Source organism: Streptomyces sp. NBC_01476, assembly GCF_036227265.1.
Classification (GTDB): domain Bacteria; phylum Actinomycetota; class Actinomycetes; order Streptomycetales; family Streptomycetaceae; genus Actinacidiphila.
Genome location: NZ_CP109446.1, coordinates 8,162,741 through 8,220,039, shown reverse-complemented (window position 1 = coordinate 8,220,039; position 57,299 = coordinate 8,162,741). Strand labels below are relative to the sequence as shown.

At 72.5% G+C, this 57,299-nt stretch carries 49 protein-coding genes and 1 pseudogene (2 of these 50 running past the window's edge); 30 read left to right on the top strand and 20 right to left on the bottom strand.

What is annotated here, in order from left to right:
• Positions 1-1,132 carry the 5' portion of a Gfo/Idh/MocA family protein gene (locus OG552_RS35655; RefSeq protein ID WP_329140233.1) on the bottom strand. It extends 170 nt beyond the left edge of the window, so 1,132 of the gene's 1,302 nt are visible here — the first part of the coding sequence; it begins with the start codon at positions 1,130-1,132; its stop codon lies off the left edge, out of view.
• Between the two features lie 159 nt (positions 1,133-1,291).
• Between OG552_RS35655 and OG552_RS35650 the strand changes: the two genes are divergently transcribed.
• The gene (locus tag OG552_RS35650; protein ID WP_329140231.1) at positions 1,292-2,293 is read left to right on the top strand and encodes an acetylxylan esterase; all 1,002 of its coding nucleotides are present in this window, start codon (positions 1,292-1,294) and stop codon (positions 2,291-2,293) included.
• Positions 2,294-2,355: 62 nt separating this feature from the next.
• Here OG552_RS35650 and OG552_RS35645 read toward each other — a convergent pair whose 3' ends face one another.
• Positions 2,356-2,838 carry a hypothetical protein gene (locus tag OG552_RS35645; protein WP_329140229.1) on the bottom strand — a complete coding sequence of 161 codons (483 nt, stop codon included), beginning with the start codon at positions 2,836-2,838 and terminating at the stop codon, positions 2,356-2,358.
• Entirely contained in the window at positions 2,835-3,281 is a 447-nt protein-coding gene (locus OG552_RS35640; protein WP_329140227.1) for an ATP-binding protein, read from the bottom strand. The genes OG552_RS35645 and OG552_RS35640 overlap by 4 nt, the downstream gene beginning before the upstream one ends.
• 339 nt (positions 3,282-3,620) lie before the next feature.
• Here OG552_RS35640 and OG552_RS35635 point away from each other — a divergent pair, with 339 nt between their 5' ends.
• The 14 genes from OG552_RS35635 to OG552_RS35570 all read left to right on the top strand — a co-directional run bounded on the left by OG552_RS35635 (position 3,621) and on the right by OG552_RS35570 (position 18,144).
• Positions 3,621-4,502 carry a helix-turn-helix domain-containing protein gene (locus OG552_RS35635; RefSeq protein WP_329140226.1) on the top strand — a complete coding sequence of 294 codons (882 nt, stop codon included), beginning with the start codon at positions 3,621-3,623 and terminating at the stop codon, positions 4,500-4,502.
• 1 nt (position 4,503) lies between these two features.
• Complete coding sequence (locus OG552_RS35630) at positions 4,504-4,743, top strand: DUF397 domain-containing protein (RefSeq protein WP_329140225.1); 240 nt, start codon at positions 4,504-4,506, stop codon at positions 4,741-4,743.
• A 48-nt stretch (positions 4,744-4,791) separates the two neighbouring features.
• Entirely contained in the window at positions 4,792-5,607 is an 816-nt protein-coding gene (locus OG552_RS35625) for an SAM-dependent methyltransferase (protein WP_329140223.1), read from the top strand.
• Between the two features lie 220 nt (positions 5,608-5,827).
• Positions 5,828-7,366: a sugar ABC transporter ATP-binding protein gene (locus OG552_RS35620; RefSeq protein ID WP_329140221.1), complete on the top strand. Its 1,539-nt coding sequence runs from the start codon at positions 5,828-5,830 to the stop codon at positions 7,364-7,366.
• A 32-nt stretch (positions 7,367-7,398) separates the two neighbouring features.
• Positions 7,399-8,463, top strand: coding sequence for an ABC transporter permease (locus OG552_RS35615; RefSeq protein ID WP_329140219.1), 1,065 nt, complete (start codon positions 7,399-7,401; stop codon positions 8,461-8,463).
• Positions 8,460-8,816: a bifunctional 3-phenylpropionate/cinnamic acid dioxygenase ferredoxin subunit gene (locus OG552_RS35610; RefSeq protein ID WP_329140217.1), complete on the top strand. Its 357-nt coding sequence runs from the start codon at positions 8,460-8,462 to the stop codon at positions 8,814-8,816. The genes OG552_RS35615 and OG552_RS35610 overlap by 4 nt, the downstream gene beginning before the upstream one ends.
• Positions 8,817-8,889: 73 nt before the next feature.
• Positions 8,890-9,918, top strand: coding sequence for a sugar ABC transporter substrate-binding protein (locus OG552_RS35605; protein ID WP_329140215.1), 1,029 nt, complete (start codon positions 8,890-8,892; stop codon positions 9,916-9,918).
• Between the two features lie 45 nt (positions 9,919-9,963).
• Positions 9,964-10,824: an alpha/beta fold hydrolase gene (locus tag OG552_RS35600; RefSeq protein ID WP_329140213.1), complete on the top strand. Its 861-nt coding sequence runs from the start codon at positions 9,964-9,966 to the stop codon at positions 10,822-10,824.
• Between the two features lie 107 nt (positions 10,825-10,931).
• The gene (locus OG552_RS35595; protein WP_329140211.1) at positions 10,932-12,302 is read left to right on the top strand and encodes an aromatic ring-hydroxylating dioxygenase subunit alpha; all 1,371 of its coding nucleotides are present in this window, start codon (positions 10,932-10,934) and stop codon (positions 12,300-12,302) included.
• Complete coding sequence (locus OG552_RS35590; protein ID WP_329140209.1) at positions 12,286-12,873, top strand: aromatic-ring-hydroxylating dioxygenase subunit beta; 588 nt, start codon at positions 12,286-12,288, stop codon at positions 12,871-12,873. The genes OG552_RS35595 and OG552_RS35590 overlap by 17 nt, the downstream gene beginning before the upstream one ends.
• A 24-nt stretch (positions 12,874-12,897) precedes the next feature.
• Entirely contained in the window at positions 12,898-14,151 is a 1,254-nt protein-coding gene (locus OG552_RS35585) for an NAD(P)/FAD-dependent oxidoreductase (protein WP_329140207.1), read from the top strand.
• Positions 14,148-15,026: an alpha/beta fold hydrolase gene (locus tag OG552_RS35580; RefSeq protein WP_329140205.1), complete on the top strand. Its 879-nt coding sequence runs from the start codon at positions 14,148-14,150 to the stop codon at positions 15,024-15,026. The genes OG552_RS35585 and OG552_RS35580 overlap by 4 nt, the downstream gene beginning before the upstream one ends.
• A 324-nt stretch (positions 15,027-15,350) precedes the next feature.
• Positions 15,351-16,469, top strand: a complete 1,119-nt coding sequence (locus OG552_RS35575; protein ID WP_329140204.1) for a LuxR C-terminal-related transcriptional regulator — start codon at positions 15,351-15,353, stop codon at positions 16,467-16,469.
• Positions 16,470-16,659: 190 nt separating this feature from the next.
• Positions 16,660-18,144, top strand: coding sequence for a purine-cytosine permease family protein (locus OG552_RS35570; RefSeq protein WP_329140202.1), 1,485 nt, complete (start codon positions 16,660-16,662; stop codon positions 18,142-18,144).
• On the opposite strand, the gene OG552_RS35565 is transcribed toward OG552_RS35570, so the two are convergent.
• Positions 18,145-19,380 carry a PucR family transcriptional regulator gene (locus OG552_RS35565; protein WP_329140200.1) on the bottom strand — a complete coding sequence of 412 codons (1,236 nt, stop codon included), beginning with the start codon at positions 19,378-19,380 and terminating at the stop codon, positions 18,145-18,147. It lies immediately after the preceding gene.
• A gap of 207 nt (positions 19,381-19,587) precedes the next feature.
• Here OG552_RS35565 and OG552_RS35560 point away from each other — a divergent pair, with 207 nt between their 5' ends.
• From OG552_RS35560 to OG552_RS35545, 4 genes are all read left to right on the top strand, one after another.
• A complete protein-coding gene (locus OG552_RS35560; protein ID WP_329140198.1) occupies positions 19,588-20,046 on the top strand; it encodes a nucleoside deaminase in 459 nt (152 codons plus the stop codon).
• A 100-nt stretch (positions 20,047-20,146) separates the two neighbouring features.
• A complete protein-coding gene (locus OG552_RS35555) occupies positions 20,147-21,130 on the top strand; it encodes an isopenicillin N synthase family dioxygenase (RefSeq protein WP_329140196.1) in 984 nt (327 codons plus the stop codon).
• Between the two features lie 230 nt (positions 21,131-21,360).
• Positions 21,361-25,095, top strand: a complete 3,735-nt coding sequence (locus tag OG552_RS35550; RefSeq protein WP_329140194.1) for a S8 family peptidase — start codon at positions 21,361-21,363, stop codon at positions 25,093-25,095.
• A 270-nt stretch (positions 25,096-25,365) separates the two neighbouring features.
• Positions 25,366-27,486 carry a SpoIIE family protein phosphatase gene (locus OG552_RS35545; protein ID WP_329140192.1) on the top strand — a complete coding sequence of 707 codons (2,121 nt, stop codon included), beginning with the start codon at positions 25,366-25,368 and terminating at the stop codon, positions 27,484-27,486.
• A 124-nt stretch (positions 27,487-27,610) separates the two neighbouring features.
• On the opposite strand, the gene OG552_RS35540 is transcribed toward OG552_RS35545, so the two are convergent.
• On the bottom strand, positions 27,611-28,105 hold the full coding sequence (locus OG552_RS35540; protein ID WP_329140190.1) for a signal peptidase II: 495 nt from the start codon (positions 28,103-28,105) through the stop codon (positions 27,611-27,613).
• A 173-nt stretch (positions 28,106-28,278) separates the two neighbouring features.
• On the opposite strand from OG552_RS35540, the gene OG552_RS35535 reads away from it, so the two are divergent.
• Positions 28,279-30,027: a GAF domain-containing protein gene (locus OG552_RS35535; RefSeq protein ID WP_443071118.1), complete on the top strand. Its 1,749-nt coding sequence runs from the start codon at positions 28,279-28,281 to the stop codon at positions 30,025-30,027.
• On the opposite strand, the gene OG552_RS35530 is transcribed toward OG552_RS35535, so the two are convergent.
• From OG552_RS35530 to OG552_RS35515, 4 genes are all read right to left on the bottom strand, one after another.
• On the bottom strand, positions 30,024-31,028 hold the full coding sequence (locus OG552_RS35530; RefSeq protein WP_329140186.1) for an Acg family FMN-binding oxidoreductase: 1,005 nt from the start codon (positions 31,026-31,028) through the stop codon (positions 30,024-30,026). The two genes, OG552_RS35535 and OG552_RS35530, sit on opposite strands and share 4 nt — an antisense overlap.
• Positions 31,029-31,129: 101 nt before the next feature.
• On the bottom strand, positions 31,130-31,834 hold the full coding sequence (locus OG552_RS35525; protein ID WP_329140184.1) for a response regulator transcription factor: 705 nt from the start codon (positions 31,832-31,834) through the stop codon (positions 31,130-31,132).
• Positions 31,835-32,041: 207 nt separating this feature from the next.
• Complete coding sequence (locus OG552_RS35520) at positions 32,042-32,764, bottom strand: CBS domain-containing protein (protein WP_329140182.1); 723 nt, start codon at positions 32,762-32,764, stop codon at positions 32,042-32,044.
• Positions 32,765-32,886: 122 nt separating this feature from the next.
• On the bottom strand, positions 32,887-33,444 hold the full coding sequence (locus tag OG552_RS35515) for an Rv1733c family protein (protein ID WP_329140179.1): 558 nt from the start codon (positions 33,442-33,444) through the stop codon (positions 32,887-32,889).
• A gap of 210 nt (positions 33,445-33,654) precedes the next feature.
• On the opposite strand from OG552_RS35515, the gene OG552_RS35510 reads away from it, so the two are divergent.
• The 3 genes from OG552_RS35510 to OG552_RS35500 all read left to right on the top strand — a co-directional run bounded on the left by OG552_RS35510 (position 33,655) and on the right by OG552_RS35500 (position 36,540).
• Positions 33,655-34,503: a universal stress protein gene (locus tag OG552_RS35510; protein WP_329140177.1), complete on the top strand. Its 849-nt coding sequence runs from the start codon at positions 33,655-33,657 to the stop codon at positions 34,501-34,503.
• Positions 34,504-34,754: 251 nt separating this feature from the next.
• Positions 34,755-35,366 (top strand): hypothetical protein, encoded by a 612-nt coding sequence (locus tag OG552_RS35505; RefSeq protein WP_329140175.1) that lies wholly within the window; start codon positions 34,755-34,757, stop codon positions 35,364-35,366.
• A 205-nt stretch (positions 35,367-35,571) separates the two neighbouring features.
• Positions 35,572-36,540, top strand: coding sequence for an aldo/keto reductase (locus OG552_RS35500; RefSeq protein ID WP_329140173.1), 969 nt, complete (start codon positions 35,572-35,574; stop codon positions 36,538-36,540).
• 179 nt (positions 36,541-36,719) lie between these two features.
• Here OG552_RS35500 and OG552_RS35495 read toward each other — a convergent pair whose 3' ends face one another.
• Positions 36,720-37,706: a helix-turn-helix domain-containing protein gene (locus OG552_RS35495; RefSeq protein ID WP_329140171.1), complete on the bottom strand. Its 987-nt coding sequence runs from the start codon at positions 37,704-37,706 to the stop codon at positions 36,720-36,722.
• 181 nt (positions 37,707-37,887) lie between these two features.
• Between OG552_RS35495 and OG552_RS35490 the strand changes: the two genes are divergently transcribed.
• The 3 genes and pseudogenes from OG552_RS35490 (at position 37,888) to OG552_RS35480 (ending at position 44,256) form a co-directional block, all read left to right on the top strand.
• The gene (locus OG552_RS35490; protein WP_329140169.1) at positions 37,888-42,018 is read left to right on the top strand and encodes a hypothetical protein; all 4,131 of its coding nucleotides are present in this window, start codon (positions 37,888-37,890) and stop codon (positions 42,016-42,018) included.
• A 348-nt stretch (positions 42,019-42,366) separates the two neighbouring features.
• Positions 42,367-43,083: pseudogene (locus OG552_RS35485) on the top strand (right-handed parallel beta-helix repeat-containing protein); the annotation flags it as partial.
• 291 nt (positions 43,084-43,374) lie between these two features.
• On the top strand, positions 43,375-44,256 hold the full coding sequence (locus OG552_RS35480) for a chitosanase (protein ID WP_329141367.1): 882 nt from the start codon (positions 43,375-43,377) through the stop codon (positions 44,254-44,256).
• Positions 44,257-44,793: 537 nt separating this feature from the next.
• Here OG552_RS35480 and OG552_RS35475 read toward each other — a convergent pair.
• Together OG552_RS35475 and OG552_RS35470 are read right to left on the bottom strand one after the other, a co-directional pair.
• Positions 44,794-45,780 carry an SMP-30/gluconolactonase/LRE family protein gene (locus tag OG552_RS35475; RefSeq protein WP_329140167.1) on the bottom strand — a complete coding sequence of 329 codons (987 nt, stop codon included), beginning with the start codon at positions 45,778-45,780 and terminating at the stop codon, positions 44,794-44,796.
• A 75-nt stretch (positions 45,781-45,855) separates the two neighbouring features.
• Positions 45,856-46,725, bottom strand: a complete 870-nt coding sequence (locus tag OG552_RS35470; protein ID WP_329140165.1) for an SDR family oxidoreductase — start codon at positions 46,723-46,725, stop codon at positions 45,856-45,858.
• A 118-nt stretch (positions 46,726-46,843) separates the two neighbouring features.
• On the opposite strand from OG552_RS35470, the gene OG552_RS35465 reads away from it, so the two are divergent.
• Positions 46,844-47,254: a winged helix-turn-helix transcriptional regulator gene (locus OG552_RS35465; protein WP_443071117.1), complete on the top strand. Its 411-nt coding sequence runs from the start codon at positions 46,844-46,846 to the stop codon at positions 47,252-47,254.
• Here the strand turns inward: OG552_RS35465 and OG552_RS35460 are convergent.
• Positions 47,251-47,397: a hypothetical protein gene (locus OG552_RS35460; protein ID WP_329140163.1), complete on the bottom strand. Its 147-nt coding sequence runs from the start codon at positions 47,395-47,397 to the stop codon at positions 47,251-47,253. The genes OG552_RS35465 and OG552_RS35460 overlap by 4 nt on opposite strands.
• 162 nt (positions 47,398-47,559) lie before the next feature.
• On the opposite strand from OG552_RS35460, the gene OG552_RS35455 reads away from it, so the two are divergent.
• Complete coding sequence (locus OG552_RS35455) at positions 47,560-48,243, top strand: hypothetical protein (RefSeq protein ID WP_329140161.1); 684 nt, start codon at positions 47,560-47,562, stop codon at positions 48,241-48,243.
• A gap of 81 nt (positions 48,244-48,324) precedes the next feature.
• Here OG552_RS35455 and pcaDC read toward each other — a convergent pair whose 3' ends face one another.
• The 7 genes from pcaDC to OG552_RS35420 all read right to left on the bottom strand — a co-directional run bounded on the left by pcaDC (position 48,325) and on the right by OG552_RS35420 (position 55,119).
• Entirely contained in the window at positions 48,325-49,443 is a 1,119-nt protein-coding gene (gene pcaDC, locus OG552_RS35450) for a bifunctional 3-oxoadipate enol-lactonase/4-carboxymuconolactone decarboxylase PcaDC (protein WP_329140160.1), read from the bottom strand.
• Positions 49,440-50,780 (bottom strand): 3-carboxy-cis,cis-muconate cycloisomerase, encoded by a 1,341-nt coding sequence (gene pcaB, locus OG552_RS35445; protein WP_329141363.1) that lies wholly within the window; start codon positions 50,778-50,780, stop codon positions 49,440-49,442. The genes pcaDC and pcaB overlap by 4 nt, the downstream gene beginning before the upstream one ends.
• A gap of 376 nt (positions 50,781-51,156) precedes the next feature.
• Positions 51,157-51,732, bottom strand: coding sequence for a protocatechuate 3,4-dioxygenase subunit alpha (gene pcaG, locus OG552_RS35440; protein WP_329140158.1), 576 nt, complete (start codon positions 51,730-51,732; stop codon positions 51,157-51,159).
• Positions 51,732-52,490 carry a protocatechuate 3,4-dioxygenase subunit beta gene (gene pcaH / locus OG552_RS35435; protein ID WP_443071116.1) on the bottom strand — a complete coding sequence of 253 codons (759 nt, stop codon included), beginning with the start codon at positions 52,488-52,490 and terminating at the stop codon, positions 51,732-51,734. Before pcaH ends, pcaG begins: the two co-directional genes overlap by 1 nt.
• A 9-nt stretch (positions 52,491-52,499) precedes the next feature.
• Positions 52,500-53,690: a thiolase family protein gene (locus tag OG552_RS35430; protein ID WP_329140157.1), complete on the bottom strand. Its 1,191-nt coding sequence runs from the start codon at positions 53,688-53,690 to the stop codon at positions 52,500-52,502.
• 26 nt (positions 53,691-53,716) lie between these two features.
• Positions 53,717-54,364, bottom strand: coding sequence for a CoA transferase subunit B (locus tag OG552_RS35425; protein WP_329140155.1), 648 nt, complete (start codon positions 54,362-54,364; stop codon positions 53,717-53,719).
• Positions 54,361-55,119, bottom strand: a complete 759-nt coding sequence (locus tag OG552_RS35420; RefSeq protein WP_329140153.1) for a CoA transferase subunit A — start codon at positions 55,117-55,119, stop codon at positions 54,361-54,363. Before OG552_RS35420 ends, OG552_RS35425 begins: the two co-directional genes overlap by 4 nt.
• Before the next feature lie 184 nt (positions 55,120-55,303).
• Between OG552_RS35420 and OG552_RS35415 the strand changes: the two genes are divergently transcribed.
• Positions 55,304-56,986: an IclR family transcriptional regulator domain-containing protein gene (locus tag OG552_RS35415; protein WP_329140151.1), complete on the top strand. Its 1,683-nt coding sequence runs from the start codon at positions 55,304-55,306 to the stop codon at positions 56,984-56,986.
• A gap of 180 nt (positions 56,987-57,166) precedes the next feature.
• Positions 57,167-57,299, top strand: the 5' end (the start) of a protein-coding gene (locus OG552_RS35410) for a helix-turn-helix domain-containing protein (RefSeq protein ID WP_329140148.1). Its footprint extends 473 nt past the window's final position; 133 of the gene's 606 nt are visible here — the first part of the coding sequence; it begins with the start codon at positions 57,167-57,169; its stop codon lies off the right edge, out of view.

Below are 57,299 nucleotides of genomic sequence, written 5' to 3'. Positions count from 1 at the left end.
CGGCGTGGTCGAACTGCGGGATCCCGACCGGGCGCGGGGGCTCCCAGAGCGGCCGGAGCAGAATCTGCGCGCCGCCCGCGTTGTCCAGCGCGGTGTCGCCGTGCACCGCGCCCTTGGCGGAGGAGAGCCGGGCCCGCGGCGGCTGCCACTGGCTCTCCACCACTTCCAGTTCCAGCCGCCCGCCGGTGCCGTTGAACATCACCCGGTAGCCCTCCCACGGTGAGTAGGCGGTGAGGTGGTAGGACATGGAGGCGCCGGTGTCGTACTGCACGAGGACCGCCATGTCGTCCTCGATGGTGATGCCGTCGCCGAAGACGTTGCGGTCGCGGTGGTAGCCGTCCTCGGCCTCGGCGTCGAGGTAGAGGGCGCGCAGTCCTTCGTTCTCGTCCAGGTGGAGGGCGAACGGGTCGCCGGCGGCGGCAGCGGAGCCGTGCGCGCGGACGTAGTCGGCGCGGCGGCCGTGCCGCTCACCGTTCTCGCGGCCGTAGAAGCCCAGCCTGCCCGCGCCGTAGACCCGCTTCGGACGGGCGCCGAGCCACCAGTTGACGAGGTCGAAGTGGTGGCCGGCCTTGTGGACCATCAGGCCGCCGCTCTTGTCCCTCTCCCGGTGCCAGCGCCGGAAGTAGTCGGCGCCGTGGCGTACGTCGAGCAGCCACTCGAAGTGCACCGAGAGCACGTCGCCGATGGAACCCGCGGCGAGTTCGCGGCGGACCAGCTCGTGCACGGGGTTGAAGCGGTAGTTGAAGGCGACGGCCAGCGGGCTGCCGGTCCGGCTGACGGTGTCGAGGATGCGCCGGCAGCGGTCGGCGTCGGTGGTCATCGGCTTCTCGGTCACCACCCGGCAGCCGGCCCGCAGCGCGGGGACGATGTACGCGTCGTGGTGCGCGTCCACGGTCGTGACGACGACTTCCTCGATGCCCTCGTGCTGCAGCATCTTCTCGAAGTCGTCGGGGTGGTACGTACGGGCCTCGGGCTGCCCGAGGGCGGCGAGGAGCCTGTTGTGGTGCGCCATGCGCACCGGGTTGGGGTCGCAGAGCGCCGCGAGGTCGAAGTGGTCGCGGCGGGCGAGTCCTTCGGTGAAGAGCTGTGCGCGATGGCCTGTGCCGACGATGGCGGCCCGTTTGGCGGTCATGCCTCACCTCCGTGATGAAAGGCTTGCACGCGCTTGCAGAGTCGTCAATACAGCTGTCGGACGAGGGAGTTCGGAGATTGTGCGCAAGCGCTTGCAGTTACCCGCGGGCTCGGGGGACGATGCCGACGCCCGCCTGTCCCCCTCGTACCTGGAGCCCTCATGGCCCTGTTCGACCTGCCCCTTGAGGAACTGCGCAGCTACCGGCCGGAGCGTGCCGAGCCGGACGACTTCGACGTGTTCTGGAAGCGGACCCTCGACGAGGCGGCGCAGGGCGGCCTCGACGCCGAATTCCGGCCGTACGACGCCGCGTTGAGCACGGTCGAGGTCTACGACGTGTCCTTCTCCGGCTGGGGCGGGCACCGGATAGCGGCGTGGCTGATCGTGCCCAGGGGCGCGGAGAGCGCCGGGGGTGCGCGGGAACCGCTGCCCTGCGTGGTGCAGTACATCGGCTACGGCGGGGGCCGGGGGCTCCCCCACGACCATCTGGTCTGGCCCGCGAGCGACCGGGCGGTCCTGGTGGTGGACACCCGGGGCCAGGGCGCGGCGGGCCGCAACAACGCCGGTGGCACCGCGGACCCGCACGGCGGCGCCGGCCCGCAGGCGCCGGGCTTCATGACGCGCGGCATCCTGGACCCGGAGGACTACTACTACCGCCGGGTGTACACCGACGCGGTCCGGGCGGTGGACGTGGCGGCCTCGCACCCGGCGGTCGACGCCGGCCGGATCTACGTCTGCGGCACCAGCCAGGGCGGGGGTATCGCCACCGCGGTGGCGGGGCTGCACCGCGGGGTCCGCGCGGCGCTGATCGATGTGCCGTTCCTCGCGCACTTCCGGCGCGCGCTGACCATCACCGACCGCGACCCGTACCAGGAGATCGTGCTCTTCCTGGCGACGCAGCGTGCCGCGCAGGAGCGGGTCTTCCGGACGCTCTCCTACTTCGACGGCCTGCACTTCGCGGCCCGTGCCACCGTGCCGGCGCTGTACTCGGTGGCGCTGATGGACCAGGTCTGCCCGCCGTCCACGGTGTACGCGTCGTTCAACCACTGGGCGGGCGAGGTGAAGGACATCACCGTCTACCCGTGGAACGGGCACGAGGGCGGCGCCGCGGAGCACCGCTCCGCCCAGCTGCACTGGCTGCGGGATCTGGAGGCGCGGGCGTGATGCAGGGGTGTGATGCGGGGGGCCGGGCGCGGCCGGCTACGTGACGGCCGGGCGTGGCCCGGCTACGTGACGCTCATCGCGGGCCGGATCCCGGCGATGCCGCAGGCCGCGAAGTAGAGCAGGATCGGGTGCGTGTACGGCGCGGCCCGGTCCGGCCAGTGGATGACGCTGTGGCCGTCCGCCTCCTTCGACCGCGGCCCGTAGTACGGGACGAGGACGGCTGCCTCGATCAGGTAGCGGGAGTTGGGCGGCCAGGTGACGCCGACGTCGGAGCCGCTGGGCACGATCCACAGCCACCGCTTGCCGTCCGCGAGGATGCAGCCGGAACTCGGCAGCCGATCGAGGATCCGCATGCCGTGCTCGGCGGAGGTCTCGACGACATCGCATCCGAGGCCGGCCGAGAAGGTGGGCGCGGACGGCACGCGGATACCGTGCCGCGCGGCCGGCTCCTCCCCCGTACGCGCTGCCGCCAGGTAGGGGTGGGAGCCCCATCGGCGGAGCTTCATCCGGCGGCCGGAGGAGGGGGAGGAGGGGGAGGCGGTCATCGCGGGTCCTCTCCGTGCCGGGCCGCCGGGGCGGATACGGTCACCGTGGCCCAGGCGGTCCACCCGGCCCCGGGCGTGGCGACGTCGATCCCCCAGGACGTGCTCAGCGCTTCGACGACGACCAGCCCCCGGCCGCCCTCGCCGGGCGGCCGGGCGTCGCCCTGGGTCCCGGCGCGTCCTTCGGAGCCGACCTCCACGCGGATCTCCGGTCCGCCGCGCAGCCGGCAGGTGACGCTGTCACTGACGGTGTGCACGATGGCGTTGGTCACCAGTTCGGAGATGATCAGCTCGACGTCGTCGCACACCGCGTCCGGTACGCCCCAGCCGCGCAGTTCGACGCGCGCCGCGCGGCGGACGGTGCGGACGGCGGTCGGGTGCGCGGGGACGCGGAAGGCGGTGTGCGGCTGCCCGCCGGCCGCGGCGGGGGACGGGGAGACGGTCACGGGAGCTGTACCCGATAAGGGAGCCATGGGGACGTCGCCTCTCGTTGATGGCCGCGTCTGGGGGGTGGCGGTCGCGCGCCCGGTGGGTCCGGTCGGCGCAGCCGCCTGCTCGGTCCTCAGCGGTGACGACTGCCGTTGGCGACCGGACGCGCGGAGGGGGTTCATGACAACGTAGTCATCGCGTCGCGACGGCTGCGCTGTCATCCCCACTATGCTGCTGTGACCCCCAACTCGCAAGCTGTAAAGTGCAATTCGCAATCTGAGTCGCTGACAGACTGCACAGCGGGGCAACATGGCACACTGCGGCGGGCACGCATTTTTCGCACGGGGAGGTACTTCATGGCGGCCATCGACAACGGGTGGGGTGGCGGTCCCCCGACGGTGCTGCGGATGATCCTCGGGCGTCAGCTGGAGGAGTTGAGAACACGCGCCGGCGTGACCTTCGAAGAGGCCGGCGAGACCATCGGGATGAGCCACTCGACGATCCGCAGGATGGAGCAGGCCAAGGTCGCCCGGCTGCGCCTGTCCGACGTCGAAAGGCTGCTGCGCACGTACGGCATCAAGGACGCGGGCGAGATCGAGACCTTCCTCGAACTCGCCCGTGAGGCCAACAAGCACGGCTGGTGGCACACCTACCGTGATGTGATGCCGGACTGGTTCGGCGCCTACCTCAGCCTGGAGCAGGCGGCTGTCACCATCCGCGCCTACGAGGCGCAGTTCATCCCCGGGCTGCTGCAGACCGAGGAGTACGCCCGGGCGCTGCTCACCTCCGGCAGTCCGCAGGCCCCGGCGGAGGAGATCGACCGGCGGGTCGCGCTGCGGCTTGAGCGGCAGCAGATCCTCACCCGCCGGCAGCCGCCGCTGCTGTGGGCGGTGCTGGACGAGACGGTCCTGCACTGGCCGGTCGGCGGGGACAAGGTGATGCGCGCGCAGATCGACCATCTGCTGGAGATCGGCGCGCTGCCGCATGTCCGGGTGCAGATGATGCCGTTCGCCAACGGGCCGCATCCGGCGACCCGGGCCGGCGCCTTCCAGCTCTTCAGGTTCGAGGCCACGGAGTTGCCGGACGTGGTCTACCTGGGCGGTCTGATCGGCTCGACCTATCTCGACAAACAGGACGACGTGGCCGTGTACCGGGAAGCGATGGACCGGCTCGCCGCTCAGGCGGCGAGCGAGAAGAAGACCAAGGCACTCCTGAGTGCCCTACGCAAGGAGCTCTGACGTGGATCACATTCGCAACGGCATGAGTGCCGCCGACCTCGGAGCCCACGGCTGGCGCAAGCCGTGGAGCGACGACGCCGGCGGAGCGTGCGTCGAAGCGATGAAGCTGCCCGACGGACGGGTCGCGCTGCGCCAGTCCACGGACCCCGGCGGACCCGCGTTGATCTACAACCGCCGGGAGATCGAGAGCTTCATCAACGGCACCAAGGCCGGCGACGCCGACTTCCTGCTCCAGCAGTGACGTAAGGCCGCGAGAGCGGCGCACACAACGAGGACCCCGGAGGACCCCGTGCCCGAGAACGGCTGGCCGGCCGACCGTATCGACACCAAGAACCCGCATCCGGCGCGGGTGTACGACTACATCCTTGGTGGCAAGGACTACTACCCGCCCGACAAGGAAGCGGGCGACGCCATGGTGGAGGTGTGGCCCGCCATCGTGCCGCACATGCTGGAGAACCGGAAGTTCATGCACCGGGTCACCCGCTACCTGGCCCAGGAGGCCGGGATCCGCCAGTTCGTCGACATCGGTACCGGCATACCCACCCGGCCGAACGTGCACGAGGTCGCCCAGGCGGTGGACCCGGCGTCCCGGGTGGTCTACGTGGACAACGACCCGATCGTCCTCACCTTGTCGGAGGGCCTGTCCTCCAGCACTCCGGAGGGGCGCACCGAGTACATCGAGGCGGACATGCGGGACCCGGCCGCCATCCTCGGCTCGCCGCAGTTCCGCGAGACCATCGACCTCGGCAAGCCGGTCGCGCTGACGTTCATCGCGATCGTGCACCTGCTGATGGACGAGGACGACCCGCTGGGCATCGTCCGGCGCCTTCTGGAGCCGCTGCCGTCCGGCAGCTATCTGGCGATGTCCATCGGCACCGCCGACTTCGCGCCGGAAGAGGTGGGCCGGGTGGGCCGCGAGTACGCCGCCCGGGGTATGCCGATGCGGCTGCGTCACCTCCCCGAGGCGCAGGAGTACTTCGAGGGGCTGGAACTGGTGGAGCCCGGCGTCGTCCAGGTCCACCGCTGGCGCCCGGACGGCGCGGTCGACCCGGAGGTCAGGGACGAGCAGATCGCGATGTACGGAGCGGTCGCCCGCAAGCCCTGAGCGCTCCGCCGGTGTCGGCGGTGTCGGCGCGCCCGGTGCCGCCGACTGGTGCGTTCCGACTCGCCGCAGAAACACCGCGCGGAATTCCGAAACAATTCCATAACCCGCCGGAAACCCTTGTGGCGACCTCATTACGGCGCCTCCCTAAAATTAGGGAGGCGCCGTTTTGCCGCTCTGCGGGGATGGTTGCGGCGACTTCGCGCGGCCTAGTCTCTCGGCTATGAAATCGGGAAACGAGCAGGTCAGCCCGGTGCCCCTGCTGCGGGCCGAGGGAATCACGAAGCGGTTCGGCGCCGCTGTCGTACTACAGGACGCCACTGCGGAATTTCATGCCGGCACCGTCACCGCACTTACCGGCGAGAATGGTTCGGGAAAGTCGACGCTCGCCCGGATCCTCGGCGGAATGCTCCATCCCGACGCGGGACGGATACTGCTGGACGGCCGGCGGACCCGTATTCCGGACGCGAAGGCCGCCCGCGCGCACGGGATCGCGCTGATCAGCCAGGAGCTGACGCTGGCCGGTGACCTCACGGTCGCCGAGAACGTCTTCCTGGGCCGGCTGCCGGTGTCCGGCCGGCTGGCGGTGTCGTGGCGGCGGCTGCGGTCGGCCGCGGCGGACCTGCTGGAGACGTACGGGATGCCGCTCGACCCCCGTGCGCGGGTCGCGGACCTGCCGATCGAGGCGCAGCAACAGGTGGAGATCGCCCGCGCGCTGGCCACCGACCCCAGGGTGCTGATCCTGGACGAGGCCACCAGCTCGCTCTCCGAGCACGCCGCCGACCGGCTGCTCGAACTCGTCGAGCAGCGGCGCCGGTCCGGCACCGCGGTGGTGATGATCACGCACCGGATGAACGAGATCTACCGGGCCGCCTCCCGTGCCGCCGTCCTGCGCGACGGCCGGATCGTCGCCACCGTCGGCATCCCGGACACCCCGGAGGAGGAACTGGTCCGCCTCATGGTGGGGCGTGAACTGGGCGACTACTACGGGCGCCGATCCCACTCGCTGGACGGTTCGCCGGCCGCGCTGACCGCTGTCGGCCTGACCGCGCCCGCCCACGGGCTCCGCCGGGTCGACCTCACCGTGCGGGCCGGCGAGATCGTCGGTGTGGCCGGCCTGTCGGGCTCCGGCAAGGAGACCCTCGGCCACGCGCTGGCCGGCGCCGTGCCGGCCAGGGGGCGGGTGGAGGTCACCGGCCGCACGGTCCGGCTCGGCCGGCCGGGGGCGGTGCTCCGCGACGGCCTCGGATTCGTCCCCGAGGACCGCAAGGCCAAGTCCCTGCTGCTGGAGCGGTCGGTCACCGAGAACTTCGCCCTCGCCTGGCCCCAGCACGTCTTCCGGTACGGCATCCGCAGGCCGCGGACCGAGACCGGCCGGGTGGTGGCGGCGCTGCGCCGCTACGGCGTCCGTACCGCCTCCGCGCACCTGCCGGTGCTGGCGCTGTCCGGCGGCAACCAGCAGAAGATCACCGTCGGCCGGCTCTTCGACCTGAACCTCCCCGTCTACGTGCTCAGCGAGCCGACCCGGGGCATCGACGTCGGCTCCAGGAGCGCCATCTACGGCCTGCTGCGCGAACAGACCGCCCGGGGCGCGGGCGTGGTCTTCATCTCGTCGGAGCTGAACGAACTGTGCGGGGTGTGCGACCGGGTGCTGGCGATGTACGAGGGCGCGGTCGTCGCGGAGTTCACCGGGCCGGAGATCACCGAGGAAGCGGTCAACCGCGCCATGGTCACCGGCAGACCCCAGCGGAAAGCCGCCTGACGTCACGCCACCCTCACCTGACAGGAACCGACATGACAGCTCTTCACCAGCAGGCTGAACCCTCCAGCGCCGGGCCCGGTGAGCGGGCACCGCGGCACCTGCCGCTGCCGCGTCCGCGGCTGGGTGACACCGGTGGTGTCCTCGTCGCCCTGATCGTCCTGGTCGTGGTCTCCTCGATCGCCCAGCCGGCCTTCTTCACCTGGCCCAATCTGATGAACATCGTGGGCGCCAACAGCGTCGCCATGTCGCTGGGGATCGGCTCCACCTTCGTCATCATCGCCGGCGGCATCGACCTGTCCGTGGTCTCGATGACCGCGGCGGCCGGCATGGGCCTCGGCCTGCTGCTGGACTCCGGGGCGCCGACCGCCGTGTGTGTGCTCGGCACCCTGGTCGTCGGCGCGGGACTCGGCGTCGTCAACGGTGTGCTGATCTCCCGGCTGAAGATCTCCTTCCTGGTGGTCACGCTGGGCATGGCGTCCATCGCGGCGAGCCTGGCGCTGGTGGTGCACAACGGCTCCACGGTCAATGTCTTCGCCAAGCCGCACTTCGGGCCGGTGCACACCTTCGCCACCGGCGACGTGGGATCGGTGCCGGTCATCCTGATCTTCGACGTGGTGCTGGTCCTGCTTGCCGCCGGCGTGCTCGGCTACACCCGCTTCGGCCGCTCGGTGTTCGCGGTCGGATCGAACGCGGAGGCGGCCCGGCTCAACGGCATCAACGTCAAGAACACCACCGCGATCGTCTACACCCTGGCCGGTCTCGGCGCCGGCATCGGCAGCGTCGTCCAGGTCGGCCGGCTCACCGGCGCCTCGCCGCAGATCGACCCCTCACTGCTCAACGGCGTGCTCGCCGCGGTCCTGATCGGCGGCACCTCCTTCAGCGGCGGCAAGGGCAGCATCTGGGGGACGGTGCTGGGCGTCCTCTTCCTCGGCGTGGTGCAGAACATCATGACGCTGGCCGACATCTCCAGCTTCTGGCGGCAGGCGGTCAACGGTCTGCTGCTGATCCTCGCGGTCGGCCTGGGCGCGGCCCGCTGGCAGAGCCGGCGCCGCCGCCGGCCCGAGGCGGCCGTGCCCCTGATCAAGGAGGCGCGGTGAGCGCGTCCGGGCAGCCGGAGTGGACCGTGGTCTGCCGGCAGGACGACCTCGCGCCGGGCGAGGGCATCAAGGTGCCGGGGGTCTGCCCGCCCATCGCGGTCTTCAACGTGGACGGCGCGTTCTTCGCCATCGACGACACCTGCACCCACTCCGAGTACTCGCTGTCCGACGGCTATCTCGACGGTGACCGGATCGAGTGCGAACTCCACTTCGCCACCTTCTCCGTCCGCACCGGTGAGGCCCTCACCGCGCCCGCCCTTGACCCGGTCGGCACCTACCCGGTGCGCGTCGAGCAGGGCCAGGTCCTGGTCTCGGCCGCCGGGCGCTGTGTGATCGCCCGGTCGCGCGCCTGACCCCCTCCCCTACGAGCCCACCCCCACCCCCCACCCCCGACCCTCGACACCCTCATCGGATGGGACGTACACCATGCACAGCAGAGTTTCGCGCCTCGCCTTCGCCGGCCTGGCGGCCGGCACCCTGGCGGTCGCCACCGCGTGCGGCAACGGCGGTTCCGGCTCGACCGGGAGCGGTTCGGGCAGCGGCGGCGGGCTGACCGTCGGACTGTCCTCGCCGGTCATGGCCCAGGAGGGCCAGAAGAACCTCTCCGACGGCTTCAAGGCAGCCGCGTCCAGCCTCGGCTGGAAGGCCAAGGTCTACGACGCCAACCTGTCGGCCGACACCCAGGTGTCCAACGTCCAGACCATGATCGACCAGCAGGTCGGCGCGCTGGGTGCCTGGGCACTGGACGACAACGCCATCGCCGGGGTGTACGCCAACGCCAAGGGCGCCGGCATCCCGGTGGTCGGCGTCAACTCCGCCGGGTCGGGCGTGACCACCGCGGTGTGGTGGGAGGTCAACACCTGTAAGAGCGGCGGTGTCGTGGACCAGCTCGCCGCCTTGTTCGCCAAGGACAAGCCGCACGGGAAGATCGCGGTGATCTCCGGCCCGCCGGCCCCCTCGATCGTGGCGCTGACCAAGTGCTTCACCGCCGCGGCGAAGCAGGCCGGGCTGACCGTCGTCACCCAGCAGGACAACACCCAGGACACCAGCAGCGGCGCCTCCTCGCTGGCGCAGGACCTGCTCTCGGCCCACCCCGACATCGACGGCTTCTGGAGCTACAACGACGCCTCCGCGCTCGGTGTCTCCTCTGCTGTCATCGCCGCGGGCAAGAAGGTGTACTCGGCCGCCGATCCGGGCGGCATCGTCGTCACCGGGGTGAACGGCGACTCGTCGGCGATCACCGCGGTCCGCAGCGGCACCGTCACCGCGACGGTCGACACCGACCCGGAGTGCACCGGCTGGACGGTGGCCGCCGCCATGCAGGCCGCGAAGAAGGGCGGCGCCCCGGCGCAGTACGTGGTGAAGAGCGACATCGTCACCGGCGCGACGGTCAAGGACTTCGTGGCGCCGAAGGACCGCACCTGCTCGCTCACCGACCTTCCGCTGGTCAAGTGAGCCCGGCCGCCCACCCCGCCCACCCCGTGAAGGAGGTCCGCCCCGGTGCGTGACATCGAACTGGCCGAGCCCGACGGCGAGCAGATCGCGGCCGGCCCGCACACCATCCACTGCATCGACCTGGGCACCGGCCGCCCCACGGTGTTCCTGCACGGCGGCGGCCCCGGCTGCTCGGGCTGGACGGACTTCGGCAGCGTCGCCGGTTCGTTCGCCGCCGACCGCCGGGTCCTGCTGATGGACATGCTGCACTTCGGCCGTTCCAGCAAGGAGCCGTTCCGGGCGCCCCGCTGGAGCTACCACGGGCAGGTCATCGGGCAGGCGCTGGACGCGATCGGTGTCACCGGAGCCGACTTCGTCTGCAACTCGATCGGCGGGTCGGCGGCGCTGGCGCTGGCCGCCGAACGCCCCGAACTGGTGCGCCGCCTGGTGGTCACCGGGAGCGAGCCGGTCCGGCGCGGGGCCCGGCCGCCGACGCCCGAACTCGGCGTCAAGGGCCGGACCGCCTGGGAGGACTACTACGGCGGCGCGGGCCCGGACCGCGACAAGCTCCTGGCGATCATGGCCGAGCTGGAGTGGACCGGCGCGCGGGACATACCGCGCTGGACCTACGACCTGCGCTGGGAGCTCAGCCGTGACCCCGCGCTGATCGCGCTCGGGCCCGACTGGTCGGCGGAGGGCGGGCGCGGGATCCCACAGGACCTTGAGGAGCACCTGGGCCTGGTGCGGGCGCCGACGCTGTTCCTGTGGGGCGACCGGGACGCCTTCCTGGTCCCCGAGTACGCGCTCGGCCTCACCCGGCTGGTGGCGGGCTCCTCGCTGTATGTGATGGCGAACGGCCCGCACCACATGGAGGAGGAGCAGCCGGCCGAGTACACCGCGGTCGTCAAGGCGTTCCTGGACACCTGAGAGCCCGCCCGCAGCCCCGCACGATCACGGACACCACGCAGACACCTCGCAGAGTCCACACCGATGACACGAGACACCACACCGACGGCACACGGACGGAGACACAGGTGAGCGACACCGACGCCACCCGGCTCAACGAGCTGGTGGACTGGGAGAACGGGCTGATCGGCCCGGAGATCTTCATCAACGACGACATCTACCGGCAGGAACTCGACCGTCTCTTCGGCCGGGCCTGGCTCTTCATCGCGCACGACTCGATGCTGCCCGGGCCCGGCGACTTCCTGAACACGTACATGGGCGGCGACCCCGTCCTGGCCATCCGGCAACGGGACGGCGGGGTACGGGTGTTCCTCAACGCCTGCCGCCACCGCGGGATGAAGGTCTGCCGCGCCGAGGACGGCAACGCGAAGAACTTCATGTGCTCGTACCACGGCTGGACGTACAACACCGCGGGCGAGCTGATCAACGTACCGAACCTGGACACCGCGTACTTCAACGAGCTGGACCAGAAGCGGTGGGGCCTGGTCGAGGTGGCGCAGATCGCACAGTACAAGGGGCTGTGGTTCGCCACCTTCGACCCCACCGCGCCGCCGCTGGAGGACTTCCTCGGCGACATGCTCTACTACATCGACGCCTGGGTGGACCGCACGCCCGGCGGGATCGAGGTGCTGCCGGGCGTCATCAAGTGGACGATCCACGGCAACTGGAAGCTGGGCGCCGAGCAGTTCGGCGGCGACGGCTACCACGCGGTGATCACCCACGCCTCCTCGCTCGGCACCTTCGACCCCTCCTTCCTGCGGGACATCAAGGGCATCGAGTTCGCCTCGCGGCAGGGCCACGGCTACTCGATGATCTTCGACCGGATGACCCGCTTCGCCGACGACCCGCTGGGCCGCTACAACCAGGCCCAGGTGCCGGAGCGGCTGGAACGGCTGGGCGACGCGCGGGCCAACACGGTGGGGAACTTCACGGTGTTCCCCAACCTGTCCGGGCTGCCCGGTTCGGCGAATCTGCGCATGTGGCATCCCAAGGGCCCCAACGAGTTCGAGATCTGGTCCTGGACCATCGTCGACAAGGACGCCCCCGAAGAGGTCAAGCGCGCCCAGCGCACCTCGGCTGCGTTCACCGAAGGCGCGGCCGGCGTGGTGGAGACCGACGACGGCGAGAACTGGGACCTCATCGGGCAGATGCTCCAACGCGGCACCCAGACCCGGAAGATGGCCTGGAACTACCAGATGGGCCACGGCCACGAGACCGACCACGATCCGGTGTACCCGGGCCGGGTGCTGCGCAACTACTTCGGCGAGGGTCCGCAACGCGCCTTCTACCGGCGGTGGCTGGAGTTCATGACCAGCGAGAGCTGGCCGGTGGCCGAGGCCCTGGAACCCGACCGGCGTGAGCACGAGGCGTCCCGGCCCGGCGCCTTCGGTGCCGCCTCGGCGCTCCGGCGGGAGGTGCACCGTGCTGACCACCGGTGAGCAGTCACAGCGCGGTACGTCGGCCCCGGCCTTCCGGTCGATGGGGATGGCCAGGGTCCCGGTGGAGACGCAGGTCGCGATCGAGCAGTTCCTCTACGCCGAGGCCGAGTTGCTCGACGACTGGCAGTGGCGGACCTGGCAGCAGCTGTTCGCCGAGGATGCCCACTACCGGATGCCGATCCGGCGCAACCGGCTGCGCCGCCAGCGCAAGACCGACGAGGCGGAGGACTCCGGCGGCCTGGAGGTGGCGCACTTCGACGACGACGTGAACTCCCTGGATCTGCGGGTGCAGCAATTGGAGAGCGGGATGCACTGGGCGGAGGACCCGCCGTCCCGCTCCCGTCACCTGGTCACCAATGTGCGGGTGCAACCCGCCGGGACCGACGGCGAGTTCCATGTGCGGTCCAGCTTCCTCGTCTACCGCAACCGGCTGGAGGCCGAGGTGGATCTGTGGGCGGGCGAGCGCCGCGATGTGCTGCGCACCCACGGGGAGAGCTTCCTGATCGCGGACCGGATCATCCTGCTGGACCAGAACCTGGTGCTCTCCAAGAACCTCAGCGTGTTCTTCTGACCGGACGGCGAGCGGAATCGAGCGATGGCGAACAAGAAGTCATACATCATCGTCGGCGCCGGCATGGCGGGTGCCCGCGCCGCCGAGACACTGCGCGCGCGGGGGTTCGAGGACCGGATCTTCCTCATCGGCGACGAGGGCCGGCTGCCCTACGAACGGCCGCCGCTGTCCAAGGAGTGCCTGACCGGCGCGAGCCCCGTGGAGTCGACCACGCTGCGGGCGTGGGAGGACTGGATGGACATCGCGGTGCACCTGGTGCTGAACGATCCGGTGACCGCGCTGGACACCGCGGACCGTTCGGTGCGGCTGCGCAGCGGGCTGCGCATCCAGGGGGACAAGGTGCTGCTCGCCACCGGCGGAGTTCCGCACCGCCTGGATCTCGCCGGCTCCGACCTGCCCGGGGTGCACTACCTGCGCACCGCCGACGAGTCGGAGGCGCTCGGTGACCGGCTGCGCCGCGGCAGGCTGCGCGTCGCGGTGATCGGCGGCGGGTTCCTGGCCGTCGAGGTGGCCTCGGCGGCCACCGCGCTCGGCAACGAGGTGACCTGGCTGTGCCGGTCCCGGCTGCCGCTCACCGGGACGGTCGGCGGCCACGCCGCCGCCGAACTCGCCACGCGCTACACCGGGGAGCACCTGACGGTACGCAACGGGGTGACGGTGACCGGCTTCCGGGGCGGCGACCGGGTCACCGGGGTGGTGCTCACCAGCGGCGAGGAAGTGCCGGCCGACCTGGTCCTGGTCGCGATCGGCCAGCGCCCCTCGCTGGAGTACCTGGACCGGGAGGACTTCGACACCCGGCACGGTGTGGTGGTCGACGAGCGGCTGGAGACCCGGGTGCCTGGGGTGTTCGCGGCCGGTGACATCGCCAGCTTCCACGATCCGAGCGTCGGCGGCCGGACCCGGCACGGGACCTGGCTCAACGCCCAGAACCAGGGGCAGGCCGCCGCCCGGGCGATGCTCGGCGACCGTACGCCGTACCGCGGCGTGCACTGGTCCTGGTCCGACCACTTCGGCGTCAACGTACAGGTCGCCGGCCGGGTCGACGAGACAGCCGGCATCGTGGCGCGGCCACTGCCCGGCGGCGCGGCCTCGTACTTCTACCTCAACGGCGACCGGGTGGTGGGCGCCGTGGGGATCGACGCCCAGCGCGAGGTGCGCGCCGCCATGTCCCTGATCGAGCACGGCACGGCCGTCGACCCGGCGGCCCTGCGTGATCCCGCCACGGACCTGCGGCGGCTGCGGCGGGACGCGGCCCGGCAGGATGTGAGCCCCGCATGACCGCCACCGCCGGATCCGCTCCGTTCCCGCGAGTGCTGCTGGACGGCAGGTTCCAGCACACCCTGCACACCCCGGAGATGGACGTCGGGTACCTGGACCGGGGCAGCGGCGACCCGCTGATCCTGGTGCAGGCCTGGGGGCCGCGGCCGGGCGCGACCGCCTCACTGGTCTACGGCCGGGTGCTCGAACGGCTGGCGCGCGACTTCCGGTGCGTCGCGGTGGACCTGCCGAACTACGGCCTGACCGGCCCGGTGGAGTACCACGAGCCGGTGCACGACGTCAGTGCCCGCGCGGTGCTGGCGGTGATGGACCACCTGGGTATCTCCCGTGCGCCCGTCATCGGGTGCTCGATGGGGGCGACCACGGGCATCGACCTGGCGCTCGCGCACCCCGGGCGGGTCTCGGCGCTGCTGATCGGCGCCTGCCACGCGTCCACCGGCGGTGACCCGTACCTGATCACGCCCTTCCCCTCGGAGGTGTCCCGGCTCTACGCGGAGGCCGACGCGGCGCCGCAGGACGCGGGCCTCCTGCGGCGGATGCTGCACGCGCTGTGGTTCGACCCGGACCTGGTGACCGACGAACTGGTCGACGCGCTGCAGACGGTACGGGCCGCCCGGTCCGATCACTGGGCGGCCGAGCGGCGGTCGGTGAGCGTTCCGCACAGCAATATGAGCGCGCTGGCGGAGCTGCGGATGCCGGTGTCCGTGGTGCACGGCAGGTGTGACCGGATGGTGCCGTTCGAACAGGCGCTGGCGATCGGCTCGTACATCGGGCACGCGGATGTCCGGCTGCTGTCGCGGTGCGGTCACTGGCCGCCGTACGAGCGCCCGGCGGCCTTCACCGAGGCGGTGCTCTCGCTGCTGGGGCGCCTCTGACCGCCGCGCGGGAGGTCGGGGACCCGCCCCCGCTTACGGATCATCCCTGGTGGTATCGGGCGAAGGGAGCTACATTGCGCCTACGGATTCTCCGCCCGCGCCTCGCGCGGGGCCCGACGACGTGTGGCCCGTGGAACATCGCGCTGGGGTGAGCAGCCGGTGCCGGCCGGGCCCGAGTACTCCGGTCCCCAGCCTCCCGACCTCCCGGCCCCTCGGGCTCCCGGCTTTGCGACATCTCGCTTCTCGACTTCTCGACAACGCGGTCGGCGCCGGTCCGGTTCGTGGTGCGGCCGGAGGGCGCCCATGGAGATGGGTCCAACTCGGATGGAGAGACAACAGCAGGAACGCGCCGGCGGCGCGCCGCTCGTGCCCGTCGTCCGAAGTGACGGGCAGCGCTACGCCGGCCTGGCGGAGCTGGGCGCCGTCCTGGCCGACGTCGACGACCTGGAACAGCTCGGCGAGGCGTACTTGGCGCTCGCCGGGCGGGTCATCGACTTCCCGATGAGCGCGGTGTACCTCTTCGGTGAGGGCACCGAGAGCCCCTCCTGGTACGCCTCGCGCAACGTCAGCAACCGGTTCATGACCACGTACGAGCGGCTGGGGCGGCCCATCGACGACGAGCTCCGGCAGGCACTGGCGACCGCGTCGCCGGTCTACAACCTGGCCGGCCGCTCCCTCCACCAGTGGCGGCAGACCGATGTGTACCGGCTGGTGGACCGGATGGAGAACATGCTCCACGTGCTCAAGGCGCCGATCGTGGTCCGGGGCGCCATCATCGGCACGATCGACTTCGCGTCCGACCGGGCGGACACACCCGTCACCGAGACGGACCTGCACCTGATGGGGGCGATGGCGGGCGTGGTCGGCGGCGCGGTGACCGCGCTGCGCACCCGCCGGCGCCTCGAAGAGCGGCTGAACGTGGTCACGCTGGCCCTGGAGAACAGCTCCGCCGCGGTCGCGTACATCAGCCCCGACTCCGACGAGCCCACGGTGACGCCGTCGGCGGCGGCGCTGCTCGACGGGCTCTGGGAGGGCGCCGACATCCTGTACCGGATCCTGCGGGACACCGAGCCGTCGGTTGCCGAGTCGCACCGCTCCTACCTGGTCCGCCGGCGGGACGGGACGAAGGACGTGCTCAACTGCACCATCCGCTCGGTGCCCGGCCAGCCGGAGGCGGAGGTGATGGAGCTGTCCCTGGAGTCGGCGGAACCGCGTTATCTCAACCAGCGTCTGCCGTCACTGTCGACCCGGGAGTCGGACGTGGCCGGCATGGTCGCGGCGGGCCTGTCCGACCGCGAGATCGCCGAGGAGCTGACGCTGAGCGTCTACACGGTGCGGCAGCACATGAAGAACATCTACACCAAGCTGGAGATCGGCAGCCGGGTACAGCTGACCCGGGTCTTCTTCGGCAAGACCGCCCGGGTGACCCCGCCCCGCCGCTGACACCCGCGGCGCGCCCCGCGGAGGCGGCCGGCGGGCGCGCCGATGTCACCGGGCCGGAATCCGTACGAAACGGCGCAGAAAAGCACCGCCGTCCGCCGGCCGCGCGGCGTACGGTTCGTCCGCAGCGAAGGCCGACAGTGGCGACACCCTGCACATTCACCCCTTCGGGCGGGCCGCCCATAGTGTCCCCATGACGCCCACCTCCTCCCCCGCATCGCTGGGAGGTGACGGCCCCTCAGCTGCCGCCGTCGCCCTCCCGCAGGCCGCGCCCGACGAGATCGTCGCCTACGGCGACCACGTGCTGGCCGTGGAACCGACCGGCGCGGAGCCGGTCCCCGACGACGGCCGGCACGGCCGCCCGCTGCAACTGCTGTGGACCTGGACCAGTCCCAACATGGAGTTCGCCACCGTCTTCATCGGGGTGCTCGCGGTCGGCATCTTCGGCCTCGGCTTCTGGCCCGCGGTGCTGGCGATCGTGCTGGGCACCGCGCTCGGCGCCGTCGCCCACGGCTTCCTCGGCCTGCGCGGCCCGCGGTTCGGCGTACCCCAGATGGTGGCCGGCCGCTCGGCCTTCGGCTTCTACGGCAACGCGCTGCCCGCCGGGCTCAACGCGCTGAGCGCGGGCATCGGCTGGTTCGCCGTCAACAGCGTCAGCGCCGCGTACGCGCTCAACACGCTGCTGCACTGGCGGCTGCTGCTGTGCCTGTTCATCGTGGTGATCCTGCAGATCGCGGTCGCGTTCCTCGGTCACAACTTCATCCACACGGCGGAGAAGTACGCCTTCCCGGTGCTGACGGTGATCTTCCTGGTGACCTCGGCGGTCATCCTGGCCAAGGCGCACCCTTCGGCGGCCGACGGCTCGCACGCCTTCAACGGGGCTTTCCTGCTGACCACCGGCGCGGCGTTCGGCTACGCGGCCGGCTGGACACCGTACGGCTCGGACTACACCCGCTACCTGCCCCGCGACACCGCCCGGTGGAAGGTGGCGCTGTGGCCCGGGCTCGGTGTGCTGATTTCCTGCGTGCTGCTGGAGACCGTGGGCGCCGCGTCGGCGACGCTGGCCGCCCCGAAGAACGCCACCCTCACCGGTGCGTTCATCCACGGGCTGCCGGAGTGGCTGGGCAAGCTGACCCTGCTGGCCATCGCCGTCGGCGGGATCGCCGCCAACGCGCTGAACATCTACTCGGGTGCGCTGTCCTTCGTGGCCATGGGCATCCGGCTCCCCGCGGCGGTGCGGCGCGCGACGGTCGCACTGGTCTTCGGCGTCGCCGGGACCATCGTGGCGTGGACGGGCCTGCACGACTCCGGAACGCGGTACGAGAACTTCCTGCTGGTCATCACCTACTGGATCGGTCCGTGGCTGGCGGTCGTCTTCGTCGATGCCTTCCTGCGGCGCGGCCGGCCCGACGCGGAGACCGGCGCGCTTCTCGCGGACCGCTCGTACCGGAACTGGTCGGGGCCGGTCGCGATGGCGGTGGGTACCGCGGTGGGCGTGCTGCTCTTCTCCAACCAGACGGACTTCACCGGGGTGGTCGCCCAGCACGTCCCGCAGATCGGCGACATCGCGTTCGCGGTCGGCTTCGTCGTGGCGGGGGCGGTGTACGTGGCGCTGCGGAAGGTGCCGGGTCTGGGCCCCGCCACCTCGCGGCGGGCGGCGGTCCCCGAACCGGTCTGATCAGTCCGCGGCCCGCAACAGGCGGTGCGCGCAGGCCGCGAAGAGCAGTTCGCCGTGGGCTTCGGGGTCGGCGACCGGCAGACCGAGCAGCGACTCGATACGTTCCAGGCGCTGGTAGAGCGACTGCCGACCCACGTGCAGCAGCGCCGCGGTACGGGTCGGGCTGCAGCCGTTGCGCAGGTGCACCTCCAGGGTGTGCACGAGATCGCTGGGGTGGGCGGCCTCCCACCCCAGCAGCGGGCCCAGGGCCCGGTCGACCAGGGTGACCAGGCGGGCGCGGCCGGCGGCGGTGAGGCCGTCACCGGCCAGTTCGCGCTCCAGGGCCAGGGCGCGCGAGGTCGTCACCACGGCGCCGCCCCGCGCGCCAGGACCGGCCTCCGGCAGCGGCACGGTGAGGGCAAGCCGCAAGGTGGCGCGGGCCTCGCGCAGGGTTTCGCCCCAGCGGCGCCAGCCCGCGTCGGCGCGGACGGCGGGTCCGAGCGCGAACGTCAGCCCGTCGGTGCCGGGCAGGGCGGTTGCCGCCTCCGCGACGGCGGCCCGCGCCAGCCGCACCGGCTCACCCGCCGGCGGCGCCGGCAGCGCGAGGAGCGCGGCGGCGGAACCCGGAGCTGCTCCCCGCAGCAGTGGGCCGCCCAGCCGCTCGGCGGCACGGTCGAGTACGGCCGCGGCAGCCGCCGGACCGGCCGCGTGGACGGCGACGCCGACCAGCCGGTGCGCGCGCTCGGGGCGGAAACCCAGCGCCCGCAGCCGGGCGGTCACCTGCTGCTGGCTGAGCGCGGTGCCACCCTCCAGATCGGCCAGCACGCCCGCGCCGCCCGGCCGGTACGGCTGATCGGTCAGCGTCTGGGTGACGATCGCGGTGTTGACCGCCTCGGTGATCCGGATGAACGGCACGACCTGCCGCAGCGCGATGAGCGGCAGTCCCCGGCGCCGGCTCTCGTCGACAAGGGCGTACGGCATGTCCGGCAGTGACCTGCCCAGTTCGACGGCGACGCCCGACACACCCCGCTCGTCGAGTTCGCGGACGTAGTGGCGGCACGCTCCGGCGTCGGCGCCGGCCAGGCCGAGTCCGGTGGTCAGCAGCAGTTCGCCGCCTGACAGCAGCGGCCCGATCTCGTAGATCTCACTGGAGTGCACCCACCGCACCAGCCGGTCCAGCGCGTCGTGCCCGGCCAGTACTTCGGCGCCGGCCCTGCCGAGCACGTCGAACGTCAGGATCTCGCTCAGGGTCAGCACCAGCGCACCTCCAAGGCCGGTCCGGCCGGCGCCGCGGGGCTCCGGCGGCGTAGCGGAGCGTACTTTCCGCAGGTTGCGTCGGCGTTTCGCGTCGGGTCCAGCGGGCGCGGGCGCCCCGCGGGCGCCGACAGCGTGTCCGCCGCGAGCGGAGAAGGTGCGTACCTTCCGTACATTGCGGCGGCGCTCCGGTGCCCGGACAGTGGTGGCATGACAGATGCGGTGACCGCGGACCCGGCGGCGATGCTGGCCGTGGCGGTCGGGGAGGCCAGGGCCGGACGCGCCGAGGGCGGCATCCCGATCGGTGCGGCGCTCTTCGGACCGGACGGGGACGTGCTGGGCCGTGGCCGCAACCGCCGGGTGCAGGACGGCGATCCCTCGGCGCACGGGGAGACGTCGGCGTTCCGGGCCGCCGGGCGGCTGCGCGGCTACCGCAGGACCACGATGGTGACGACGCTGTCGCCGTGCTGGTACTGCTCGGGTCTGGTCCGCCAGTTCGGCATCGGTCATGTGGTGATCGGTGAGGCGCGGACCTTCCGCGGCGGGCACGAGTGGCTGGCCGAGCACGGCGTACGGGTGACGCTGCTGGACGACCCGGAGTGCGTCGCGCTGATGGAGGAGTTCATCGCGGCACGGCCCGAGCTGTGGTTCGAGGACATCGGGGAGTAGGGCCCGGCCCGGGGCGACGGGCTCCCGGTCCCGGGTGGCTGCCTGCCGGGCTCCGGCCCGTGCGGATGCCGACGGGCCCTTCAGAACGAAAGGAACGCGCATGCCGGAGGCGACGGATATCCCGGTGATCGATCTGGGCCCTTGGCTGTCGGGGGACGGCGCCGCGCGGGCCGCGACCGCCGCCGCGGTGGACACCGCGCTCTCCCGGGCGGGCTTCCTGCTGATCACCGGGCACGGGGTGAGCCGCGAGACCCGCGCGGTGGTGCGGCGCGTCGCCCGGGAGTTCTTCGCGCTGCCGGCCGGGACCAAGGAGCGGTACGCGGTGAGCGTGGGCGGCCGGGGCTGGCTCGGCCGGGGGGCGGAGGCCAATGGCTACTCCGAGGGGACCGCCACTCCCCCGGATCTCAAGGAGTCCTGGACGGTGGGGGCGGACCGGCCGAGCGGCGACCCGGCGACGGACGCGTTCTGGTTCCAGCCGAACGTCTGGCCCGACGCGGAGGTCCCCGCCCTGCGGGAGGTCGTGGAGGGGTACCTGGCGGCGATGCGCGAAGTGGCGGACGAGGTGCTGCGGCTGCTGGCGGCCGCCCTCGGCCAGGCCGAGGACTTCTTCACCCGGCACACCGCGCATCCCACGTACACCTTGAACGTCAACTGGTACCCGGGTATGGACGTCGTCGGCGAGCCGGAGCCGGGTCAGTTCCGCATCGGCCCGCACACCGACTTCGGTACGGTGACGCTGCTCGACCGGCAGCACGGAAAGGGCGGCCTGCAGGTCTACGTGGACCCGGCCGACGGCGGGTCCGGCTGGGTCGACGCCCCCTACGAGCCCTCGGCCCTCACCGTCAACATCGGTGATCTGATGGCCCGTTGGACCGGGGACCGCTGGCGCTCCGGCCGCCATCGCGTTCTGCCGCCGTCACCCGACGCGCCCGCCGAGGACCTGATGTCGCTGGTCTACTTCTACGAGTGCGATCCGCACACCACCGTGGCCTCTCTCCCGGCCCCCGTCGGCCGCGTCGCGCACGACCCCGTGGACTCCACGGTCTACCTCAAGGCGAAGCTCGACGCGATCAGCGTCGGCTGACTCCGCGGGCAGCGGCCTACCGCAGGCTCGAAGTCCATTGTGTTTCGGCGGAGTTGCCGGCGCGTGCGGGCGGCCCGGGTGCGGCGGCCGCGGGTGTCGCAGATCACAATGCAGTCGTGTCATGGGCACGTATCTTCGCTGCGAGCGTTCGGCGCCGCCCAACCGGTGGCGCCGAAAGGGCTCTTCGGGACAACCGTCCCCGAACTGTCCGACACGACGCAGGGAAACCGTTGACATCACGACACAGACGCTGGTTCCGGCCGGCCATCGCCGGCGCCTCCGTCCTCGCACTGTCGAGTCCCCTCACCGCGGTCGCCGCCACGACGCCGGCCGCGGCCCCGTCCACCACAGCGCCCCTGGCCGCACCGCAGAACGTGCCGCCCGGGACCCACTCGGTCACACTGATCACCGGAGACGTCGTCACCACCCGCCAGGCGCCGGCCCCCGGGCAGTCCGGCGGCACGGTCGTCGTCACCGGCCCCGGCGGATCACCGTCGCGGGCCCGCATCATGGAGTCGGGCGGCGACCTCTATGTCTACCCCGAGTCCGTCCTTCCCTATCTGGCCCAGGGCACCTTGGACCGGCGGCTCTTCGACGTGAGCGATCTCGTCGCCGACGGGTACGACGACGCGCACCGCGCCGCTCTGCCGCTCATCGTCTCGTATACGGCAGCGCCGGGTCTGCGGGCCGCCGCGGCGCCCGAGGGCTCGGCGCTGGTGCGGACTCTGGCGGGTGTGCAGGGCGCCGCCGTCACCGAGGACCGGGCCCGTTCGGCCGACTTCTGGAGCGCCGTCACCGGCACCCCGCCGGGCGGCAACGTCAGGACCGCGCTCCAGAAGAAGGCAGCCTTCGGCGGCGGGATCGCGCACATCTGGCTGGACGGCAAGGTGACCGCGGATCTCGCCGACACCACCGCCCAGATCGGCGCCCCGCAGGTATGGGCGGGCGGGGACACAGGTCAGGGCGTGGATGTCGCGGTCCTCGACACCGGCGTGGACACCGGGCACCCGGACCTCGTCTCCCGGCTGACGGCGACGAAGAGTTTCGTCCCCGATGAGGATGTGGAGGACCGCAACGGGCACGGGACGCATGTCGCCTCGACCATCGCCGGCACCGGCGCCGCCTCGGGCGGCAAGGAGAAGGGCGTCGCGCCCGGCGCGGAACTGCACATCGGCAAGGTGCTCTCGGACGCCGGCTCCGGCCAGGACTCGTGGGTGCTGGCCGGCATGGAGTGGGCAGCGGCCGACCAGCACGCCAAGGTCATCAACATGAGCCTGGGCTCCGAGACCCCGTCGGACGGCACCGACCCGGAGAGCGAGGCCGTCGACCGGCTCAGCGCGCAGACCGGCGCGCTGTTCGTAGTGGCCGCAGGGAACGCCGGCGCGCCGGACAGCATCGGCGGCCCAGGAGCGGCGGACGCCGCGCTGACCGTCGGGGCGGTGGACGCGACTGACAACGTTGCCTTCTTCTCCAGCCAGGGCCCGCGCGTCGGCGACGGCGGCCTCAAGCCGGAGATCACCGCACCGGGGGTGGACGTGCTCGCGGCACGCTCCCAGTACGCCCCGGAGGGCGAGGGCAGTTACCAGACCCTCAGCGGCACCTCCATGGCCACCCCGCACGTGGCGGGTGCGGCCGCCCTGCTGGCCGCCGTCCATCCGGAACTGACCGGCGGCCAGTTGAAGGATCTGCTGGCCAGCAGTTCGCTGCGCACCCCGCAGTACGACTCCTTCCAGGCAGGCAGCGGCCGGGTGGACGCCGCGGCGGCCGTGCACGCCCGGGTCTTCGCATCGGCGACCGCGTACGCCGGCCAGGTGGCGGCGGGCGCCACCGGAGCGGTCCAGCGCCCCGTGACCTACACCAACACCACCGGCGCGCCGCTCACCCTCGCGCTGTCCGTGGCGGCCCCCGGCGCTCCGGCGGGCCTGTTCACGCTCTCCGCGGAGAAAGCCGTGGTGCCCGCGCACGGCAGCACGGCGATCACCGTCACGATCGACGGCTCCGCGGCCGGCGGCAACGGCCGCTACAGCGGCCAGATCCTCGCCACCGACACGGACGGGGAGCTCGCGGCCCACACCGCCGTATCCCTGGGCGATGTCGCCCATAAGCTGACGATGGTGCTCAAGGACAGCCACGGCAATCCGGTGTCAGGTGTCGTCGAGGTCCTCAAGTCCGGCGAATACGACCCGGACTTCTTCCTGATCGACGACTCCGGCACTGGCTCGGTGTTCCTGCCCGGCTCCGTGTACTCGGTGCTGGCCTTCAAGGACGTGCCCGGTGTGCACGGCCCGCACTCGCTGGGAATGGCGCTGCTCGGCGACCCCGACGTCAGCCTGGACCAGGACGCCACCGTGCTGCTCGACGCCTCGAAGGCCCGCCGGGTCGAGATGACCACCCCGCAGAAGACCGAGGCGACGTACCAGCGCCTGGAGTACAACCGCTCGATGGGCGGTGCCTCCTGGCGCGACTACATGGAGACCCAGACCAGCTACGACAGCTTGTGGGCCCAGCCGATGGCCGGCAAGGTCACGCACGGCGACTTCTACCTGGCCGCGCGCTGGCGCAAGGAGCAGCCCGCGCTGAGCGTCGCCACCAGCACCACCGACTTCACCGATGTGCTCCGCCAGGACTCCGTCACCCCGCTGCCCGAGGGCCGGCTGAAACTGCCGGTGGTCTTCGCCGGAAACGGCGCGAGCACCGACTACGCGGGGCTGGACGTCCGCGGCAAGGCCGTGGTCGTACGGCGGAACAGCGCGGTCACCGACGTCGCACAGGCCACCGCGGCGGCGCAGGCGGGGGCGCGGCTCCTGCTGGTCGGGAACGACCAGCCCGGCCGGCAGATCCGTTCCTACAGCGCCGACCCGTTCACTCCCGCCCCGATCGACGTCGCGCTGCTCAGCACCGACGAGGGCGAGAAGCTGATCCGGCAGGCGCGGGCCCGTAACGCCCGGCTCACCGTCGACTCGCAGCCGGTGAGCCCGTACGTCTACGACCTCATGCGTACGTGGCACAACGAGATCCCCTCCGACCTGGTCGTGCGGGGCAGTGCCAAGAACCTGGCCCGGGTGGACGAGACCTTCGACAGTCCCGATCCGACCCTGGGCGGCGGCGAGTTCCGCTTCGACTGGCCGTCGTACTCCGACTGGGGCATCGGCACCACGATGCGGGAGCCGGTCAACGAGCGGCGCACCGACTGGGTCTCCACCGGCGGCGCGTACCAGTGGGGTCAGGAGGCTTACGTGGACGGGCTGCTGTACGAGATCGAGCCGCGCACCAGCTACCGGCCCGGCAGTTCCCAGGACCAGGAGTGGTTCAAGCCGATCGAGCGCCCCTTCCTCAACAACAACTACAAGGCGCCCACCCGCAGCGGCAGTTGGCTGAGCATGGACGTACCCGGTTACGGCGGTGACGACCACGTCGGCATGTCCATGGACTACCAGCGCACCCAGCAGACCCTGACCCTCTACCAGGGCGACACCCAGCTGGGCCGGGGCACCGGTACGGTGGTCGGCGGAACCGCACCCGGCGCCGGAAAGCTGCCTTACCGGCTGGTGATCCAGAACAGCCGGGACGCCTCCGTCAGCACGTACTCCGCCACGACCAGCACGGAGTGGACCTTCTCGTCCGCGGCCCCGCGGCAGCCGGACGCCCAGGACGTGCTGCCGCTGCTGCAGCTCGACTACGGCATCAGTACCGACACCGGCGGCCGTGCGGCCCGCAACACCGCGCTGTCCGTCTCCGCCGCGCAGCTGCCCGGCGCGGTCGGCGCGGGCCGGATCGGCGCGGTCACCGTCGAGCTGTCGTACGACGACGGCAGGACCTGGCAGAAGTCCACGGCCGGTCATGACGGTGAGTTCCGGCTGGACGCGCCCCGGCGGGCCTCCTTCGTGTCGCTGCGGGCGAGCGTGCGGGACGCGGCGGGCAACGGTGTCACCCAGACGGTGATCAGGGCCTTCGGGCTGCGCTGACACCCGCGGGGGGCCTTGGGCCCCTCTTCTGCGGGGCCCGTCACCACCCAGGTGGCGGGCCCCGCCGTTGTCGGCGGGGGGCCGGGAGCGGGCGGATCGGTGTCCCGGTCCCAGCGCCCCGCCGGTATCACGGACACCGCCCTCTCGGCCCCGCGCCCACCGCCCCACCGGCCGAGCCGCGCCCGCCACCCATCTGGCGCAGAATGGGAACCGGAGGAGGACACAGCTGGCGGATCGTAGGTGAGTGCCTCAAGCGATGGGATGCGGGCGATGGCCGAATCCACCGGAGCGACCACGTGGCCCACCGACGAGCCCCTCGGCCCGTTCGGGCCGGCGAGCGCGGTGGTCGACGCGTCGGGCACCATCCTGGGGTGGACGAAGGCGGCCGAGCGGGCTCTGGGCTACCGCCCGCAGGAGGTGGTCGGCCGTTCCGCGGCCGTGGTGCTGGCCGGCCGTGACCCGGCAGCCGATCTGGCGGTCTGGGGCCGGCGCGCACAAGCCCGTGAGCCGTGGTCGGCGGTGGCGCGGCTCCGTAGCAGGGACGGAACCAGTACCGAGGTGATGCTCGACGTCTCCCCGCTGTCCGGCGACGGCAGGGCGGACTGGTTCGTGACCGCGACCGATCCGTCGGGGGCGTCCTCGTGGCCGCCCGCGAAGGTCTCGGTGTCGGCGGCGCTGCTGGCGCGCTCGCCGGTCGGTCTGTCCATCTGGGACCCGGAACTGCGCTGCATCTGGCTGAACGGCGCCGCCGAGCGCCAGGACGGCGTCCTGCGCAGGGAGCGCCTGAACCGGCTGATGACCGAGGTCCAGCCCGGCAGCCCTGGCCGGGCGATCGCCGCGGTGATGCGGCAGGTACTGGTCACCGGCGATCCGGTGATCGAGCGTGAGTACACCTGGCGGGTGCCCGGCGAGGACACCGAGCGGCTGCTGTCCGCGTCCTACTTCCGGCTGGAAGGGCCGGACGGCAAACCGGTCGGTGTGTGCAACATGGCCACGGACATCGGCAAGTCCCGCGCCCGGCAGAACCTGCTCGCCCTCGGCCGGGTGGGAGGCCGTATCGGCACCACGCTCGATGTGATCAGGACCGCCCAGGAACTGGCCGACGCCGCGGTGCCGCTGCTGGCCGATTATGTGACCGTCGATCTCGGCGAGACGGTGCCCCTCGGCGAGGAGCCCTTGCAGCGGCTCCGCCCGGCGGACGCGGCCGCCCCCGTGTTCCGCCGCGCCGGGGTGGCCTCGGTCCACGAGGATCTGCCGGAGGCCCTGTGGGGGGTCGGCGAGCCGGTCTTCGTTCCCCCGTCGTCACCGTTCACCCGGGCGCTCTTCTCCGGACAGACCCACTTCGAGCCGGTCCTGGACACCTCTCCCGGCACGTGGCTCGACCGGGACCCGCGGCGGGCGGAGGTCATCGAGGCGACGGGGATCCACTCGCTGATCATCGTCCCGCTCCAGGCGCGCGGGATGGTGCTCGGTGAAGCCGTCTTCACCCGTACCGACAACGCCACGCCGTTCTCCCGGGACGATCTGCTGCTGATCGAGGAGCTCGCCGGCCGGGCCGCTCTGAGCCTCGACAACGCCCGCCGCTACACGCGGGAACGGGCCGCGGCCGTCGCGTTGCAGCGCAATCTCCTTCCCCGGACGCTGTCGGGAGGCCCGGCCGTCGAGGTGGCGTCGCGTTATCTGCCGGCCGATACGCACGAGGGGGTGGGCGGCGACTGGTTCGACGTGATTCCGCTTCCCGACGCCCGGGTGGGTCTGATGGTCGGCGATGTCGTCGGGCACGGCATCAACGCGGCCGCACTGATGGGGCAGCTCCGTACGGTCATGGGGACGCTGGCGGACCTGGACCTCCCGCCGGAGAAGGTGCTCGCCCGGCTGGACCGGCGGGTCGTCCTGATGAACGACCAGGACGGTGAGGGCGCCGCCCCGGTGATGAGCTGCACCTGTGCCTACGCGGTCTACGACCCTGCCACCCGGCGCTGCACCCTGGCGTCGGCCGGACATCCGCCACCGGCGGTGCTCTACCCCGACGGGCACGTCGTCCTCGCGGACGTGCCGGTGGGGCCGCCGATCGGCCTGGGCACGATGTCGTACGGCTCCGTCGCGCTGGACCTCCCCGAGGGCAGCGTGATCGCCCTGTACACCGACGGCCTGATCGAGACCCGCACGGCGGACATCGACGTCGGCCTCGGCCGGCTGCGTGCCGCCATGGCCTGGACGGGAACGTCGCTGGAAGATCTGTGCACGCACATCATCAGCACGATGACACCGCAGGCGTCACGCGGCGCGGACGCCGACAGCGACTGGCCGGGCACCTCCTCCGAGGACGACATCGCCCTCCTCCTGGCCCGCACCCGCCCCCTGCCCCCGCCCCCGGCCACCCCCCGCTGACCCCAACCACGCCTCACACGGCCCTCCCGCCTGACGGTCCGCCAGGACGTCGATTTCCGGGTGCACGCTGGCGGTCAGCGTGTAGCCGTATCGGTTATCGGTGCCCGCGGGGCGGGGCGGGGGGTCAGTGGGCCTCGCCCGAGGGTCGGAAGGGGACGCCGCGGAAGGTCTGCACGAGGATCGTCAGGGCGCCCGCGGTCACGCACTGGTCGCTGAGGTTGAAGATCCCGGAGTGGCCGATCTGGATGAAGTCCAGCACGGCGCCGCGGCCGAAGCCGGGTGTGCGGAAGATGCGGTCGCTGAGGTTGCCGCCCGCGCCGGCGAAGATCAGGCCCAGTCCCACCCCCCAGCCGACGGACCGTATCTGCGGCGCCGTGCGGACGATGAAGGCGAGCACACCGATGGCCAGCACGGTGAAGACGAGGGTCGCGTGCGGGGCGAAGGAGCCGGCGGCGCCGGAGTTGCGGAAGGCGGTGAAGGTCACCGCCCCACCGAGCGCGTGCACCGGCTGCCGGCCCTCGATGACCTCGGCCGCGACGGCCTTCGTCACCTGATCCACCGCGAGCCCGGCCGCTGCGGCCGTCCACAGCGCACGCTGCGGCGCTCCCATGCCCGGCATCGGCAACCTCCGTGTTCCCATGACCATGCAATGGCTGAACGTTCACCTTCCAGGAGCCTACGCCCGCCGCTGCCCGCTCCCCCGCCCTTGACCGCCCCGACCTGCCAGGGTGACCCGTCCACGGTCCGCCCCGGCCCGATAACGTGGGGGGCCGTAGACGTACCGGTCACCGAATGGACGCGCCCGGAGGCTTCCCGTTGTCTGATGAGGTCGGCAAGGAAAGTGGACAGCTGCCCCGGCTGCAGCTCGACCAGTTGCTCGATGAGCTCCAGGTCAGGATCGACGCGGTCCGCACCACCCGGGACCGGGTGCACGACCTCCTGGAGGCCGTGCTGTCGGTCGGCGGCGACCTCGACCTGCCGCAGGTGCTGCGCCGGATCGTGGAGGCGGCGGTCGTTCTGGTGGACGCCGAGTACGGCGCCCTGGGCGTCATCGAGGGCACGCAGCTGTCGGAGTTCCTGACCAGCGGCGTGTCCCCGGAGCAGGCCAGGAAGATCGGCGACCTGCCGTCCGGGCACGGCATCCTGGGCGAGCTGATCCGCCACCCGGAGCCGCTGCGGCTCTCGGAGATCTCCGAGCACCCGGCCTCGTACGGCTTCCCGCCCCATCACCCGCCGATGCACTCCTTCCTCGGGGTGCCGATCCGGGTCCGGGAGGAGGTCTTCGGGAATCTGTACCTCACCGAGAAGCGCGGCGGCGCGGACTTCGACGGCGAGGACGAGACCGTACTGCGCACGCTGGCCGTCGCGGCCGGTGTCGCCATCGAGAACGCCCGGCTGTACAAGGCGGCCCGTGACGGCCAGCAGTGGCTGGAGGCGAACGCGCTGATCGTCAGCGATCTGCTGTCCGGCACCGAGGAGATGGACGTCTTCCAGGGGATCGTGCAGCACGCCAGGCGCATTCTCGACGCGGATCTCGGCGTCCTCGCGCTGCCGGTCGCCGACAGCTCCGACCTGCAGTCGGTGATCGCGGTCGGAGTGGACGCGGACGAGCACCGCGGACTGGTGCTTCCGGTAGAGGGCTCCTTCATGGGCGCGGCCATAGCCGCGCGGCGACCCATCACGACGACCGACATCGAGAAGGACCCCCGGGTCACCGTGGGCCCGCCGCGGTGGAAGGGTCTGGGTCCGGTAGCGGCCGTACCCATGGTGGCCGGCGGCGAGGCCCGCGGAGTGCTGCTCCTCGGGCGGCATGTGAAGGGCACGCCTTTCACCGACGACGAGACCGGTCGCCTGCTGGCCTTCGCCGGCCAGGCGGCACTCGCCATGGAGCTGGGTGAGCGCCGCCGGGCCGCCGAGCAGATGGCGCTGCTGGAGGACCGGGACCGTATCGCGCGGGACCTGCACGACCTGGCGATCCAGCGGCTCTTCGCGACCGGGATGACGCTGCAGAGCTCACTGCGCTTCGTGGAGCACCCGGAGGCGACGGAGCGGCTGATGCGTGCCGTGGACGACCTCGACGAGACCATCAAGATCATCCGTTCCACGATCTTCGGACTGCGGGCCCGCGACGCTGACCGTAAGCGGCAGAGCCTGCGCGCCCGGGCCGCGGCCGAGGTGGAGAACGCCGCGCGCACCCTCGGCTTCACGCCCTCGCTGCGCATGGAGGGGCTGATCGACACGGACGTGCCGTCCGCCGTCGCGGAGGACGCGGTGGCGGTGCTGGCGGAGGCGCTGTCGAATGCCGCCCGCCACGCGCAGGCCACCTCCGTCGAGGTCTCCTTCTCGGTCGCGGCCGGCCGGCTGACCGTGACCGTCGCCGACGACGGGGTCGGGCTTCCCGCCGAGGGCCGCCGCAGCGGCCTGCGCAACCTCGCGGAACGGGCCCGCCGCCTCGGGGGCACGATGGAGGCGGCGACGGGCCCCGCCGGCGGCACCCGGCTGGTGTGGCAGGTTCCGCTGACGGCACCAGGAAAGGGCTAGAACCGCTCCCGGCCGGCGTCCAGTACGTCCCCGGCGTCCAGTACGTCCCGCGCGGGCCGGCGGGGGCTGGCTGTCCCTTCCGGGCCGTAGCCGAGCCGGATCAGCATCTGCACGTGCCCGACGCCGAAACGCGGGTCGCGCAGGACCCACCGCAGGTCCGACCACTCCACGGCCTGGTGGAGCAGGGAGGCCCGCACCTGGTGGGAGGTGGCGACGAGCAGGGCGTGCTCCAGGGCCTGCCCGGCCCGCAGCCAGTCCGCGGGGCTGTCGCCCTCGGTGGAGAGCACCGCGATCACCGGGTGCCGCTCGAAGGGCGCCGGCGGCTGGTGGTCCGCCGCCCGCAGCGCGGCGAAGTCCCGGACCGGCAGGTGCCCGCCCGCGTCCAGCGGACCGAGGACCGCGCCCGGCATGCCGTCGAACTCCCCTTCCCGCAGCCACGACCGGCTCTCGGCGCGGCGCTCGGGGTCGCTGACGGCCCGCCGCTCGGCCTCGGCGGTGACCTGCAGGATGCGGCTGGTCTCGGCGGGACCGGGCAGTTCCAGTACGGCTCCCTCGGCGCGGGCGGCCGCGGCGATCTCGGCCAGTGTCCCGGGCGGAATCGGCCGGTCGGAGTAGGGCAGCCGGCTGCTGTGCCGGCGCCACACGGCGTCGTACATGTCCTGGCGCCTGACCTCACCGCCCGGGGGCGCGCCGGCCGGGCGCACCGCGGCGAGGAAGTCAGGTTCGGCCGGCCTGGGCAGCAGCCGTACCACCGGCTCCCAGCCGAAGTGCGCCACCGCGACGCGCAGATTGAAGACCGCGGCGCCCACCGACACGTGGAGGGCGCGGCCCGAGGGGTCGGTCCGGCGCAGTCCCCGTTCGGTGGCGGCCCGCACCTCGATCGTGGCGGTGTCCGGGTCGAGCCGGTACCGCCAGGGCTGCGTGTTGTGGATGGAGGGCGCCGCGGAGGCGGCGGTGATCAGCTTCTCCAGTATTGCCGCGTCCAGTGTTGCGGTGGTCATGTCGCTCTCCTTCGGCCGTCCTGTTTCCAGGGTCGCGGCGGCGCGGAGGCGTCGGCAGGGGCCGTTGGTTACCGGCAAATGGGCCGTTCGGCCCTCGTGGCTCAGCGGTGCGCGCGGTCGGCGACGGCCGGTGCCGCGCTGCCCTGGGTGGCGATGACGGCCGCCTGGATCCGGCGTTCCACGCCCAGCTTCGCCAGCAGCCGGGAGACGTTGTTCTTGACCGTCTTCTCGGAGAGGTACAGCTGCTTGCCGATCTGGCCGTTGGTGAGGCCCTCGCCGATCAGGCCGAGGATCTCGCGCTCGCGGGGGGAGAGCGCGGACAGCGCCTCCTGCTCGGGGTCGGCGCCGGGAATGTCGTCCCGCAGGCTGCTCATCAGCCGGGCGGTGGTGGCCGGGTCGAGCATCGACTGGCCGGCGGCGACGGTGCGGACCGCCGAGACCAGGTCGGAGCCCTTGATCTGCTTCAGTACGTAACCGGCCGCGCCGGCCATGATCGCGTCGAGGAGGGCATCGTCGTCGTCGAAGGAGGTCAGCATGAGGCAGGCGAGGCCCGGCATGGCGGAGCGCAGGTCGCGGCAGACCGAGATGCCGTCGCCGTCCGGCAGCCGTACGTCCAGGACGGCGACGTCCGGGCGCAGGGCCGGGCCGCGGGCCAGGGCGTGATCGGCCGTCCCGGCCTCGCCGACCACCTCGATGTCCGGCTCGGCGTCGAGCAGGTCGTGCACTCCCCGGCGGACGACCTCGTGGTCGTCCATCAGGAAGACCCTGATCGGCGACTGTGCCGAAAACTGCCGTGCCTCGCTCATAGCGGACCTTCACCCTGTCGTCTGCCGGCCGTGCGCCGACTCCGGCCTCCGATCATCGCTCGGAGGTCCGTTCCGCCACTAGGGCCGAACGGACCTCTGTCGCGGCACGGCGCCGCCGGGTGCCGTGGGCGCCGAGCCGATGGAAAGGCGGCCGGGACGGGAGGCGGCCGGGATGCGGCGGGCGCCGGCTCCCGCCACCACAAGCGTTCAGGGCTTGTGGAACCAGTCGTCGGCGACACCGTGCACCGCCGAGGAGGCGGGCTGCAGGCGCGCGTCCTCGAAACGGCTGGTGAGGTGGCTCACCACGGCGACCACACCCTCGATCCGCGCCGTCAGGTTCTCCGCGACGGAGACCTCGCTGTCGCGCTCCAGCCGGCCGTCCAGAGTGACCACGCCGTCCACCACCTTCACGCCCACCTCGTTCGGGGCCAGCCACAGGGTCCGGCCCACCACCTCTTCGATGACGTTCTCCCGGATCTCGGCGTCGGGTCGCAGGAAGACCTGCAGCAGGTCGCGGCGGGTGACGATGCCGACCAGCCGGTCCTCCTCGTCCAGTACCGGCAGCCGCTCGACCCGGCGCTGGGCCATGAGGCGGGCGGAGAAGGCGATCGAGTCGTCCGCGTGCACCGTGACGGGCGGTGTGGACATCAGCTGCCCCGCGGTCAGCGCTTCGGCCTTCGCGGCCGAGCGGCGCGCGGCGGGCGTCCACCGCCACCGGCGCCGGGTGGGAATCTCGCCGCCGAGGCGTGCCTGCCGGACCAGCAGGTCCGTCTCCGAGATGACGCCGATGACCTTCTCGTCGTCGTCGACCACCGGTACGCCGCTGATGCGGTGCTGCGCGAGCAGGACCGCGACGTCCTTGAAGGGGGTCGGCGCCTCGACCCGGATGACGTCGCTCGTCATCACGTGGGCGACCTTGCGGTGCTTCATGGTGTGCTCCTGCTTCTGGTGGTTGCGGTCCGGCTGCTCGGGCGCGGCCGGCGTGGGCGGGGATCGGGTACGGGGTGGGGCGGGGATCGGGTACGGCGTGGGGCGTGCGGTGCGTGCCGGGTTCAGGCGTTCCGGTTCTCCCATCGGGGGCCGGTCTCGGCCCACGCGGTGGCCCACTGCTCGGCCCGCCGGAGATCGACGAGCTTCGCGGTGATCCCGCAGCCGATGAGGACGGCCGCGCAGATACCGAGCGCGACGGAGACGCCGGTGACGCCGGCCTGCAGCCGCGCGGCGGGGACGGGCAGCGGCTCCGGGACGAGTGCGCCGCGGTCGTCGGTCCATACCGTGGTGGGGTCGCCGGTCTTCGCCCCGACGGTCACCCGGGCGACGCCGGTGCGGACCGTGCCGTCCGGTGCGGCCCAGCGGACGCCGGCCCGGGGTGTGGCGGCGTAGCCGACGGTCTCCGGGGCGTCCTGGGTGACGACGGCCGCGACGGGGTGCCGGTCGAGCCGCTGCTGTGCGTACTCCTGCTGCACGCCGTGCGCGACCGTGAGTCCCGCGAGGGCGGCGCCGGCCACCGCGGCGAGGACCACCGCGAGGAAGGCGTACGCCTCGATGGCGTACGAGGGCCGGCGCAGCGGATTGCGCCGCAGGCGCCAGAACCATACCCGGTGTGTCATGGCCGTTCCCTTCCTCTCGTGTGCTGGTCCGGTCCGCCGGACGCGTCCGATGTCCTTAACGCTCCCTCGGTGCGGTGGCCGCTGCCGAGAGCCGAACGGCCCTGCCGCCGGGGCGACTCGGACCCATCGGCGGGTCTCGCCCGGCCCTGCCCGGGAACGGGTGCCGCCCGGAGGATCGGGAGGGAGAACCCATCGATGGAGGGAGCGGGCATGAGCGCGAATCGCGTGGTCGTCGGAGTGGACGGGTCGCCGACGTCTTTCGAGGCACTGGACGCGGCGGCCGTGGAGGCGCGACTGCGCGGAGCCGAGCTGGAGTTGGTCTACTGCGTCGCGGACGTCGACGAGTCCGGCCCGATCCTGCGGTCGGCGGCCACGCGGGTCGGCGAGCGCAGCCCCGGGCTGCCCGTGGTGATGACCGCGGTGGTCGGCGACCCCGCGGAGGTGCTGGCCGAGCGGGGCCGGAGCGCGGCGCTCACCGTCGTCGGCACCCGGGGCCTCGGTGGGTTCGCCGGGCTGCTGATGCACTCGGTGAGCCAGCGCCTGGCGGCCCACGCGGACGGGCCCGTTCTTGTGGTGCGGGGCGGGGACGTGCGCGGCGACCTCCGGCGGGACCGCCCGGGCGGGGTGCTGCTCGGGCTGGAGAGCGACGACGACGCGGACGCGGCCCTGTTCGCCTTCGAGGAGGCCGGTCAGCGCGGGGCGCGGCTGGAGGTGCTGCACGCGTGGACGTACCGGCAGTCAGCGAACGGGACGCCGGGTTCCTTCGCCGCCGAGCCGGTGGCGGAGCGGGTCGCCCGTCAGGCCGCCGCGAAAGCCGCGTTCCCCGGTCAGATCGTCACGCCGCTGCGTACGGCCTATCCGCGGCTGCCGGTGCAGATCCGGTCGATACGGTCCACCCCGTGCCGGGCTCTCATCGAGGCGACCGCGAACGCGGATCTCGTGGTGATCGCGGCCCATCGGCGGCATTCCCGGCGCGGCATCCAACTCGGCCCGGTGACCCATGCGTTGCTCCACCACTCGTCCTGCTCGGTGGCGATCGTCCCGGTGGTGGAGGGGTAGTGGTCCGCCCGGCTGCGGGTACGGGGGGCGCCCGGGTCCGGCGTCCGTTGCTCTGGGCGTGCTTTCGGTGTGCTTCCGACGTGGCGCGTTCCCACCCGGGTGTTTCCGACCGGTGCTTCCAAGTGGGGTGGGAACGCAGGGCCGTTCGGCCCCCGGGGTCGGGACGTCGGCCCCCAGCGGCCACCACCCCCCGGGCGGGACAGTGATGGTGTCACCGAACGAACACACCACCACCGACCGAGGAGCCCGCCGTGGCCGTCCACCAGGAAGACCGTCTCCACCCGAGCATGCAGGTCACCGACGTCCAGGCCGCGCAGACCGCCCCCCGCCACGGCGCCGTCATGACCCCCATAGCCGCCAAGGCCGCCGCCGTCGTCCGGATCGCCACCGGCTTCATCTTCCTGTGGGCCTTCCTCGACAAGCTCTTCGGCTGGCACTACGCCACCGCCACCGGCAAAGGCTGGACCGACGGCGGCTCCCCCACCAAGGGCTTCCTCTCCAACGTCTCCGCCGGCCCCCTCCAGTCCTTCTTCCACACCATCGCCGGCCAGACCTGGACCGACTGGATGTTCATGCTCGCCCTCCTCGGCCTCGGCATCGCCCTGATCACCGGCGTCGCCCTGCGCATCACCGCCATCGGCGGCACCATCCTCATGGCCATGATGTGGGCCGCCGAATGGCCGCTCGCCCAGCACCTGTCCAACGGCGACCCCAGCGGCTCCTCCAACCCCCTGGTCGACTACCACTTCCTCTACGCCCTCGTCATGATCCTCCTCGCGGTCGTCTACGCCGGAAACACCTGGGGCCTCGGCCGCATCTGGGCCAAGATCCCCTTCGTCCACCGCACCCGCTGGCTCCTCTGACCCCCACCCCCACCCCGCACCCCAGGGCACCGCACCCCCCAGGGCACCGCCACACCGGCGGTGCCCCGCTGTGCTGTTCACGTCCTCGTCGTGGCCGCCTGTGGTGGGGGGTGGCACCTGGCGGGGGTGGGGGCGGGCGGAGGGGTTACGGTCGGAGTGGCCGGAGAAGATCTTGGGCCGGTGACGGCGTGGAGGGGTGACGAGCATGCGGTATCGGAAGCTGGGACGCAGCGGGCTGAGTGTGTCCGAGATCGGGTACGGGGCGTGGGGAATCGGCGGTGACGCCTGGATCGGGGCCGACGAGGACGAGTCGCTGCGGGCACTGCACCGGGCGCTGGACCTCGGGGTGAATCTGATCGACACCGCCCGCGGGTACGGCGAGAGCGAGCGGATCGTCGGGAAGGCGGTGCGGGAGCGGGCCGGCAAGGACGAGGTGCTGGTGGCCACCAAGGTGCCGCCGCTGAACGGGAAGTGGCCCGCACCCGGCGGTCTGGACCCGGCGGAGACCTTTCCGGGGACGCACATCCGGCAGAGCCTGGAGACCAGTCTGCGGGCCAGCGGCCTCGACCACTTCGACGTGGTGCAGTTCCACGTGTGGAGCGACGAGTGGGTAGGGCGCGGGGACTGGCTGGAGACGGTGACCGCGCTGAAGGAGGAGGGCAAGCTCCGCCTCTTCGGCGTGTCGATCAACGACCACGAGCCGGACAACGCCCTGGCCCTGGTCCGCAGTGGCGCGGTGGACACCGTGCAGGTGATCTACAACATCTTCGACCAGGCGCCGGCCGACGCGCTGTTCCCCGCGTGCGAGGAGCACGGCGTCGGGGTCATCGTCCGGGTGCCGCTCGACGAGGGCGGCCTCACCGGCCGGATCACCGCCGGAACGACGTTCCCGCCCGGTGACTTCCGCAACCGGTACTTCAAGGGCGACCGCCCCGCCGAGGTGGAGCGGCACGTCGACGCGCTCACCGCCGACCTGGGCATCGCCCCGGAGGAGCTGGCGGAGACGGCGCTGCGGTACGTGCTGAGTGCTCCGGCGGTCTCCACGGTCATCCCGGGCATGCGGACCGTCCGGAACGCCGAGCGCAACGCCGCGGTCAGCGACGGCCGGCTGCTCGACGCCGACCGGCTCGCGGTGCTCGCCCGGCACCGCTGGCAGCGCAGCTACTACCAGTGAGCCGGTCCCCGGGGCGGTAGAGGTCCGCAGGCGTGCGGGCGGGCGGGTACGGCCGCGGCCCGGCACGCCCTCGGCCATCTGGACCTGCCGTTCTCCGGATGGGCGGCGCGCAGCGTGATGCTCTCCGCCTTGCGGGGCCGGTCCAGGAGCGGGTCAGAACCCGAGGAGACGACGGAGGGTCAGATCCAGCCGCGCCGGGAGGCGATGAGGGCGGCCTGGAAACGGGTGGCGGCGCCGAGGGCGGTCATCAGCCGCTGGATGCGGCGCTGCGTGGTACGAGGACTCCAGCCCTGGGCCCGGCCGATGGCCGCGTCGGTGAGACCCGAGATCAACAAGCTGAGCAGCAACCGGGTTTCGGCGTCGGGCAGGTCGGGCGCGTCGGCCGCCGGCACCTGTGCGGCGCCGGGTACGCCGAGTGCCACCGCCCGGTCCCACTCCGCTTCGAAGAGCGCTTCCAGGGCTGTCAGAATCGGCGAGCGGTGGATGAGGTAGGCCAGTGCGTGACCGCCGGGCGCCAGGCTCAGCGGGATGAGCGCCGACTCGTCGTCGCGGATCACCAGCTTCAGTGGCAACTCGGCCCGGACCCTGGCCTGTTCGCCCGCCTTCACACTGGGCACGATGTCACCGAGCAGCCGTCCGGGCCAGGCGACGGCGTCACGGGTGTAGATCACCCGGTGCACGATGCCGGTGCGCTGCCGGCTGAGCTGGTTGCGCAGATTGCTGCCGGGGCGGTCGACGTAGGGCGGGCGGTCGAAGGCGCGGACCTCGCGGCGGGCTTCGGCGGTCAGCCGGTGCGCGGCGGCGCTGATGTCCTCGCGGTCGGTGAGCACGTCGACGGCGATGTCGGGGTGGCTGATCCGGTTGGCCTCCCGGTGTGTCTCGGCGAGGCGCTGCACCAGCGCGCGGGCGGCGTCCAGTTGGTGCTCGCGCTCATGGATCAGCGTGGTCACCGCGACATCGGGCGGCGCGGCGGTGAACCGGGTCGGCCGTCCGGCGGCCCGGATCGCCAGGCCCTGCGCGACCAGCGTGGCAAGCGCTTTGGCGGTCGCGCCGGTGGTGGTGCCGCAGGCGCCGGCGAGTTGGGAGGCGGTGCTGCGCGGACGGCCGACGAGGGCCGCGTAGACGTGTTCTGTTTCAGGGCCGAGTCCCAGGACGTGAAGTTCCATGCTCTCTCTCCCACTCACCTGGCGGCGGGCCGCCACCTGGCACAACCCGGCCACCGCGAACATCTTGCACATGATCCGCCCCGGTTGGCATCTTCCAGCGCACAGGGCGCTGTTCAGCGGTGATCGCCGTCGGACGGCGCCCAGAGCTGTGCGCTGAACTCCCCTCGCCGGAAGGTGTCCCATGCACCGGTCCCATCTGCCAGCCGGCCGCCTCGGCCGCGCGACCGTCGCCGTGGCCGCGGTCGCCGCGGCTGTGTCCGCCTCCGTCGCCGTACCGGTGTCCGCGTCGGCGGCGCCCGCGGCGAAGCCCGCGCCCGCCCTGTCCGGCCTGGCGAAGGCCGCCTCGCCGCAGCCGCCACCCAAGCAGCGGCAGGGCGCCGTCCCCGGCAGCGTGCTGGTCACCCTCGACGCCGGCACCTCGGTGACCGGTTCGCCGCTGCCCGGCACCCGGCTGGCCGCCCGCACCCCCAGGACCAGCAACGCCGGCCTCGACGCGCGGCTGCGGGCGGCGGGTGTCACCTCGCTCCAGCCGCTGCTGCCGGGCGTCGCTCCGGCGACCGTGGCCGCGACCACCGGTGCGGCGCGTTCGCAGCTCGGCGCCGACGCCTCCGATCTCGCCCGCACCTACGTCGTGCACACCGGCAACAAGGATTCGGCGGCTGTCGCCAAAGCCCTCCAGGGCGCCCCCGGGGTGGCGGACGCCGAGCCCGACCGCTACGTGAACACCATGAACAGCGGTGCCCAGCCGCTGCCTTCGGGTGCCACGGCGAAGAGCGCCACCGGGAAGGGCGACACGGGAAAGGCGGCCGGCGGGAAGGCCCCCGCGGGCCCGCCCGCCACCGGAAAACCCGCGGCCGTGCCGGACAACTACGCCCTGTCCACCTCCGCCCAGGCGTTCCTCAACGCCGGCGGAGTGGACGCGGTGGGCGCCTTCTCACTCCTCCAGGGCCGCTACGGCCAGCAGCCCGGCGCCGGCGAGACCATCACCAATGTGTCAATCGGCGACCTCACCGACCAGTCGATGGCCGACAACGGCGACTCCTACGTCCAGTCCAACGGCCCCACCACGGTGCTCAGCGGCGGGCAGCGCTACCTCGACCTGCCCTCGATGCCGCTGATCCCCGCCTACGTCGCCAAGGACGCCGGCGGGCTGGACGGCGCCGCCGCCACCGAGAACCAGGACCCGTCGCTGGACGAGGTCATGCTGGACTTCGGCGTGATGGCTCCGCTCCCCCACGACAAGCAGCGCCCGGCGGCCGTCGGCAGCGGGTACACCGACCTGCTCGGCATCGCGCCGGGGGCGCACTACCGGCTGGTGGTCCCCGAGCAGCCGACCACCGACCGGATCGCGGGCGCCCTGCTGGCCGCGGCCCACCAGTCGCCCAAGCCGCAGGTGATCACCGCGAGTCTCGGCTTCGGCACCGACGCCCAGGGCCTGCCGGGACGGTACCTGGAGGACGACCCGGTCGTGCGCTCCGTGGTCGCCTCGATCGTGCGGCACGACGGCATCGTGGTGTCGATCTCCTCCAACGACGGAACCCGCCTCTACACTCCGGCGCCGGTCGGCCCCGACGGCGGCAGCACCGCCACCGACACCGCCCCCAGCGGCGCCACCGCCACCACGATCGACGACGACGCCGGCTCCACCGCTCCTTCCCGGGTGCCGGACAGCGGAGCGATCGCGGCCGGCGGCACCACACTCGACGACACCCTCGCCCAGGGCACCGACGGCCCGGCCACCACGGCCGAGACCCGGATCAGCGGCTTCGGCACCTTCTCCTCCGGCTTCGGCAGCCGGGTGGACCTGTCGGCGCCGAGCGACAACATCATCGCCCTCTCGCACGCCGCCGGCGGCTCCGCCCAGGACGTCATCGCCTCGCTGAACGGCGGCACGTCGGCGTCCGCACCGGAGATCGCCGCGGCCGCCGCGGTGGTCCTCCAGGCGAGCCGCCTCGGCGGGCACCACCTGTCCCCCACCCAGGTCCGTACCGTGCTGGAGCAGACCGGCCGGGCGGTGCCGACCCCGCCGCAGATCGACCGCACCCTGCGGGTCGGGCCGCAGATCGACGTGACCGCGGCGGCCGAGAAGGCGCTGGGCCGTCCTGCCGCGGGCGGACCGGCGATCGTACGGCTGTCGGTCGCCCACCGGGTGACCGGCGGCGGCCTCGGCGGCTCGTTCACGGAGACCACCGACCCGGACCGGATCGACCTCGGTGATGTCTCGTCGGGCGGAAACGGTGAGGGCCTGGTCGGTCCTGTCACCTTCGCCGGCGACGTCACCGGCCTGGACGGCGCCGGAGCGTCGTACACCCTGACCGTGGGCCGCCAGGTCTTCCGGTCCGCCTCTGCGGCGATTCGGGTGACGCCGCGTCAGCTGCTGGCCGCCGCCCACCTGCCGGTGGTGTCCGCAGAGGACCGCTCGGTGACCGTGACCTACGCCGTCGTCCGCGGCGGCCGGACCGTGGCGAGCGTCCACCGTACGCTCACCGTCGGCCCCAGCGACGGCACCTACGCGGAGGCCACCGCACCGCACGCACCCGCCGTCGTGGCGGCCGGGCACGCGGTCACCGTGTCGTACGACCTGGCGGGCGTCGTGGGCACCGACGCCCCGCATCTGGTGGTCTCCGGCGTCGGGCACTGGAACCCGTCGCTCGGCCCGATCTTCAGCGCCGCCTGGCACCAGGAACTCACCGCCACCACCGGCACCGTCACCATCCCGGCGGCGGCCTTCGACGGCGGCGGCGGGATCTACGGCATCGGCATAGCCGAGGCGGGCTTCGGCGGCGCCCCGCAGTTCGTCTCCTACGGCGAGTTCGCCCCGATCCGGGTCAGCGGCGGCACAGCCGCGGACCGGGCAGGCGCGCCGCTGCTCACCGGCGCCGGCGGCGCCACCGGCTACACCGCCGAAGTGACCCGCAGCGCACCGGAGTTCTGGCTGCGGTACGACGTGCGGGACGTCAAGGGCGCGCGGTACGCCGAGGTGGAGTTCTCCGCCCCCGGCCCGACGGTCAACGGCTCCCTCAACACCTTCACCAACACCAACGGCACCGGGCTCGACGACGACGGGGTGAACACCCCCTCCACCACCCACCGCGCCCTGCCGGCCGCCGCCGGCTCGGCGCGGCTCGACGCGCTCGCGCTGGGGCTGTCCACCTCCGAGGTGTACGGCGTGCGGGTGCTGGCGCTCGACCGCGACCACCGGGTGATCGGCCAGGCGTCACCGCTGTCCAGTCTCTCGGTGGACGACGGACCCGCGCCCGACGGCAGCACGGTGCTCACCTTCACCGCGGCCGGCCACCACTCGATCGCCGCCCTGCGCACCACGGCGGGCGGCACGGAGGTGCGGCACTACGACCCGGCGACCGGGAAGTACGGCGCCGTCATCACCTCGGACGACGGGACCTCCTCCGACTACGAGGTGCTCGGCGCGAGCAGCGACCGTACGCTCCTCGTCCACCAGGCGGCGGCCGGCGGTGATGTCCGCGTCGAGACCTGGAACACCGTCAAGGACACGCTCGTCGGCGCCACAGAGCTCCCCGCCGCCACGTACACGTTCGTCGTCGGCCAGGTGGACGCGGCACACGGACGCGGCGCCGTCCTGCTGCGCTCGGTGGCCGGCAACAGCGACCTGGTGCTGCCGGTCGACCTCGCCTCCGGAGCCACCGGCGCGCCGATACCCGCCGACCCCGACGGGGTGCCGGCCGGCACGTACAGCCTGATGACCGTCGACGCCTCCACCGGCGCCGTCTACCTGGCCAAGGGCGCGCCCGCGTTCATCTGCCTCGGCGGGGTCACCGTGGCGAAGGTGGACCTGGTGGCCCGTACGGTCACGGGTGCCGGTTCGGCCTCCGGCTGCAGTCACGGCTTCGCCTCGGACGGCGCGGGCACCCTGTACAACCTCTCGGCCACCGCGATCAGCACCAAGATCGTGCCCAGCAGCGTGCTGACCGCTCTCGCCGAGCCCGCCGGCACCCAGGGCGACGCGATCCCGGTCCGTCAGGGCCTCCCGGTCGCGCTCGCCGTCGACGGCGTCCACCAACTGGCCGTCGTCTCGTACCCGTCCCCGGCCGGCACCGCGTACTTCGGGTCACAGCAGGGCCTGGTCGTCGACAACAACGCGACCGGTCAGCTGCTGCTGGTCGATCTCACCACCGGCACCGTGCTGCGCACCCTGCCCGGCTTCGCCGTGGACGCGCACGGCGGCCCGCTCGTCCACGGAGGGGAGATGAGTTCCCTCCAGCTCGACCCGGCGACCCGGACCGGCTGGACGTACGCCGCGTACGACAGCCAGATCCAGCAGTTCTCCTACTGACCGAGCACTGCGCAGAGCGGGTGTCCCCGGCCGCTTCGGTGGCCGGGGACACCCGCGTCCGCTCCACGGCGCGGGCAGGAAAGGGAAATTCTCTCCCGATCGGGAAATGCCGGCGCAACCTCGATTAAGGCAGCCTTAAGAGCGCCGTAAGCCGGATTATGAACTCCGGTGGGCGTTCTCCCCGGCTTGACGGGTTTCCGAGCGCGACGCCAGGATCTCGGCAGACACCGCGGGCCGGGTTCACCGGTTTTCCCGGCCGCGGGAATTCCCCTTCCCCGCACGTCATCGGTTGGGCGCCGCCGTCCGGTTCGCCGCTGCCCGTACCCATCCCCCCAGGAGACACCCCTCATGGCCTCTCGTGCACCTGGCCACCGGCGTCGTAAACCCCGGCACCCCGCGGTGGTCACCGGAGCCTCGATCCTCGGTATCGCGGCGCTCACCCTCACCGGGATCCAGGCGATGGCCTCGACGTCGGCACCGCGCTCCGCGACGACCAGTGTCTCCACCGCCTCCCAGCTCAAGGCCGCGCTGGCCGCGGCGAAGCCCGGCAGCACCATCAAGCTGGCCAACGGCACCTACGCAGGGCAGTTCAAGATCACCGCCGACGGCACCGCCGCGGCCCCGATCACCCTGTCCGGCGGCGCCGGCGCGGTACTGACCTCCTCCGGGGGCAACGGCTACGGCCTGTGGCTGAACGGCGCTCCGTACTGGAATCTCACCGGCTTCACCGTGGACAACGCGAAGAAGGGCATCGTCATGGATGCCTCGCCGCACACGACCATCGACACGGTGACGGTGCACCACATCAATGACGAGGGCGTGCATTTCCGCTCCGGCAGTTCCTACGGGGTGATCCGGAACTCCACCATCCATGACACCGGCACCACCCAGCCCTCCTACGGGGAGGGTGTCTACATCGGCTCGGCCAACAGCAACTGGGGCCAGTTCGCCGGGCCGACCGGTGTCGACGCCTCCGACCATGTCCAGGTGATCGACAACCGGATCGGCCCGCACGTCGCCGCCGAGGGCATCGACATCAAGGAAGGCACCAAGGGCGGCACGGTCAGCGGCAACACCCTCGACGGCACCGGTGAGCAGAACAAGAACTCCGGCGACTCGACCATCGACGTCAAGGGGGACGGCTACCGCATCGCCGGCAACACCGTCAGCCACCCGCACACCGACGGCTTCCAGGTCCACAATGCCTACGCCTCGTACGGCTGCGGCAACAGTTTCACCGGCAACGCCTTCACCCTCGGCGGCGCCCCCGGCTACGGCATCAGTGTCACCGACAACAGCCACTGCGCCGCGAAGAACACCGTGGCCGCGTCCAACACCTCCACCGGCGGCAAGGGCCTGACCAACGTCGGCACCACCAGGGCCCCGGCCACTCCGGCGCCGACCGCCACCACGGCGACCCCCAAGCCGACCCCCAAGCCGACCAGGCCGGCCACCTCCGCCCCGCCGAGCCCGACGGCGACCGCGACCGCGACGCGGCCCGGGCCCACGGCCTCGGCCGGCGCCGCGGCCGGCCTCACCGACCCCCGCAAGAAGGAGATCGCGATGGAGCTGGTCAGCTCCGCCGAGAACTCCTCGCTCGACTGGAAGGCCCAGTACCGGTACATCGAGGACATCGGCGACGGCCGCGGCTACACCGCCGGCATCATCGGCTTCTGCTCCGGCACCGGTGACATGCTCGAACTCGTCCAGGCGTACACCGCCACCGAACCCGGCAACGTCCTGGCGAAGTACCTGCCGGCACTGAAGAAGGTCAATGGCACGGACTCCCACGCGGGCCTCGGCACCGCCTTCGTCAACGACTGGAAGACCGCCGCCAAGGACACCGTCTTCCAGGCCGCGCAGAACAGCGAACGGGACCGGGTCTACTTCAATCCGGCCGTCCAGCAGGCGAAGGCGGACGGTCTGCGGGCGCTGGGCCAGTTCATCTACTACGACGCCATCGTGATGCACGGCCCCGGCGACGACCCGGTGAGCTTCGGCGGCATCCGCAAGACCGCCATGAAGAAGGCCAGGACCCCGGCCCAGGGCGGCAACGAGACCACCTACCTCAACGCCTTCCTCGACGCCCGCAAGGCCGCGATGCGCACGGAGGCGGCCCACGACGACACCAGCAGGGTGGACACCGAACAGCGGGTCTTCCTGCAGGCCGGCAATCTGGACCTCGACCCGCCGCTGAGCTGGAAGACGTACGGCGACAGCTACAGCATCAAGAGCTGACCGCGCTCCGGTCCCGGCCGCCGCTCACACGGGGGGCGGCGGGCGGGACCGGTTCTTGTCACTCGTCCGACTGGCAGTCCACGGAATCGGCCGCCGGCCCCGGGTCGACAGCCGGGGCGCTGAAGGGGTCGTTGGCCGGCACCGGCGCTCCCGATCCCGACGTGGGTGCGGCCTGTTCCGGATCGGAGAAGAGCGAAGTATCCAAGGATTTCCCCCAGGGTGCGGTGAGTGGCGATCTGTCGGATGCCCCGGTGAGCCGGCCGGCATGCGCGAGCGGGCCCGGCGATTTCCGGGCTGCCGTCTGCGACATCCTGCACCAGACGGTACGCCCCCGCAGGCCGGGAACCGCGCGCCGGGCTGCTTACGGTGTTGCGCGGGGCCCCTCCGCCGGGCTTGCCGGCGTCTCACCCGAGCAGTGGGCCCGGATGCGCCGACGCCTTCGCCCAGGCCCGGCGGGCGATCAGCGGACTGATCTCCGACCGGGCCGCGAGCAGAGCACCGAACCGAACCGAACCGAACCGAACCGATGGTGCGAGGTCAGCGCAGCGGCAGGCTTTCGAGGGTGAAGACCGGGCTGGTCTGCGGATCGCCGTAAAGGAAGGTGTCCATCTGGGAGTTGGTCACCAGCAGCTGGTGTCCGCTGACGGCGACGCCGGTGGTCGTGTCGGCCCCGGGGTAGGTGCGGGTGGAGACGACGGCGGCCCGGGTGGCGTCGCCGGACAGCCGTACGGCGTCGACCTCGTTGTTCACGGACCGGGCGACGTACAGGGTGTTCCCTCGCCGTGCTATCCCGTCGGCGCTGGCCAGGGCCGGTGCGGCGATCTTGCGGATCTCGCCGGTGGCGAGGGTGAGCCGGTAGAGCGCGCCGCTGTACCAGTAGCCGATGATCAGCGACCTGCCGTCGGGGGTGGTGACGATGCCGTTGCCGTTGGACTGGCCGGCCACGTAGTCCGGCAGGCGGTAGGCCACCTGCAGGGTCCGGTGGGCGCCGGTGGCGGGGGCGTTCACCTCGGCGGCCGGGATCCGGTAGACGACGGCGCGGAAGGAGTCGGTGATGTAGACGTCCCCGTCGGGGGTGACGGTCTCGTCGTTGACGAGGGTCGACTCGCCCGTGTCAGGGACGGTGTAGGAGGAAACGAGCTTCCCGGTGTTCGTGTAGACGAAGAAGCGCCCGGTGAAGGCGCCGGCGACCAGCAGGCGGTTGCCGGTGGTCTTGATCCCGGTGGCCTGGGTACGGCCGTCCTGGCCGCCCGGCAGGAAGGGGTCGAGTGTCGTCGCCCCGGGGCGCCCGCGGTAGACGGTGCCGTCGGCGATGCTGGCGGTGTAGACGTAGTGGCGGTCGGCCGCGACGCTCTCGGGGAAGGCCCGGCTGCCGTTGACCGTGATCGTGTGGCTGTTGCCCCCGTGGTCCTGGGCGGGCGCGGCGGCGGCGGGAAGCGCGGAAGCCGCCAGGGCGGCGGAGGTCGCGGTGAGGGTGAGGAGCGTGCGCCGCCAAGGGGCGTGCGCGGTGGTGCGGGTGGACATCGTGAAGGACCTTTCCCCGGGTGACCGGGAGGGACGTGGGCAGGTGGGAAGAGCGGGTCGGTGGGCGGCGGCCTGTCAGCGCAGCGCGTCGGCGAGCGCGTCGGCGATCGCGTCGGCCAGGGACGTGGTCGGCCGTCCGATCAGGCGCCGCAGGTCGCCGGAGCCGGTGAACAGCTCGCCGCGGCCCAGGCCGAGGTCGGCGTCGGCGAGGACATGCGCCAGCTCGGCGGGCAGGCCCGCGCCGGTCAGCGCCTCGGCGAGCTTCTCCGCCGGCAGATCGGTGTAGGTGATCTGCTTCCCGGTGGCGGCGGAGACCGTCGCGGCGAGCTCGGCCAGGGTGAACGCCTGGTCGCCGCCCAGCTCGTACACCGCGCCGGCATGGCCCTCGGTGGTCAGCACGACCGCGGCGGCGTCGGCGTAGTCGGCGCGGGTCGCGGCGCTGACCCTTCCCTCGCCCGCGGCCCCGACGACAGCGCCGTGCTGGAGGAACAGGGGCAGCTGGGCGGTGTAGTTCTCCAGGTACCAGCTGTTGCGCAGCATCACGCTGGGGACCGTGCGCTGCCGCAGGTACTCCTCCGTGGCGCGGTGGGTGGCGGCGAGGACCGTGGTGGCCGTGTCCGCGTGCGACATGCTCGTGTACACCACCAGTGACACGCCTGCCGCCACCGCGGCGTCGATGGCGCGGCGGTGGTTGGCGACCCGCTCGTCCACGGTCGTGGTCGAGATCAGCAGCAGCTTGTCCGCGCCCTCGAAGGCCGCCGCGAGACTGTCCGGGTCCGCGAAGTCGGCCCGGCGTACCACGACGCCGCGGTCGGCGAGATCCTTGGTCCTGGTGATGTCCCTGCTGGTCGCGACGACGTCCGAGGCCGGCACTCCGCGCGCCAGCAGTGCTTCGACGGTGAGCCTGCCCAGTTGGCCGGAGGCTCCGGTGACGACGACTGACATGAGATCGCCCCTTCCTGCCGCGGACCTCCCGCGGCACGAAACCCAGGGTGACCTGGTCACTCTCTTTTGGTAAGGAGCCACTTCGCGGTAAGGTGGCAACCCCGGAGAAAGTATCGAGGTGAGCAGTGTGGCGACCGCCGAGGATGTGATCGAGCCCATACCGTCATGGGACCCGTACGCGCGCGGCTGCCCGTCGCGTGACGTGCTCGACCAGATCGGCAGCAAGTGGGCGGTTCTCGTGCTGGGCGAACTCGGCAAGCACGGAGCGTGCCGGTTCACCCGACTGCGGCAGCGGCTGGCGGGAGTGAGCGAGAAGATGCTCACCCAGACGCTGCGCACCCTCGAACGCGACGGACTGGTCCTGCGGACGGTGTACCCGGAGGTGCCGACCCGCGTGGAGTACGAGTTGACCCCGCTCGGCCAGACGCTGCGCGGTCCCCTGAGGGCGCTCACGGACTGGTCGGTCCAGTACATCGAGGAAGTCCTCGCCGCCCGCGAGGAGTACGACGGCCGCACCACGGGACGTTAGTACGGCAACGGTCGATCGCGGGTGTGAAGTCCCTGATCAGCGTCAGCGTGAACATCCCGGCGATGGGTGAAATCGCCGACCAGCAGCGCCAGTTCCGGGGCCGGCAGGCCGGCCGCGCGGTCGGACATCGCTCCCTTGATCATGACGAGATCGCAGGCCGCCACCGCGGAAATCGCCGCCCTACCAGGGCCGCCCCGCCTCGAAATACAGTGGTCGGAGCGACTACGGGAGGGGCCAGGATGATTACCGAGCCGGAAATGGCGGGAGAGCCGGAGGGGTCGCAAGCGCCGGGTGAGGTGGTGACCATGGAGCCCGGGCAGCCGTACACCTGGCCGTGGCCCTGGGTGCTGGGCACCGCGGTGGTGACCTCCGCGATATGGGGGCTGACGCTCCAGTCCACCGGCTACGGCCATGCCTCGGCCCCCGATCTGCACGGCTACCGGCTCGCCGGCTCCCCTTGCGCCGGCTACAACCTCAAACCGCTCACCGACGCCTTCCGGACCAGCAGGTTCTTCGCGAGCCCGGCGGACATCAGGACCGGGTCCGCGCTCAGCCAGGCGCAGTGCGTCATCACGGCGGAGGCGCCGGTGCGGGACCACTGGAAGAACTCCTACACGGTCACGGTGACCGTCGAACTGCACAAGAAGACCGATCCCACCGCGGAGTTCGAGGACCGCAACCGGCCGAACGGACCCAACCTCGACTCGTCCGTGCTCGTTCCCGGCACCGACGAGACCGATCAGGTCTTCCCGGTGGACCACCTCGGCGACGAGGCGTATCTGCTGACCGGGAACGCCCAGGAGCAGGCGCTGACGGTCCGGCACGGCGGGGCCGTCTTCACCATCGATCTCGCCGCCACCGAGCAGTGGACCGGCGACGACATCCCCTCGGACGCCTATGGCTACCCGCAGCAGATGCCCAGCCTCGACCGGTTCCACCCGGCGTTGACCGAAGGGATGCGGCGCCTCATGGGCGCGCTGTCGCCCTGACCGCCGGGCGCGGCGGCGACGGATGCGGCGACGGCGACGGCGACGGATGCGGGCCCAACGGGGCCCGCATCCGGGGCCGGGTCAGCCGGCCAGCACCCGCTGCGCGGTCGCGAAGGCGGAGTTGGCGGCGGGGACACCGCAGTAGACGGCCGACTGGAGGAGGACTTCCTTGATCTCGTCGGGGGTGAGGCCGTTGCGGAGCGCGGCTTCGATGTGGAGGGCGAGTTCGGTCTGGTGGCCGTGGGCGACCAGCGCGGTGAGGGTGATGCAGCTGCGGGTGCGGCGGTCGAGGCCCGGGCGGGTCCAGATCTCCCCCCAGGCGTAGCGGGTGATGAAGTCCTGGAAGTCGGCGGTGAATGCGGTGGTGCGCTCGACCGACCGGTCGACGTGGGCGTCGCCGAGGACGGCCCGGCGGACGGCGGTTCCCGCGGCGGCGGTGGGGGTGAAGTGGCCCTGGAGAGCGGTGAGTACGGCGTCGGGCTGTTCGACCGGGGCGAGATGGGCGGCGCCGGGGAGTTCCAGCAGGGTCGACTCCGCGATGCCGTCGGCGAGTTGGCGGGAGTGCGCGGGCGGCGTTGCGGGGTCCTGGCGGCCGGCCAGGACGAGGGTCGGGGCGGTGATCGCGGTGAGTTCGCCGCGCAGGTCGTACGCCGCCAGGGCGTCGCAGCAGGCGCTGTAGCCGGCCGGGTCGGCGGCACGGAGGTCGGCGATCATGGTCACGGCGGCCTGGTGTGCGGCGAAGGCCGGCGTGAACCAGCGTCCGGCGGTAGCCTCCGCGACGGCCTGCGTTCCTTTGCCCCGGACCAGAGCCGCGCGCTCCTGCCACCCGGCCGGATCCCCGAAGCGGGCCGAGGAGCAGACCACGGCGAGCGAGGTGACCCGGTCCGGGTGGTGGACCGCGAGGTGGAGTCCCACGGCGCCGCCGAGCGAGATGCCGGCGTAGGCGAAGCGTTCGACGCCGAGGTGGTCGGCGAGCGCCAGGACCAGCGCGGCCAGGTCGGCGACGGTGGCGCCCTCGGTGACCAGGGACGCGGGCGAACGGCCGTGGCCGGGAAGGTCCCAGCGCAGGACCTGGTGGCGGCGGGCGAGGGCGGGGACCTGGGCGTCCCAGACGGCGAGTGAGGTGCCGAGCGACGGGCCGAGGACGAGGACCGGCGCCTGAGCGGAGCCGTCGGTGCGGTAGTGCGGGATGGGGGTCACGGGTTCTTCCTCCGGACGGGCATGGCGCGGTGGAGCGCCCGGTCGACGAGGGCGGCGGCCGAGCCCACGTAGGCGGCGGGGTCGGTGAGTTCGCGCAGGCGGTCGGCGGGCGGCCAGTCCCGCAGGCCCGGTTCCGAGCGCAGGGCGGCCGACAGGGTCACGCCCTCCTCCACGACGCGGCGGGTGGCGCGGTCGAGCAGTGCGCGGGCCTGGGCCCGGCCGAGCCGGGCGCCGAGTTCGGCGGCGAGCCGTTCACTGGCCACCAATCCCTTGGTGCGGTGCAGGTTGTCGAGCATGCGTCCGGGGACCACCCGCAGGTCCGCGGTGAGTTCGGCGGCGTCACGGGCCGCGCCCCCGGCCAGTCGGAGGAGTTGGCGCAAGGCCGGCCATTCGGCGTGCCAGGCGCCGGCCGGGCGTTCGTCCTCCGCGACGACCGACCCGAGCAGCACGGCGGCCGGCGCGGGGGCCTGGCGGGCCGCCACGGCGATCAGGGTGGCGCGGACCGGGTTGCTCTTGTGCGGCATGGCGGAGGAGCCGCCGCCGGTGCCTTCGGCGAGTTCGCCTGTCTCGGTACGCGACAGCAGCAGGACGTCCGCCGCCGGTTTGCCGAGCGCGGTGACGGTGAAGGCGAGGGCGCTGCCGAGGTCGGCGACCGGTGTGCGCAGCGTGTGCCAGGGGAGGCCGGCGGCGGCGAGGCCGAGTACGCGCGCGTACTCCGTCATCAGCGCGGGGCCGCTGCCGGGTGAGCCGGGCGGTGCTTCGAAGGCGGCCAGTGTGCCCGCGGCGCCGCCGAGTTGGGCGGGCGGACGCAGGGCGGCGAGGCGGTCGGCGGCGTCCAGGACCAGGCTGCGCCAGCCGGCCGCTTTGAGGCCGAAGGTGGTGGGTACGGCGTGCTGGGTGAGGGTGCGGCCGGGCATCGGGGTGTCGCGGTGCTCGGCCGCGAGGCCGGCCAGCGCCGCGGCGGTACGGTCCAGGTCGTCCAGGATCAGCGGCAGGGTACGGGCGGCGACGAGCATGGCGGCCGTGTCCACGATGTCCTGGCTGGTCGCGCCGCGGTGCACATACGGCGCGGCGTCGGCGGGCACGGCGGCGGTGAGGTCGGCGACCAACGGGATCACCGGGTTGCCCCCGGACCGGGCGCGTAGCGCCAGGCTCCGTACGTCGAACCGCTCGGCGCGGGCCGCCGCGGCGACGGCGACGGCCGCGGACACCGGGGCATGGCCCAGCGCGGCCTGGGCACGGACCAGCGCGGTCTCGGCGTCGAGCATCGCCTGCAGGAAGGCGAGGTCCCCGGTGACGGCCTCCACGGCCGCCCCCACCTGCCCGGGCGTCAACAGGCCGACGTCGCCGACGACGTCCGCGGCACCGACCGGAGGCGCCCCGGCGCCCGCCGCCGGGCCTCGCGCCGCCCCGACCGCGTACGGCTCGGACACACCGGGCACCTCCTCGGCCTCCGGCACCCCGCCGCCCCGCGCCGGATCAGCACCCGGGTGAACCTCCGGGCCCGTGCCCAGGTCGGTGTCCGGGTCAACGTCAAGGCCGACGCTCGGGCCCGTGTCCAGGCCGACGTCCCGGTGAACGTCCGGCCCCGTGTCCTCACCAGGCTGCTCGCCAACATCAGGGCCAACGTCCGGGCCGGGCGTGCCGGGGCCCGCGGCGGTGGGCGCCGCCGGGCCGGCCGCCCGAGGGGCGTTCCGGCGGCGGGCGGCCGGGTCAGTGGAGGACATCGCGGAAGTCCAGGAAGACCGTCTCCCCCGGCCCCTGGAGGCGGATGTCGAAGCGGTAGGTGCCGGGGGTCTCCTCGGCCGCGAGGAGCGTCGCCCGGCGCTCCGGCGGCAGGACGGTCAGCAGCGGATCGTCCGCGGTGTGCTCGCCGGGGAGGTAGATCCGGGTGAAGAGGTGGTCGAGCAGGCCGCGGGCGAAGACGCAGACGCTCAGGTATGGCACACCGCCCGGCGGCAGGGTCCGTACCGCCCAGTGGCCGTCCGCGTCCGTGGCGATCCGGCCGAACCCGGTGAAGGTCACCCCGTCGCGGCCGGCGAAGCCCCCGGTGACCTGATCGCGCCGCATGGAACCGGGGACGCCGGTGCGTCCGCCGCCGGGAGCGGGCTGCCAGATCTCCAGCAGGGCGTCGGGTATCGCGTCGCCCGCGCCGTCCCTGACGTGACCGTGGACGGTGATCGCCGACGGGTCGCCCACCGGGGCGATGTCGCCGCCGCCGGGGAACGGCAGCGCGTAGCCGTAGAAGGGGCCGACGGTCTGCGAGGGGGTGGGGAGGAGTGAACTCATCAGCGGCCTTCTTCGATCCAGGTGGCGGCCGGGCCGTCGAGGACGATGTCCCAGCGGTAGCCGAGCGTGAACTCGGGGACGGACAGGTCATGGTTGTAGGTGGCGACCAGGCGGTCCCGGGCGGCGGTGTCGGTGACGGAGTGCAGGATCGGGTCGTAGGGGAAGAGCGGGTCGCCGGGGAAGTACATCTGGGTGACCAGGCGCTGGCTGAAGGCGGTGCCGAAGAGGGAGAAGTGGATGTGCGCGGGGCGCCAGGCGTTGGTGTGGTTCCGCCAGGGGTAAGCGCCCGGCTTGATCGTGGTGAAGGTGTAGCCGCCCCGCGCGTCGGTGAGGCAGCGGCCGACGCCGGTGAAGTTGGGGTCGAGCGGCGCCGGGTGCTGGTCGCGCTGGTGGGCGTAGCGGCCGGACGCGTTGGCCTGCCAGATCTCGACGAGCTGTCCGGCGACGGGCCGCCCCGCGCGGTCCCGTACGGCACCGGTGACGGTGATCCGCTCGCCGAGGGGTTCGCCGTGGTGCCGGCGGGTGAGGTCGGCGTCGAGCTCGGTGACGTCGGTGACCCCGAAGGCGGGGCCGGTCAGCTCGACCGCCTCCGGGTCGGTGACGGGGACGAGCGGCTGCCGGGGGTGGCGCAGCACACTGCTGCGGTAGGGGGCGTAGGAGCGGGCCGGGTGGTGGCGTACGGCGCCGGCCGCGCTGTAGGCCGCGGCTTCCCGGTCCATCTCGCGGGAGATGTGCTGCTGGGTGGGGAGGGTGGTCATGGTCGCGGGTCACCTTTCCAGGACAAGTGCCAGTCCCTGGCCGACGCCGATGCACAGGGCGGCCAGGCCGGTTCCGGAGCCGGCGGCGGCGAGTTGGTGCGCGACGGCTCCGGTGATGCGGGCGCCGGAGGCGCCGAGCGGGTGGCCGATGGCGATGGCGCCGCCGCGCGGGTTGACCACGGCCGGGTCGAGTTCCGGCCACCCGGCCAGGCAGCCCAGCGCCTGGGCGGCGAATGCCTCGTTGAGTTCGAAGGTGGTGAGGTCGTCGAAGCCGCGGCCGGCCCTGGCGAGGGCGGTGCGGACCGCTTCGACCGGGGCGAGGCCGAAGTACTGCGGTTCGATGGCGGCCACTGCCGAGGCGCCGATCCTGGCCAGCGGTTCACGGCCGACCGCCTTGAGTCCTTCGGCGTCGGCCAGGAGCAGTGCGCTCGCGCCGTCGTTGAGCGGGGAGGAGTTGCCCGCGGTGACGGTGCCGTCCGGGCGGAAGGCGGGCTTCAGCCCGGCCAGGGCTTCCCGTGAGGCGTTGTCGCGGATCGTCTCGTCGCGGGTGAGAGCCGCGCCGGGCACCGGGACGACCTCGCGGTCGTACGCGCCGGCCGCCCACGCGGCGGTGGCCTTGCGGTGACTGGCCAGCGCGAAGGCGTCCTGGTCGTCGCGGCTGATGCCGTGCTCGGCTGCGATGAGTTCGGCGCTCTCGCCGAGGGCGATCGTCCACTCCTCGGGCATCTGGGGGTTGACCATCCGCCAGCCGAGGGTGGTGGAGTGGAGCTGCTGGTGTCCGGCGGGGAAGGCCCGTTCGGGCTTGGGCAGCACCCAGGGGGCGCGGGTCATGGACTCGACGCCGCCGGCGACGGCGATGGACACATCGCCGAGGGCGACGGCCCGGTATGCCTGGATCACCGCCTCCATGCCGGAGCCGCAGAGGCGGTTGACGGTGACGCCGGGCACCGTGACCGGAAGTCCCGCCAGCAGCACGGCCATCCGGGCGACGTCGCGGTTCTCCTCCCCGGCGCCGTTGGCGTTGCCGAAGAAGACGTCGCCGATCCGCGCCGGGTCGAGTTCCGGGGTGCGCTCGACGAGGGCGCGCAGGACATGGGCCGCGAGGTCGTCGGGGCGTACGGAGGCGAGCGCGCCGCCGTACTTGCCCACCGGGGTGCGGACGGCGTCCACGATGAAGACGTCGCGGGGGTGTTCGGTCATGGTGGAACTCCTGGGGAACGGGCGGGTCAGCGGGCCGGGGCGCCGGCGGTCCGGACGGGTGCCGCGGTCCGCCGCCGGATCTCCTGGAGGGTGACGCCGGGGGCGGTCTCGATGAGCGTGAACCCGTCCGGTGACGGGTCGAGGACGCCGAGGTCGGTGATGACGCGGTGCACGCAGGCGATCCCGGTGAGCGGCAGGGAGCAGGCGGTGACCAGTTTCGGTGCGCCGTCGCGGGCGGTGTGCTCGGTCAGTGCGATCACCCGGGCGGCGCCGTGCACCAGGTCCATGGCGCCGCCCATGCCTTTGATCATCTTGCCGGGGATCATCCAGTTGGCGAGGTCGCCGGTCGCCGAGACCTGCATGGCGCCGAGGACGGCGATGTCGATGTGGCCGCCGCGGATCATGCCGAAGGAGAGCGAGGAGTCGAAGAAGGCAGCGCCGTCCAGTACGGTGACGGTCTCCTTCCCGGCGTTGATGAGGTCCGGGTCGACGGCGTCGTCGGTGGGGTAAGGCCCCACGCCGAGCAGCCCGTTCTCGGAGTGCAGGACGACGTCCACGCCCGGCGGCAGGAAGCTGGGGACCAGCGTGGGCAGGCCGATGCCGAGGTTGGCGTAGGCGCCGTCCGGCAGTTCGCGGGCGGCTCTGGCCGCCATCTCGTTCCTGGTCCAGCTCATCGCTCCCGCACCGTCCTGCGTTCGATCCCCTTGGCCGCCGCCTGCCGCGGGGTCAGCGCGACCACGCGCTGGACGAACACCCCGGGCAGGTGCACCTGGTCCGGGTCGAGTTCACCGGGTTCCACCAGTTCCTCCACCTCGGCCACGGCGATCCGGCCGGCCATCGCGGCCAGCGGGTTGAAGTTCCGGGCGGCCTTGTTGAAGACGAGGTTCCCGTGGCGGTCGCCCCGGGCCGCGCGCACCAGGGCGAAGTCGGTGGTGATGGCGCGCTCCAGGACGTAGCCGCGGCCGTCGTACTCGCGGACCTCCTTGGGCGGGGAGGCGACCGCGACCGAGCCGTCGGGGGCGTAGCGCCAGGGCAGGCCGCCGTCGGCGACGGGGGTGCCGACACCCGCGGGCGTGAAGAAGGCCGGTATGCCGCAGCCGCCGGCCCGCAGGCGCTCGGCGAGGGTGCCCTGGGGGGTGAGTTCGAGCTCCAGTTCGCCGCCGAGGTAGCGGCGGGCGAACTCCTTGTTGTCACCGACGTAGCTGCCGGTGACCCGGCCGATCCGCCCGGCGGCAAGCAGGACGCCCAGGCCGCCGCCGTCGACGCCGCAGTTGTTGGAGACCACTGCCAGCTCCCGGGAGCCCCGGGCGTACAGCGCCTGGATGAGCACGTCCGGTACGCCGCTGAGGCCGAACCCGCCCACCGCGAGGGAGGCGCCGTCGCCTATGTCCGCCACCGCCGCCTCGGCGGAATCCATCACTTTGTCCATGTACCGACCAGCCCCGCCAGTGGTGTTCGCCTGATGAACTATCCTTCATTATTGTTCGCTCCGGCAGTCTCCGCCGAAGCCGGACCGGTGTCAACGGTGCCGGCGGTTTCAACGGCTGCGCCGTCACCGAAGGCGTCACCAGGTACGGTTCCGTGGCCGTGCCCGAACCGCGAGGGAAGTCGTCATGCCACAGCAGCTGGGGTCCGGGGAACTCGCGGAATCCGCGGACCCCGGGGGGATCGTCGGGCCGCTCGACCGCGGCCTGACCGTGCTGCGCGCCCTGGCCGCCGGGCCCGAGGGCCGGCAGCGCCCCGGTGACCTGGTCCACGCCACCGGTCTGGCCCGCTCCACCGTCGACCGGATCACCACCACCCTGCTCAGCCTCGGCTACCTGCGGGCGGAGGGGCGCGATCTGCTGCTGACGCCCCAGGCGATGACGCTCGGCAGCGGCTATCTGGCCTGCTGCCGGCTGCCCGACGTGCTGGGCCCCTGCGCGGCCGAACTCGCCGACGCGCTGGACGAGTCGGTGTCGCTCGCCGTGCCGGACGGGGACGGCGTCCGCTTCATCACCCAGGTCATCCACCGGCGGGCGATGTCCCTCGCCTTCCGGATCGGCGACCTGCTGCCACCCGAACGCTGCGCTCCCGGGCCGCTCTTCGCGGCCGGCTGGAGCGGCGAGGACGGCCGGCGGTGGCTGGAGCGGCTGCGGGCCGATCCGGGCGGTACCGGGTTTCCCGCGGTGCCCGCGCCGTCCGGCCCGCTCGACGCCGCTGCCGTCGAGCGGCGGTTCCTGGCACGGGTGGCAGCCGCCCGCGAGCAGGGCTGGTCGGTGGACGACCAGCTGATCGAGCCCGGCCTGGTGGCGGTGGCGCTCCCGGTACGGGACGCCTCCGGCACGGCGGTCTGCGCCCTCAGCGTGGTCAGCCACACCAGCCGGCACAGCGCCGCGTCGCTGGCGGATCACGCACTGCCGCACCTGCGCCGCACGGCGGCCCGGATGGAGGCTTCGCTGCGGGACGCCCCGCCCTACGAGAGCAACCGGCCTGCCCGGCCGGCCGACGAAAGCGAGCTGAAAAACCGGCTCGGCGCGGAGTTCCTGCAGTCGCTGGCCCGGGGCCTTGCCGTACTGCGGGCGCTGGGCACCCGGAGCGAGGGCCTGAGCCTGAGCCGGGTCGCGGAGGCCACCGGGCAGCCGCGCGCCACCGCCCGGCGGTCGCTGCTCACCTTGACGCACCTGGGCTATGTCCGCGCCGGGCAGCGGACCTTCACCCTCACCCCGCGGGTGCTGGACCTCGGGTACGCGCCGCTGTCCGGCCTCGGCTTCACCGATGTCGTGCAGCCGCACCTGGCCGCGCTGACCGCGCTCCTCGGCGAGTCCTCCTCCGTCGCCGTGCTCGACGGTGACGACGTACGGTACGTGGCCCGCATGGCGACGGTGCGGATCATGAGCGTGAACATCACTGTCGGCACCCGCTTCCCCGCGTACGCGACCGCCATGGGCCGGGTGCTGCTGGCGGACCTGCCGGCCGCCGGGCGGGCCGCATACCTGGCCCGGGTCCGCCCGCGGCGGCTGACCCGGCACACCCGTACCGGAGCCGCCGAGCTCGCGGCGGCGATCGAGGCCGCGGGGAAGGACGGATTCGCCCTGGTGGACGAGGAGTTGGAGGAGGGCCTGCGGTCGGTCGCGGTGCCCCTGCGCAGCGCTGACGGGCGGGTGGTCGCGGCGCTCAACGTGGCCCAGCACGCGGGCCGGGGCAGCCGGGAGCAGATGCTCGACCGGATCCGGCCGGCCGCCACAGCGGCGGCGGAGCGGATCGCCGCGGACCTGGCAATCGTCGGCGAGCGGCGGGAGCTGACGATCCCCTGACGGTCACCTGCGAGGCGTCCTCGGCCCGCGCGGGGAGGTTGGCCGCGACGTCCTCGGCCCGCGCGGGGAGGTCGGCACAGGTACTCGGGGAGGCCGGCCGAGGTGCCGGAGCGCGTTCGATGCTCCGCCGAGTATGTTCAGTATGTCGAACGCACGCAGGTGGCAGCCGAAGGAGCCCGAGTGAAGTCCCCCAGCAGTTCGGTCCGGGACATTCTGGCCGCCAATCTCAAACGGGAGCGGACGCGCCGCGGGCTGTCACTCTCCGAGCTGTCCCGGCTCTCCCGGATCGGCAAGGCGACGCTCTCCCAGGTCG

Bases quoted from the DNA above. Each gene is read 5' to 3' on its own strand.
- OG552_RS35500 (WP_329140173.1), top strand. From the start codon at position 35,572: ATGCGGTATCGGAAGCTGGGACGCAGCGGGCTGAGTGTGTCCGAGATC.
- OG552_RS35585 (WP_329140207.1), top strand. From the start codon at position 12,898: ATGGCGAACAAGAAGTCATACATCATCGTCGGCGCCGGCATGGCGGGT.
- OG552_RS35455 (WP_329140161.1), top strand. From the start codon at position 47,560: ATGGAGCCCGGGCAGCCGTACACCTGGCCGTGGCCCTGGGTGCTGGGC.
- OG552_RS35430 (WP_329140157.1), bottom strand. From the start codon at position 53,690: ATGACCGAACACCCCCGCGACGTCTTCATCGTGGACGCCGTCCGCACC.
- OG552_RS35635 (WP_329140226.1), top strand. From the start codon at position 3,621: ATGGCGGCCATCGACAACGGGTGGGGTGGCGGTCCCCCGACGGTGCTG.
- OG552_RS35515 (WP_329140179.1), bottom strand. From the start codon at position 33,444: ATGACACACCGGGTATGGTTCTGGCGCCTGCGGCGCAATCCGCTGCGC.
- OG552_RS35460 (WP_329140163.1), bottom strand. From the start codon at position 47,397: ATGATCAAGGGAGCGATGTCCGACCGCGCGGCCGGCCTGCCGGCCCCG.
- OG552_RS35420 (WP_329140153.1), bottom strand. From the start codon at position 55,119: ATGGACAAAGTGATGGATTCCGCCGAGGCGGCGGTGGCGGACATAGGC.
- OG552_RS35555 (WP_329140196.1), top strand. From the start codon at position 20,147: ATGCCGGAGGCGACGGATATCCCGGTGATCGATCTGGGCCCTTGGCTG.
- OG552_RS35645 (WP_329140229.1), bottom strand. From the start codon at position 2,838: ATGACCGCCTCCCCCTCCTCCCCCTCCTCCGGCCGCCGGATGAAGCTC.
- OG552_RS35620 (WP_329140221.1), top strand. From the start codon at position 5,828: ATGAAATCGGGAAACGAGCAGGTCAGCCCGGTGCCCCTGCTGCGGGCC.
- OG552_RS35650 (WP_329140231.1), top strand. From the start codon at position 1,292: ATGGCCCTGTTCGACCTGCCCCTTGAGGAACTGCGCAGCTACCGGCCG.
- OG552_RS35475 (WP_329140167.1), bottom strand. From the start codon at position 45,780: ATGTCCACCCGCACCACCGCGCACGCCCCTTGGCGGCGCACGCTCCTC.
- OG552_RS35575 (WP_329140204.1), top strand. From the start codon at position 15,351: ATGGAGAGACAACAGCAGGAACGCGCCGGCGGCGCGCCGCTCGTGCCC.
- OG552_RS35490 (WP_329140169.1), top strand. From the start codon at position 37,888: ATGCACCGGTCCCATCTGCCAGCCGGCCGCCTCGGCCGCGCGACCGTC.
- pcaH (WP_443071116.1), bottom strand. From the start codon at position 52,490: ATGACCACCCTCCCCACCCAGCAGCACATCTCCCGCGAGATGGACCGG.
- OG552_RS35535 (WP_443071118.1), top strand. From the start codon at position 28,279: ATGGACGCGCCCGGAGGCTTCCCGTTGTCTGATGAGGTCGGCAAGGAA.
- OG552_RS35605 (WP_329140215.1), top strand. From the start codon at position 8,890: ATGCACAGCAGAGTTTCGCGCCTCGCCTTCGCCGGCCTGGCGGCCGGC.
- OG552_RS35425 (WP_329140155.1), bottom strand. From the start codon at position 54,364: ATGAGCTGGACCAGGAACGAGATGGCGGCCAGAGCCGCCCGCGAACTG.
- OG552_RS35530 (WP_329140186.1), bottom strand. From the start codon at position 31,028: ATGACCACCGCAACACTGGACGCGGCAATACTGGAGAAGCTGATCACC.
- OG552_RS35570 (WP_329140202.1), top strand. From the start codon at position 16,660: ATGACGCCCACCTCCTCCCCCGCATCGCTGGGAGGTGACGGCCCCTCA.
- OG552_RS35510 (WP_329140177.1), top strand. From the start codon at position 33,655: ATGAGCGCGAATCGCGTGGTCGTCGGAGTGGACGGGTCGCCGACGTCT.
- OG552_RS35560 (WP_329140198.1), top strand. From the start codon at position 19,588: ATGACAGATGCGGTGACCGCGGACCCGGCGGCGATGCTGGCCGTGGCG.
- OG552_RS35525 (WP_329140184.1), bottom strand. From the start codon at position 31,834: ATGAGCGAGGCACGGCAGTTTTCGGCACAGTCGCCGATCAGGGTCTTC.
- OG552_RS35415 (WP_329140151.1), top strand. From the start codon at position 55,304: ATGCCACAGCAGCTGGGGTCCGGGGAACTCGCGGAATCCGCGGACCCC.
- OG552_RS35520 (WP_329140182.1), bottom strand. From the start codon at position 32,764: ATGAAGCACCGCAAGGTCGCCCACGTGATGACGAGCGACGTCATCCGG.
- OG552_RS35540 (WP_329140190.1), bottom strand. From the start codon at position 28,105: ATGCCGGGCATGGGAGCGCCGCAGCGTGCGCTGTGGACGGCCGCAGCG.
- pcaG (WP_329140158.1), bottom strand. From the start codon at position 51,732: ATGAGTTCACTCCTCCCCACCCCCTCGCAGACCGTCGGCCCCTTCTAC.
- OG552_RS35615 (WP_329140219.1), top strand. From the start codon at position 7,399: ATGACAGCTCTTCACCAGCAGGCTGAACCCTCCAGCGCCGGGCCCGGT.
- OG552_RS35580 (WP_329140205.1), top strand. From the start codon at position 14,148: ATGACCGCCACCGCCGGATCCGCTCCGTTCCCGCGAGTGCTGCTGGAC.
- OG552_RS35545 (WP_329140192.1), top strand. From the start codon at position 25,366: ATGGCCGAATCCACCGGAGCGACCACGTGGCCCACCGACGAGCCCCTC.
- OG552_RS35470 (WP_329140165.1), bottom strand. From the start codon at position 46,725: ATGTCAGTCGTCGTCACCGGAGCCTCCGGCCAACTGGGCAGGCTCACC.
- OG552_RS35495 (WP_329140171.1), bottom strand. From the start codon at position 37,706: ATGGAACTTCACGTCCTGGGACTCGGCCCTGAAACAGAACACGTCTAC.